Annotated in this window: 48 protein-coding genes and 1 pseudogene (2 of these 49 cut by a window edge); 28 read left to right on the top strand and 21 right to left on the bottom strand. The window is 72.8% G+C overall.

The window, feature by feature from the left end; all coding sequences use genetic code 11:
- Positions 1-1496: the 3' portion of a molybdopterin-dependent oxidoreductase gene (locus ACIHEJ_RS05190; protein ID WP_400132268.1), read on the top strand. It extends 1222 nt beyond the left edge of the window; 1496 of the gene's 2718 nt are visible here — the last part of the coding sequence; its start codon lies off the left edge, out of view; it ends in the stop codon at positions 1494-1496.
- Between the two features lie 6 nt (positions 1497-1502).
- A complete protein-coding gene (locus tag ACIHEJ_RS05185; RefSeq protein WP_400132267.1) occupies positions 1503-2477 on the top strand; it encodes an antibiotic biosynthesis monooxygenase in 975 nt (324 codons plus the stop codon).
- 67 nt (positions 2478-2544) lie between these two features.
- On the opposite strand, the gene ACIHEJ_RS05180 is transcribed toward ACIHEJ_RS05185, so the two are convergent.
- Positions 2545-3684 (bottom strand): hypothetical protein, encoded by a 1140-nt coding sequence (locus ACIHEJ_RS05180; RefSeq protein ID WP_400132266.1) that lies wholly within the window; start codon positions 3682-3684, stop codon positions 2545-2547.
- A 212-nt stretch (positions 3685-3896) separates the two neighbouring features.
- Here ACIHEJ_RS05180 and ACIHEJ_RS05175 point away from each other — a divergent pair, with 212 nt between their 5' ends.
- The gene (locus ACIHEJ_RS05175; protein WP_400132265.1) at positions 3897-5966 is read left to right on the top strand and encodes a SpoIIE family protein phosphatase; all 2070 of its coding nucleotides are present in this window, start codon (positions 3897-3899) and stop codon (positions 5964-5966) included.
- Between the two features lie 11 nt (positions 5967-5977).
- Here the strand turns inward: ACIHEJ_RS05175 and ACIHEJ_RS05170 are convergent, their stop codons facing one another.
- A complete protein-coding gene (locus ACIHEJ_RS05170; RefSeq protein WP_400132264.1) occupies positions 5978-8350 on the bottom strand; it encodes a SpoIIE family protein phosphatase in 2373 nt (790 codons plus the stop codon).
- A 161-nt stretch (positions 8351-8511) separates the two neighbouring features.
- Between ACIHEJ_RS05170 and ACIHEJ_RS05165 the strand changes: the two genes are divergently transcribed.
- Genes ACIHEJ_RS05165 through ACIHEJ_RS05155 form a run of 3 tightly spaced genes read left to right on the top strand, consistent with a single transcriptional unit; the run spans position 8512 to position 10089 of the window.
- Positions 8512-8739, top strand: coding sequence for a DUF2945 domain-containing protein (locus ACIHEJ_RS05165; protein ID WP_400132263.1), 228 nt, complete (start codon positions 8512-8514; stop codon positions 8737-8739).
- A gap of 6 nt (positions 8740-8745) precedes the next feature.
- Entirely contained in the window at positions 8746-9078 is a 333-nt protein-coding gene (locus ACIHEJ_RS05160) for a DUF3140 domain-containing protein (protein WP_400132262.1), read from the top strand.
- A 36-nt stretch (positions 9079-9114) separates the two neighbouring features.
- A complete protein-coding gene (locus tag ACIHEJ_RS05155) occupies positions 9115-10089 on the top strand; it encodes a DMT family transporter (RefSeq protein WP_400132261.1) in 975 nt (324 codons plus the stop codon).
- Positions 10090-10281: 192 nt separating this feature from the next.
- On the opposite strand, the gene ACIHEJ_RS05150 is transcribed toward ACIHEJ_RS05155, so the two are convergent.
- Entirely contained in the window at positions 10282-11496 is a 1215-nt protein-coding gene (locus ACIHEJ_RS05150; protein WP_400132260.1) for a cytochrome P450, read from the bottom strand.
- A gap of 305 nt (positions 11497-11801) precedes the next feature.
- Positions 11802-12455 (bottom strand): GntR family transcriptional regulator, encoded by a 654-nt coding sequence (locus ACIHEJ_RS05145; protein WP_400132259.1) that lies wholly within the window; start codon positions 12453-12455, stop codon positions 11802-11804.
- Positions 12456-12556: 101 nt separating this feature from the next.
- Here ACIHEJ_RS05145 and glyA point away from each other — a divergent pair, with 101 nt between their 5' ends.
- The 6 genes from glyA to purU are packed head-to-tail and all read left to right on the top strand — an operon-like array spanning position 12557 to position 19824.
- Positions 12557-13894: a serine hydroxymethyltransferase gene (gene glyA, locus ACIHEJ_RS05140; RefSeq protein ID WP_400132258.1), complete on the top strand. Its 1338-nt coding sequence runs from the start codon at positions 12557-12559 to the stop codon at positions 13892-13894.
- Positions 13894-15141, top strand: a complete 1248-nt coding sequence (locus tag ACIHEJ_RS05135; RefSeq protein ID WP_400132257.1) for a sarcosine oxidase subunit beta family protein — start codon at positions 13894-13896, stop codon at positions 15139-15141. The genes glyA and ACIHEJ_RS05135 overlap by 1 nt, the downstream gene beginning before the upstream one ends.
- A gap of 26 nt (positions 15142-15167) precedes the next feature.
- Positions 15168-15494, top strand: coding sequence for a sarcosine oxidase subunit delta (locus ACIHEJ_RS05130; protein ID WP_400132256.1), 327 nt, complete (start codon positions 15168-15170; stop codon positions 15492-15494).
- Entirely contained in the window at positions 15491-18358 is a 2868-nt protein-coding gene (locus ACIHEJ_RS05125) for a 2Fe-2S iron-sulfur cluster-binding protein (protein ID WP_400132255.1), read from the top strand. Before ACIHEJ_RS05130 ends, ACIHEJ_RS05125 begins: the two co-directional genes overlap by 4 nt.
- Complete coding sequence (locus ACIHEJ_RS05120) at positions 18348-18965, top strand: sarcosine oxidase subunit gamma (RefSeq protein WP_400132254.1); 618 nt, start codon at positions 18348-18350, stop codon at positions 18963-18965. The genes ACIHEJ_RS05125 and ACIHEJ_RS05120 overlap by 11 nt, the downstream gene beginning before the upstream one ends.
- Positions 18850-19824 carry a formyltetrahydrofolate deformylase gene (purU, locus tag ACIHEJ_RS05115; protein WP_400132253.1) on the top strand — a complete coding sequence of 325 codons (975 nt, stop codon included), beginning with the start codon at positions 18850-18852 and terminating at the stop codon, positions 19822-19824. The genes ACIHEJ_RS05120 and purU overlap by 116 nt, the downstream gene beginning before the upstream one ends.
- A 188-nt stretch (positions 19825-20012) precedes the next feature.
- Here the strand turns inward: purU and ACIHEJ_RS05110 are convergent, their stop codons facing one another.
- Complete coding sequence (locus ACIHEJ_RS05110; protein ID WP_400132252.1) at positions 20013-21671, bottom strand: penicillin-binding transpeptidase domain-containing protein; 1659 nt, start codon at positions 21669-21671, stop codon at positions 20013-20015.
- A 169-nt stretch (positions 21672-21840) separates the two neighbouring features.
- On the opposite strand from ACIHEJ_RS05110, the gene ACIHEJ_RS05105 reads away from it, so the two are divergent.
- Positions 21841-22797 (top strand): LysR family transcriptional regulator, encoded by a 957-nt coding sequence (locus ACIHEJ_RS05105; protein WP_400132251.1) that lies wholly within the window; start codon positions 21841-21843, stop codon positions 22795-22797.
- Between the two features lie 546 nt (positions 22798-23343).
- On the opposite strand, the gene ACIHEJ_RS05100 is transcribed toward ACIHEJ_RS05105, so the two are convergent.
- Positions 23344-24195: an NmrA/HSCARG family protein gene (locus tag ACIHEJ_RS05100; RefSeq protein ID WP_400132250.1), complete on the bottom strand. Its 852-nt coding sequence runs from the start codon at positions 24193-24195 to the stop codon at positions 23344-23346.
- A gap of 395 nt (positions 24196-24590) precedes the next feature.
- Here ACIHEJ_RS05100 and ACIHEJ_RS05095 point away from each other — a divergent pair, with 395 nt between their 5' ends.
- Positions 24591-25580, top strand: a complete 990-nt coding sequence (locus tag ACIHEJ_RS05095) for a pirin family protein (protein WP_400132249.1) — start codon at positions 24591-24593, stop codon at positions 25578-25580.
- On the opposite strand, the gene ACIHEJ_RS05090 is transcribed toward ACIHEJ_RS05095, so the two are convergent.
- The 9 genes from ACIHEJ_RS05090 to ACIHEJ_RS05050 all read right to left on the bottom strand — a co-directional run bounded on the left by ACIHEJ_RS05090 (position 25549) and on the right by ACIHEJ_RS05050 (position 36648).
- Complete coding sequence (locus ACIHEJ_RS05090) at positions 25549-25812, bottom strand: hypothetical protein (RefSeq protein WP_400132248.1); 264 nt, start codon at positions 25810-25812, stop codon at positions 25549-25551. The genes ACIHEJ_RS05095 and ACIHEJ_RS05090 overlap by 32 nt on opposite strands.
- A gap of 186 nt (positions 25813-25998) precedes the next feature.
- A complete protein-coding gene (locus ACIHEJ_RS05085; protein ID WP_400132247.1) occupies positions 25999-28434 on the bottom strand; it encodes a SpoIIE family protein phosphatase in 2436 nt (811 codons plus the stop codon).
- A gap of 102 nt (positions 28435-28536) precedes the next feature.
- Positions 28537-29970 carry an aminobutyraldehyde dehydrogenase gene (locus tag ACIHEJ_RS05080; protein WP_400132246.1) on the bottom strand — a complete coding sequence of 478 codons (1434 nt, stop codon included), beginning with the start codon at positions 29968-29970 and terminating at the stop codon, positions 28537-28539.
- Positions 29963-31276: a flavin monoamine oxidase family protein gene (locus ACIHEJ_RS05075; RefSeq protein ID WP_400132245.1), complete on the bottom strand. Its 1314-nt coding sequence runs from the start codon at positions 31274-31276 to the stop codon at positions 29963-29965. The genes ACIHEJ_RS05080 and ACIHEJ_RS05075 overlap by 8 nt, the downstream gene beginning before the upstream one ends.
- 34 nt (positions 31277-31310) lie before the next feature.
- Positions 31311-32390 (bottom strand): ABC transporter ATP-binding protein, encoded by a 1080-nt coding sequence (locus ACIHEJ_RS05070; protein ID WP_400132244.1) that lies wholly within the window; start codon positions 32388-32390, stop codon positions 31311-31313.
- Between the two features lie 5 nt (positions 32391-32395).
- The gene (locus tag ACIHEJ_RS05065; protein WP_400132243.1) at positions 32396-33283 is read right to left on the bottom strand and encodes an ABC transporter permease; all 888 of its coding nucleotides are present in this window, start codon (positions 33281-33283) and stop codon (positions 32396-32398) included.
- Complete coding sequence (locus tag ACIHEJ_RS05060) at positions 33280-34173, bottom strand: ABC transporter permease (protein ID WP_400132242.1); 894 nt, start codon at positions 34171-34173, stop codon at positions 33280-33282. Before ACIHEJ_RS05060 ends, ACIHEJ_RS05065 begins: the two co-directional genes overlap by 4 nt.
- A 1-nt stretch (position 34174) precedes the next feature.
- Positions 34175-35299: a spermidine/putrescine ABC transporter substrate-binding protein gene (locus tag ACIHEJ_RS05055; protein WP_400132241.1), complete on the bottom strand. Its 1125-nt coding sequence runs from the start codon at positions 35297-35299 to the stop codon at positions 34175-34177.
- Between the two features lie 173 nt (positions 35300-35472).
- On the bottom strand, positions 35473-36648 hold the full coding sequence (locus ACIHEJ_RS05050; protein ID WP_400132240.1) for an aromatic ring-hydroxylating dioxygenase subunit alpha: 1176 nt from the start codon (positions 36646-36648) through the stop codon (positions 35473-35475).
- Positions 36649-37048: 400 nt separating this feature from the next.
- On the opposite strand from ACIHEJ_RS05050, the gene ACIHEJ_RS05045 reads away from it, so the two are divergent.
- From ACIHEJ_RS05045 to ACIHEJ_RS05010, 8 genes are read left to right on the top strand one after another with little or no spacing between them, the layout of a single operon-like run.
- Positions 37049-37495, top strand: a complete 447-nt coding sequence (locus tag ACIHEJ_RS05045) for a hypothetical protein (RefSeq protein WP_400132239.1) — start codon at positions 37049-37051, stop codon at positions 37493-37495.
- Positions 37492-38748 (top strand): NADH-ubiquinone oxidoreductase-F iron-sulfur binding region domain-containing protein, encoded by a 1257-nt coding sequence (locus ACIHEJ_RS05040; RefSeq protein ID WP_400132238.1) that lies wholly within the window; start codon positions 37492-37494, stop codon positions 38746-38748. The genes ACIHEJ_RS05045 and ACIHEJ_RS05040 overlap by 4 nt, the downstream gene beginning before the upstream one ends.
- Before the next feature lie 46 nt (positions 38749-38794).
- Positions 38795-38986 carry a ferredoxin gene (locus ACIHEJ_RS05035; RefSeq protein WP_400132237.1) on the top strand — a complete coding sequence of 64 codons (192 nt, stop codon included), beginning with the start codon at positions 38795-38797 and terminating at the stop codon, positions 38984-38986.
- A 1-nt stretch (position 38987) separates the two neighbouring features.
- Entirely contained in the window at positions 38988-41054 is a 2067-nt protein-coding gene (locus ACIHEJ_RS05030; protein WP_400132236.1) for an acetate--CoA ligase family protein, read from the top strand.
- A gap of 35 nt (positions 41055-41089) precedes the next feature.
- Positions 41090-42262 carry an acyl-CoA dehydrogenase family protein gene (locus ACIHEJ_RS05025; protein ID WP_400132235.1) on the top strand — a complete coding sequence of 391 codons (1173 nt, stop codon included), beginning with the start codon at positions 41090-41092 and terminating at the stop codon, positions 42260-42262.
- 35 nt (positions 42263-42297) lie between these two features.
- Positions 42298-43470 (top strand): acyl-CoA dehydrogenase family protein, encoded by a 1173-nt coding sequence (locus tag ACIHEJ_RS05020; protein ID WP_400132234.1) that lies wholly within the window; start codon positions 42298-42300, stop codon positions 43468-43470.
- A 36-nt stretch (positions 43471-43506) separates the two neighbouring features.
- Positions 43507-44373: a 3-hydroxybutyryl-CoA dehydrogenase gene (locus ACIHEJ_RS05015; RefSeq protein ID WP_400132233.1), complete on the top strand. Its 867-nt coding sequence runs from the start codon at positions 43507-43509 to the stop codon at positions 44371-44373.
- Between the two features lie 58 nt (positions 44374-44431).
- Positions 44432-45046, top strand: coding sequence for a TetR/AcrR family transcriptional regulator (locus tag ACIHEJ_RS05010; protein ID WP_400132232.1), 615 nt, complete (start codon positions 44432-44434; stop codon positions 45044-45046).
- Between the two features lie 11 nt (positions 45047-45057).
- On the opposite strand, the gene ACIHEJ_RS05005 is transcribed toward ACIHEJ_RS05010, so the two are convergent.
- Complete coding sequence (locus ACIHEJ_RS05005) at positions 45058-45273, bottom strand: DUF4177 domain-containing protein (RefSeq protein ID WP_400132231.1); 216 nt, start codon at positions 45271-45273, stop codon at positions 45058-45060.
- 139 nt (positions 45274-45412) lie between these two features.
- Positions 45413-46300: an SDR family NAD(P)-dependent oxidoreductase gene (locus ACIHEJ_RS05000; RefSeq protein WP_400132230.1), complete on the bottom strand. Its 888-nt coding sequence runs from the start codon at positions 46298-46300 to the stop codon at positions 45413-45415.
- 165 nt (positions 46301-46465) lie between these two features.
- On the opposite strand from ACIHEJ_RS05000, the gene ACIHEJ_RS04995 reads away from it, so the two are divergent.
- The gene (locus ACIHEJ_RS04995; RefSeq protein WP_400132229.1) at positions 46466-48583 is read left to right on the top strand and encodes a SpoIIE family protein phosphatase; all 2118 of its coding nucleotides are present in this window, start codon (positions 46466-46468) and stop codon (positions 48581-48583) included.
- A 7-nt stretch (positions 48584-48590) separates the two neighbouring features.
- Here the strand turns inward: ACIHEJ_RS04995 and ACIHEJ_RS04990 are convergent, their stop codons facing one another.
- Complete coding sequence (locus tag ACIHEJ_RS04990; protein ID WP_400132228.1) at positions 48591-49337, bottom strand: helix-turn-helix domain-containing protein; 747 nt, start codon at positions 49335-49337, stop codon at positions 48591-48593.
- Positions 49338-49574: 237 nt separating this feature from the next.
- On the opposite strand from ACIHEJ_RS04990, the gene ACIHEJ_RS04985 reads away from it, so the two are divergent.
- Positions 49575-50240 (top strand): DUF4097 family beta strand repeat-containing protein, encoded by a 666-nt coding sequence (locus tag ACIHEJ_RS04985; RefSeq protein WP_400132227.1) that lies wholly within the window; start codon positions 49575-49577, stop codon positions 50238-50240.
- Positions 50241-50303: 63 nt separating this feature from the next.
- On the opposite strand, the gene ACIHEJ_RS04980 is transcribed toward ACIHEJ_RS04985, so the two are convergent.
- A complete protein-coding gene (locus ACIHEJ_RS04980; protein ID WP_400132226.1) occupies positions 50304-52754 on the bottom strand; it encodes an ATP-binding protein in 2451 nt (816 codons plus the stop codon).
- Positions 52755-52963: 209 nt separating this feature from the next.
- Between ACIHEJ_RS04980 and ACIHEJ_RS04975 the strand changes: the two genes are divergently transcribed.
- From ACIHEJ_RS04975 to ACIHEJ_RS04965, 3 genes are all read left to right on the top strand, one after another.
- On the top strand, positions 52964-53419 hold the full coding sequence (locus ACIHEJ_RS04975; protein ID WP_400132225.1) for a carboxymuconolactone decarboxylase family protein: 456 nt from the start codon (positions 52964-52966) through the stop codon (positions 53417-53419).
- Positions 53420-53584: 165 nt separating this feature from the next.
- Positions 53585-54046 carry an iron chaperone gene (locus ACIHEJ_RS04970; protein ID WP_400132224.1) on the top strand — a complete coding sequence of 154 codons (462 nt, stop codon included), beginning with the start codon at positions 53585-53587 and terminating at the stop codon, positions 54044-54046.
- 234 nt (positions 54047-54280) lie between these two features.
- Complete coding sequence (locus ACIHEJ_RS04965) at positions 54281-54925, top strand: class I SAM-dependent methyltransferase (protein ID WP_400132223.1); 645 nt, start codon at positions 54281-54283, stop codon at positions 54923-54925.
- A gap of 11 nt (positions 54926-54936) precedes the next feature.
- On the opposite strand, the gene ACIHEJ_RS04960 is transcribed toward ACIHEJ_RS04965, so the two are convergent.
- Positions 54937-55731 (bottom strand): IclR family transcriptional regulator, encoded by a 795-nt coding sequence (locus ACIHEJ_RS04960; protein WP_400132222.1) that lies wholly within the window; start codon positions 55729-55731, stop codon positions 54937-54939.
- A gap of 94 nt (positions 55732-55825) precedes the next feature.
- Here ACIHEJ_RS04960 and ACIHEJ_RS04955 point away from each other — a divergent pair.
- Positions 55826-56727, top strand: a pseudogene (locus ACIHEJ_RS04955) (VOC family protein); the annotation flags it as partial.
- 21 nt (positions 56728-56748) lie between these two features.
- On the opposite strand, the gene ACIHEJ_RS04950 reads toward ACIHEJ_RS04955, so the two are convergent.
- On the bottom strand, positions 56749-57671 hold the 3' portion of the coding sequence (locus ACIHEJ_RS04950; protein ID WP_400132221.1) for an NAD(+)/NADH kinase. Its footprint extends 145 nt past the window's final position; only the last 923 of its 1068 coding nucleotides appear in the window; its start codon lies off the right edge, out of view — the gene reads right to left on this strand; its stop codon occupies positions 56749-56751.

Raw genomic sequence — 57671 nt, 5'->3', positions numbered from 1 at the left:
ACCTGGTCGCGCTCGCCGCCCTGGACACCGGGCGGCCCGCCTGTCTCGAGTACACCCGTGAGGAGGAGTTCACCACGGCCTCGCCGCGGCATCCGATGACCCTGACGGTCAAGCTCGGCGCGAAGGCCGACGGAACGCTCACCGCGCTCCAGGTACGCAACGTGTCCAACACGGGCGCCTACGGCAACCACGGCGGCGAGACGCTGTACGCGGGCGGAGCCGCCGTCATGATCTACCGCTGTCCCCACAAGAAGTACGACGCGTACTCCGTCTACACGAACACCGTGCCGAGCGGGGCGCTGCGCGGCTACGGGATGACGCAGCCGGCGTTCGCCGTGGAGTCGGCGATGGACGAACTGGCCCGCGCCCTGCACATCGACCCGCTCGAACTGCGCCGGCGCAACATCGTGCGGCCGGGGGAGCCGCTGGTCGCCCTGCACGACGGCCCCGACGACGTGGTCTTCACCGAGGACGGACTCGCCCGGTGCATCGACCTGGTGGGCGACGCCCTGGCCCGTACGGCAGGGCAGCCGCCCCCCGGCCCCGAGTGGCTCGTCGGAGCCGGGGTGGCGAGTTCCCTGCACGAGACCGCGCCCCCGACGGAGCACCTCTCCGAGGCCTGGGTCACGCTGGGCGACGACATCGTGTACGAACTGGCCGTCGGAACGGTCGAGTTCGGTGAGGGCACATCCACGGCCCACGTCCAGATCGCGGCCGACCAGCTGGGCACGACACCGTCGCGGATCCGTCTGGTGCAGTCCGACACCGACCGCACGGGGTTCGACACCGGTGCCTTCGCCAGCGCGGGCCTCTTCGTGGCCGGCAATGCGGTCCTGCGGGCGGCGGGCGCCGTACGCGACCGCATCCTGGAGTTCGCCGCGGCGCACACGGGGGTGCACGTCGTGATGTGCACGATGGACGACGACGGTGTGGTCTGCGGGGACCGCCGGGTGTCGCTGGCCGAACTCGTCGCCCTGGCCAGGGCGCGCGGCATCCGGTTCACCGCTGCCCGCAAGGCCTACGGATCGCCCCGGAGCGTCACCTCCAACACGCAGGGGTTCCGGGTCGCCGTGCACCGTGTGACGGGTGAGATACGGATCCTGTACAGCGTGCAGGCGGCGGACGCCGGAGTGATCATCAACCCGGCGCAGGTCCGGGGCCAGATCGAGGGCGGTGTCGCCCAGGGCATCGGCTTCGCGCTGACCGAGAACCATCACGTCGACGACAACGGCGTCATGGTCAACCCGAACCTCAGGAACTACCGCATCCCCGCCTACGCCGACATCCCCCGTACCGAGATCCTCCTGGTGGGCTCGGCGGACTCGGTGGGGCCCGTGCGGGCGAAGGGGATGGCGGAGTGCTGCATCAATCCGGTGGCCCCGGCGCTCGCCAACGCGGTCCATGACGCCACGGGCGTCCGCTACCGTGCGCTGCCGCTGACTCCGGAACGCATCTACGGCCGACTCCCCGCGGAGCACCCGGTGTCGACAGGCTGATCCACCATGAGCACCCGGAAGAACGTAGCCGCCGCGGCGACGGCGATCATCGGCCAGAAGGTCCTGCCCGGCATGGAGCAGGAGTTCCGGACATGGCAGGAGGACCTCAACGCCGCGGCCGCCTACTACCCCGGTTTCCTCGGCGCCGAGGTCTCCCCGCCGACACCGCTGCAACCCGACTGGGTCGTGGTGTACCGCTTCGACTCGGTGGCGCATCTGCAGGCGTGGACCAACAGCGCGACCAGGCAGACGTATCTCGACGTCGGCGCCAAGTACTTCGACGGTCCGGCGACCCAGCAGGTGGTCAGCAGCGGCACCCGGTCACTGGATCCACTGGTCACCGTGGTGGTCACCCACCGCGTGCACCCGAGCCAGGTCGACGACTTCCTCGCCTGGCAGCGCCACATGGTCGAGGAGGAGAGGAAGTTCGAGGGGTTCCGCGGGACCGAGCTGTTCCGCCCCATCGAGGGCCTGCAGGAGGAATGGACCACCCTGTACCGCTACGACAGCGCCGAGCACCTCGACGCCTGGCTGACATCGCGCCGACGGCACGAGATCCTGGCCGAGGGCGAGAAGTTCAGCGACTTCGCACTGCGGACGATCGACAACTCGTTCGGCAGCTGGTTCGCCTTCGAGGGCAACGGCAAGGAGGCACCGCCGCCGCCCTCCGAGACCAGGACCTCCCTCGCGGTCTGGGTCGGCCTGTACCCGACCGTCGTACTGCTGACGCTCGCACTGTCCCCGCTGCACCTGCGGCTCTGGATCGGCCTGCTCGTCGGCAACCTGCTGTCGAGCTTCATCATGAGCTTCCTCACCATGCCCTACTACGTGAACCCGCTGCTCGGCCGATGGCTGCGGCCACCACCGGACGAACCGGCGGCCAGGACCAGCCTCCGCGGCCTCGGCATCGTCGCGGTGGCGATGGCCTTGTGGGCCGCCCTCTTCTACCTCGTCACCGTCCGGTTCTGGACACTGCCCTGACCGGCGAGCGCCCGGAGGACGGGCGCAGCGCACACTCTTGCCCCCACTCACCGCCGGGAACGCCGGGTCAGGAGCGGGCCGTTCGCCTGCGGCCGGGGATCAGCCACACCGCGGCGGCACCCAGAGCGGCGGCTCCGGCGCCCGCGGCCGCCCACACCGCGGCCGGGAGTCCGTGCCTGGGGCCCTGGGTGACGACGAGGTAGCCGGTCCTCCTCACTCGCCCGCGGTGGCTGACGACGGTGACGGGATACGTGCCGGGGTCCAGGTCGGGCCTGATCCTCGCCGGCCCCCAGAAGACCGGGTCGTCCGCCTCATGTCCCTTGACGAGATCGGACTTCAGCCTGGCCGGGGCCTGGAACGCCGGGGACGTCGCGGTCATCCGCTCCTCCTCCCCGGGGTCCGGGTGGGCGTCCTGCCAGCTGACGTACACCTTCCTGCCCGCCACGATCGTGAAGCCCTCGGTCCGGGCCTCGAACGGATGGCCCCCCTCGCCGGTGAACGCCGGGCCCTTCGCCCTGCCGAGGTAGTCGTCGTCGCCGGGGCGGGCCGAGCGGATCCGCAGCCGGGTCTCGGCCCTGCGCCTGCCGTCCCCGTCGGTCACCCACACCGGGTACGCCCCGTCCTTCAGGGTCTGCCGCAGCGGCACCTCGAAGGCGTTGAACGTGCGGACGTTGTTCCAGCCCTTGTCGTGCGCGAGGCGGACCGGCGAGCTGAACGCCGTGGAACGGGCCGTGAAGGAACGGCCGGTCTCCCCGGGATACAGGTCGTCGAAGAACACGTTCACCTTGATGCCAGGCCGCCCCGCGCCCCCGGTGTCCACTTCGACGGACGGACGTCTCGGCGGCTCGACGACGATGGTGTCACGGGCCAGGACCTTCCCCCGGGCCTTGACGACGAGCGGATACGATCCGGGCTCGGCGGACGCCGGGATGGGCGCCTTGTAACCGAACCCGCCGGTGTCCCCGGCAGGGCCGTCCATCCGGATCGGGGCCGCGAAGACCGGTGATTCGGCCACCAGACGCACGCCCGGTTTCCGCTCGTAGCCGACCAGATCGATCCCGATGGCCTCACCGGGCCGGGGGTCGGCATAGGCCTGGCTGATCGACGGAGGGTCCTCGCCGGCCACGGCCGGCCCCGCCAGGCCTCCGCAGCTCAGCACTCCGCCCACTGTCCCCACGGCCACCACCCGCTGCCATCGCGTCCTCATGACTCCCCCTCTCGCTCACGGAGGAAGAGGGACGCACCGACGCGGCGGTTGGCCGAGGGACCCAGGGCGGCCCGGTGAAAACGATTGTCAGTCGGTCGCCCCGGGGCGCCGGTCCAGGTGTGTGGTGCCCCGGTCCGGTACGACGATGGAGGAAGGCAATCCCCGCCGGACCCGCACGAGCCGGGACACCCGGGCGGGAGGGAAGATGAGGCATGGGCACGACTGACTCCTCCCGAGCAGGCGACGGCCGGCCGGGGGCGGCGCCCAGCGCGCCGCCCAGTGGCCTGCTCGACCTGCTCAGCGTCGCCGCGGTGGTCCTGAACGCCCGGGGACAGGTGGTCTTCTGGAGCCGGAAGGCCGAGGAGCTGTTCGGCTACACCGCGGCGGAGGCGCTGGGCCAGTACGCGGCTCCGCTGACGGTCCACGAGGAGCACCAGGACGAGGTGATCAGGCTGTTCGCCGAGGTCATGGAGTCCGGCACCGACTGGGCCGGAGCCTTCCCGATCCGGCACAAGGACGGCAGCACCCGCCTGGTGGAGTTCCGCAACATGCGGCTGCTGGACGACCTCGGTGACGTCTACGTCCTCGGCCTCGCCGCGGACCAGGCCACGGTGGAGCGGGTCGAGCGCAACGCCGCCCTGGCCATGCGGCTGGTGTCCCAGTCCCCGGTCGGGCTGGCGATCCTCGACGCGGACCTGCGGTACGTGGCCGTGAATCCCGCTCTCGAACGCATCACCGGCCAGTCCGCCGCCGAGCGTCTCGGCCGGTCGGCCGGGGACATCCTGACCTTCCTGGACACGGACCCCGAGGCACGTCTGCGCCGGGTCCTGGAGACCGGCGAGTCGGTCGTGGACCGGGACATCGTCTGCCGTCCCCCCGGTGACCCGGACCACGACCACGCCTGGTCCGTCTCGTACTACCGGCTGGAGGACTCCGGCGGGAGGGTGCTGGGCCTGGCCTACTCCGTCATCGACGTCACCGAGCGTCATCGAGCGGCCGCGGAGGCCACACGGGCCCGGCAACGGCTGGCGCTGATCGCCGAGACCTCCGCCTGCGTGGGCACCACCCTCGATCTGGAGACGACGGCACGCGAGCTCGCCGACGTCGTCGTGCCGGTCCTGGCCGACGTGGCGGCCGTGGACGTACTGGACAGCGTCCTGGAGGGCCGGACCGCGCCGGAGGAGGGCCCGGCCTTCTTCCGCGCCCTCGCCGTCACCGCGGCCCCCACCACCGAGGCAGTCCACGCGGCCGACCCGCCAGGATCACTCGTCACCTACGGCAGCGACCGCCTGATCACCCGGTGCGTGCGGACCCGCCGACCGGTCCTGGTGCCCCACACCACTCGCCGGGATCTGGAACGCATCGCCCGCCACGGCGAGGCCGCCTCCCTCCTCGACGCCGCGGGCGTGCACTCCTACCTGGCCGTACCGCTCATGGCCCGGGGCGAGGTCCTCGGCGCCCTCGACCTCACACGCACCCGGAACCCCGCCCCCTTCGACGACGACGACGCGGTGCTCGCCTGGGAGTTGGCCGCCCGCGCCGCGGTCTGCATCGACAACGCCCGCGGGTACCAGGCACAGCGCCATGCGGCCCTCACCCTCCAGCGCAGTCTGCTCCCCGAACTCCAGTCGCGTCTGCCGGGCTTGGAGGTGGCCTGCCGCTACCAGCCGGCCGGGGCCACGAGCGAGATCGGCGGCGACTGGTACGACGCCATACCGCTCCGGGGGGACAAGACCGCCCTGGTCGTCGGGGACGTCATGGGCAGCGGCATCAACGCCGCCGCCACCATGGGGCAACTGCGCAGCGCCGCCCGGGCCTTCGCGGAACTCGACCTCGCCCCGGCCGAGGCCCTGCACCACCTGGATCACCTGACCGAAGGCGTCGAGCAGACCATCACCACCTGCATCTACTGCGTCTACGACCCGCACCGCGGCCAGTGCGAGATCTGCCTCGCCGGCCACCTCCCACCGGCTCTGATGCGGGCCGGCCAGGCAGCACAGCTGCTCGAGCTGCCCGCCGGCGCACCGCTGGGCGTCGGCGGGGTCCCTTTCGAGGCCGCCACCATCGCCCTGCGTCCCGGCGACGCGCTGGCCCTCTACACCGACGGCCTGGTCGAGACCCGGAGCGAACCGATCGACGCCCGACTGAACACCCTCCTCGACGCCTTCACCGCGAGCTGCGGCCAGGAGCTGGAGGAGATCTGCGACCGCGTCCTGGACCTGCTGCGGTCGCCCGGCGGCGAGGACGACGTCGCGCTGCTCGTCGTCCGAGCCGGGCCCTGAGCGGACAGGCCCTAGGGGAGGGCCAGCTCGGCCCAGATGGTCTTGCCGGACGCGGTGTAGCGCGTGCCCCAGCGCTGGGACACCTGCGCGACGAGGAACAGGCCGCGGCCTCCCTCGTCGTCCCGCCGCGCCCGCCGCAGGTGGGGTGCGGTGTGCGCGCTGTCGGAGACCTCGCAGAGCAGGCAGCGGTCCCTGATGAGTCTCAGCATGACGGGTCCGGTGGCGTACCGGATGCCGTTGGTGACCAGCTCGCTCACCACGAGGGCGGCGGTGAACGACAGGTCGGACAGCCCCCACGCCTCCAGCTGGCGCTCCGTGAGCGTGCGGGCCTCAGCCACCATGGCCGGGTCGGGCGGCAGCTCCAGGTCCACCACATGGTCGGTGCCCAGCCGCCGGGTGCGGACGAGCAGCAGCGTGGCGTCGTCCGCCTGCGCCCCGGGCGGCAACGTCGACAACGCCCGGTCGCACAGCTCCTCGACGGGGCACCGCTGCCAGCTGAGTACATGGGCCAGGCGGTCGATCCCGCTGTCGATGTCGGTGCGCCGGTCCTCCACGACACCGTCGGTGAAGAACGCCACCACGCTGCCGCTGGACAGGCTCATCTCGACGTTCTCGTAGGGCAGCCCCCCCAGCCCCAGCGGCGGCCCCGGCGCCAGCGCGGACAGGGCCACCGAGCCGTTCGCATCGGCCACGATCGGCGAGGGATGCCCCGCGCTCGCCCAGACGCACCGGCCGCTGACCGGGTCGTAGATCGCGTACAGGCAGGTCACCCCGAGCGCCTCGTCGCTCAGCCCGTCGTCCGCGTCGGACCCGGAGTCCTGCGCGACCAGGTCGTCCAGCCGGGTGAGCAGCTCGGCCGGATCCAGGTCCAGCAGGGCCAGGGTCCGTACCGTGGCGCGCAACCGGCCCATGGTCGCGGCCGCGTGCACGCCGTGGCCGACCACGTCGCCGACGGTCAGGCCCACCCGGGCACCGGACAGCGGGATCACGTCGAACCAGTCGCCGCCCACGCCCACCCGGCTGTCGGCGGGCAGGTAGCGGTACGCCACGTCGACCGCGCTCTGCTCGGGCAGGTGCTGGGGCAGCAGGCTTCGCTGCAGCACCAGGGCCGCCGCGTGCTGGCTCGTGTAGCGGCGGGCGTTGTCGATGCCGACGGCGGCCCGCTCGGCCAGTTCCACGGCGAGTGCCTGCTCCTCGGCGCCGAAGGGGTCGGGGTTGGTGCTGCGCCGGAAGGTGGCCAGGCCCAGGACCGCCTCGCGGGTGAGCAGGGGGACGAAGAGACAGGACTGCGCGGGAGCCGATCCCGCACCGTCGGGCGCCTCGTTCCGGGAGGCGTCGACGACGGGGCGGCTGGTGACCAGGCTCAGGGCCTGCGGTGACGAGGGCGGGTACGAGACGGGGCTGGTCCGGAACTCCTCCGGGGTCCGCCCGTGCATCCGCAGCAGACTGTGCCCCGGCGCCGACCCCGTCGGCGGCTGCCGTCCCTCGATGACCGCCGGCGGCAGGTCCACCAGCACCTCGTCGGCCAGCTGCGGTACCGCCACGTCGGCCAGCTCCGCGGCCGTACGGCGCACGTCCAGCGAGGCTCCGATGCGCTTTCCCGCCCGCACCAGCAGCGACAGGCGTTCCTGGGCGCGGTAGCGGTCGGTGATGTCCAAGGACTCCTCGAACAGCCCCAGCGGTTCGCCGCGGGCGTCCACCAGCCGGTGGTACGAGCAGGACCAGACGTGCTCGCGCACCGGGTCGGCGGGGGCGCGCCCCCGATAGTGCATGCCGAGGATCGGTTCTCCCGTCGCCAGCACGTGCTCCATGATCTGGTCCTCGTCCGGGGGATGGTGGCGGGAGATGAATTCGCCCTCGGGGAAGAGATCCGCGGCCGGCCGGCCGATGTACTGGGCGATTCCCGCGAGCTCCAGATCGGTGGATACGTTCCCCCAGACCACGCGCCCCTCGGTGTCGAAGATCGTCAGGCCCACGGAGGACTCGGTCGCCAGTCCCTGCAGCAGCGCCAGCTGCGCCTCCCAGCAGCGCTGCGCCTCCAGCTCGGCCGCGACCACGACGGTCGCGGCGACGCCCCGGTGCGCGAGCGGGCTGAGCGTCACGGCCGCGCGCAGGGTACGTCCTTCCCGGCAGCACAGGTCCAGGACGGCGCCGCGCGGCCGGTGTGCCCTGCAGAGGGCGGACAGCCGCTGTCCCGGGGTCGCTGCCACCAGCCCGGCGGCCGGCCGGCCCAGCACGTCCTCGGGTGCGTGTCCGAGCAGACGCTGCGCCGAGGATGCCCATCCGGAGATGCGGCCTTCGTCGTCCAGCACTGCGGCGGCGGCCTTGGAGAGGTCCAGGGGACTGTGGAAATCGACATTGGCCGCCTTCGGAAAACGATCCATGGCACCGCTTCCCTTCCTGCCCCCTCAGCATCCCGTGCCACACGACGGACGACAACCTGGATGCCGGGCGGGAAGCTGCGCGACGGGTACGACGCCCTCACCCTGGAAGAGCAGTCCCGTCCGGAAGAAACAGGCTCGTCGTCCGTGAAGGAGCGTGGCGTATGGCGAGAAGCCGTGACGAGGGCAGGAAGCTGCGGAAGGGCGACAAGGTGGCCTGGCAGAGCCATGGCGGTCGGGCAGAGGGCGAGGTGACGAAGAAGATCACCGAGCGCACCGAGGCGGCGGGCCGCCCGGTGGACGCGTCACCCGACGAGCCGCAGTACGAGGTCCGAAGCGAGAAGTCCGGCAGGTCCGCGGTGCACAAGCCGTCCGCGCTGAAGAAGAAGTGAGGCGGCGTGGACGACGAGGAGCGCGAGGAGACCTGGGACGACTTTTGCGAGCTGGTGAACATGACACCGGCCGAACTGGGCACGTGGCTGGACACCGACGAGTCGCACAGTGCCGGACAGCACGAGGACGGAGGCGAGTCCACCGGGCACGCGTCCGGCCGTCGGATCACGGAGATCCTGCGGGTGAAGAAGGACGAGCTCTCGGACGACGACTACCAGCACATGCGCAAGGTGGTCGGGTACATCCGGCGCCATCTGGCCCAGCGCCCCCCGGGAGACGTGCGGGACACCCGGTGGCGGTACTCACTGATGAACTGGGGCCATGACCCGCTGGCCTGACGGGGAGGCGCCTACGAGAGGAGGTCACCGTCGCCCATGCGCCACCGGCTGACGAGAGGTGGCCGGGGCCCGGGCTGGAGCATGGCCGTCGGCGCGCTGTGCGTGTCCGCCTCGGCCGTCCTGCTCGACCTGGCGCACACCACACCGGGAACGGCCTCGTTCCACCGGTGCCTCCTGGCGCTGCCCGCCCTGTTGGTCCTCGCGGGGGCGGAGCGCCGACGTGAGGGAGGGCCACCGCGGCGGCTGTACGGGCTCGCGCTCATGGCGGGAGCGCTGTTCGCCGGCGACATGCTGTTGTGGACACAGGCGATCGCGGAGGTGGGCGCCGGGCTGTCGACGGTACTGGTGAACGTGCAGGTGGTGCTGGTGCCCCTGATCGCCTGGGCGATCGACCGGGAGCCCGTGCCCGCGCGCTTCCTGGGGTGGCTGCCGCCGCTGCTTCTGGGCGTCGTGCTGACCGGCGGCGTCCTCGAACACGGTACGGCGGTCGGCACCGACCCGCGCTCGGGCACCGTGCACGCCGTTCTCGCGGCGGTGTGCTACTCCGGGTTCCTGTACCTGCTGCGCCGGGGCGGCCGCGGTGGGCACGTACGGCAGTTGTACACGGTGGTCGTCGCGTCGGCCGCCGTGGTGTCGATGCTCGCCGGCCTGGCGTGGTACGGGTTCGACCTCGCACCCGGTTGGCGGGTCCTGGGCCGGCTGCTGGCCGTGGCGGTCTCCAGCCAGGTCGTGGGCTGGCTGCTGGTCGCCACCGCCTCGCCGCACCTGGCCAGCCACGTCGGCGCGATCCTGCTCCTGCTCACGCCGGTGGGAGCGGTGGCACTGGGCGCCGTGGTCCTGGGCGAACGGCCCGGTCCGCTGCAACTCGCCGGATGCCTGCTGATCCTCGTCAGCGCGTACTTCATCACCGCCCGCAGACCCGGGGCGGACAGGGGCCCGGCCAGTGGCCTCCGCCGGAAAGAGGCACCCGCCTCCCCGCTTCCGGGGCGGCGCGAGGACGCCGGGGACTGAATCGTCCGCCGGGCGGCGCAGGGGCCCGTCAGGGCGGCAACGGCGGCTGGTACGACCAGAACCCTGCCCGTCTCACGCCCGCCCCCCGAAGCCGAGCCCGCGGCGGAAGGGCCACGGCATGCTGGGCAGAGCGCACCGGACCCGGGGCCGGGGGCCCCGGGTCCGACGAGGGGCGGGCGGTCCCGCCCGGCGTCACCAGGTGACCGGCAGGCGCACGGGGAAGCGGCGGATGGTCCCGGTGTCCCAGCGGATGTCGTCGGGGGCGACGTCCAGCCGCAGGCGCGGGAAGCGGGTCAGCAGCCCGCTGATCGCGCTCTCCAGCTCCGCCCGCGCGAGCGGCGCGGCGAGGCAGTGGTGGCCGCCCCAGCCGAACGTCATGTTCGGACGCACCGACCGTTCCAGGTCGAGCGTGTGCGGGTCGGGGAAGACGGCCGGGTCGCGGTTGGCGGTCAGGTAGGACACGTGCACGTAGTCTCCGGCGCTGATGACGGTTCCCTCGACCTCCACGTCCTCCAGCGCGAGCCGGGGGATGCCCACGCCCTTGCGGAACGGGATGAACCGCAGCAGCTCCTCCAGCGCGCCCGGGAGCCGGTCGGGGTCGCCGACGAGCTTGGCCCGTTCGTCGGGCCGGGTCAGCAACGTGTAGGCGATGTTGCTGATCTGGCAGGTCGCGGTGTCGTTGCCGCTGAGGATGAGCGTGACGGCCAGCACCGCCAACTCGTCGTCGCTCAGCGGCTGCTCGCCCTCCGGCACCGGGGCGGCGGCCATCGCGCTGAGCAGGTCCTCGCCCGGTGTGCCGCGCCGGTCCGGGACCAGCGCGGCGAAGTACGCCCGCAGCGAGGCCTTGGCGTCGGCCGCGTCCTGCTGGGCGTCCGGAGAGGTGGCCAGGAGCCGCATGGTGCACGCGCGCAGCGGCTCGCGGTCGGCCTCGGGGACGCCGAGCAGCTCGCAGATGGTGAGGTGCGGCAGCGGGACCGACAGATGCGTCACCAGATCCGTGGGCGGCCCCACCTCGGCCATCTCGGCGAGCAGCCCGGCCGTCACCCGGTCGACGGCCGGCCGCATGCGGGCCACCCGCTCCCGGGTGAACGCCTGGGCCGCCACGTGCCGCAACCGGGTGCCGTGCGGCGGGTCCGCCACGTTGATCGATTCCGGCGACACGATGGGCTCGGGCGTCATCCTCGGGTAGTCGCGCCCGACGATCGCCGCCCGGCTGAACCTCGGGTCGCACGTCACCTGACGCACTCCGGCGAAGCTGGTCACCAGCCACGCCTCCGCCTCGCCGTAGGGCAGGCGGATCCGGCTGACCGGACCGTCCTGCGCCAGCGCGGCCAGTGACGGGTCGAACTCCAGGGCGTGGGCGAAGTCGAAGGGGCAGTCGAGCACTGCCGTGTCGTCGAACGACATGCATCCTCCTCTGTGCGCCGCGGGGCGCATCACTTCCGAGAATGTCGGCCTTCCCCGTGTCGGCCCTTCAGCGTCGTCGCGGTGGCCGCGTGGGCTGAAGGCGCTGATCAGGCAGTCGCGGAAGCCTGGGCTCCGGTCTGTCTGGAAGAGGCCACATGCACCCAATATGCGGCAGCTCGACCGGTCTCGCAGAACAAGCGCTCCGGGAAACGAATCGCTTCGCACCGCGCCGGTGCCGTGCCTGCGAGGGTGTCACCGGCGAGGACAGCGCCGTCGGGCGTCCGCGAGGGCTCCGCCGTCGGGCCTCAGATGACCCCGCGGATCGCCGCCGCGAAACCCTCGACGTGGCTCGCGGCGAGAGCCCTGGCCTTCTCCACGTCGCGGTCGACGACGGCGCGCAGCAGCGGCCCGTGTTCGTGGACGTGACCCGCCAGCCCCGGAAGACGGTCGAGGAACAGGCACCAGATCCGCGTGGCCAGGTTGTCGTACCTGATCAGCGTGTCCTCGAGGTAGGGATTGCGGGTGGCCGCGTAGATGGCGCGGTGCACGGTCATGTCGAGCCGGATCAGGTCCGTCCCGCCCTCGGACGTGTCCGACAGCCGGTCCAGCAGCCGGCTGAGGACGGCGCGGTCGTCCTCGCCGGCGCGTTCGGCGGCCAGGGCGGCGGCGAGCGGTTCCAGCTGCTGACGGACCTCCGAGATGTGTCCGAGATCGGCGATGTGGACCTCGGTGGCGAAGGTGCCGCGCCGCGGGTAGGAGACGATCAGGCGCTCGTGCTCCAGCCGCTTGAGGGCCTCCCGCACCGGCGTGCGCCCGAAACCCAGTTCCGCGGCGATCCGCTCGTCGTTGATCGGCTCCCCGGGGCGGATCCGGAGCGTGACGAGGCGGTCCGAGATGCTGCGATAGGCCTGGTCGGCCAGCGTCTCACCGCCGTGACCGGCGACGGTGGAAGAAGTCACCGCGCATCCCTCCCTTGACGTTCCCGAGTCGCCTGCCTACTGTACCGCACACAACAGGTTGATATATCAGTCGTCTTTTAGTCGCTCCCGTTGGAGTTCGCATGACTGACCCCGCCCCCGCGCAGGCCCGAGCCCGCCGCTCCGCCGTCCTCGACGCTCGGCTCCACGACTTCGATCCCGAGATCGCCATGGCCGTCGAGGCGGAGCTGGCCCGGCAGCGCGGCACGCTGGAGATGATCGCGAGCGAGAACTTCGCGCCGCTCGCGGTCATGCAGGCCCAGGGCTCGGTGCTGACCAACAAGTACGCCGAGGGCTACCCGGGGCGCCGCTACTACGGCGGCTGCGAGCACGTCGACGCCATCGAGCAGCTCGCCATCGAGCGCGTGAAGGAACTGTTCGGGGCCGAAGCCGCCAACGTGCAGCCCCACTCCGGCGCGCAGGCCAACGCCGCCGCCATGGCCGCCCTGCTGCAGCCGGGCGACACGATCCTGGGCCTGGAGCTGGCCCACGGCGGACACCTCACCCACGGCATGCGGCTCAACTTCTCCGGGCGCCTGTACAAGGCGGCCGCCTACCAGGTCGACGAGCACGACCACCGCATCCACATGGAGCAGGTCCGCACGCTCGCCCACGAGCACCGGCCGAAGCTGATCGTGGCCGGCTGGTCGGCCTACCCGCGCCGGCTCGACTTCGCCGAGTTCCGCCGCATCGCGGACGAGGTCGACGCCTACCTGATGGTCGACATGGCCCATTTCGCGGGCCTGGTCGCCGCCGGGCTGCACCCCTCTCCCGTACCGCACGCGCACGTGGTGACCACCACCACCCACAAGACACTCGGCGGCCCCCGCGGCGGTGTCGTCCTGTCCACCGCCGACCTCGCCAAGAAGATCAACTCGGCGGTCTTCCCCGGCCAGCAGGGCGGCCCCCTGGAACACGTCGTCGCGGCGAAGGCCGTGGCCTTCAGGATGGCCGCCCAGCCGGAGTTCGCCGACCGTCAGCGCCGCACCCTGGAAGGGGCCGCGATCCTGGCCGAGCGGCTGCTGGCCGAGGACACCCGGTCCGCCGGTGTGAGCGTGCTGACCGGAGGCACGGACGTGCACCTGGTGCTGGTGGACCTGCGCCACTGCGAACTCGACGGCCGGCAGGCCGAGGACCGGCTGCACCGGATCGGCATCACCGTCAACCGCAACGCCGTCCCCTTCGACCCGCGCCCGCCGATGATCAGCTCCGGCGTCCGCATCGGCACCCCCGCCCTCGCCGCCCGCGGCTTCGGGGCCGAGGAGTTCACGGAGGTCGCCGACATCGTCGCGACGGCCTTCCTGCCCGGCTTCGACGATCAGGCTGCTGCCGCGCTGCGCCGACGCGTCCGGGTCCTGACCGACCGCTTCCCGCTGTACCCCGCCGATCCGCAGTCTGCGGCCCAGGAGGCTCGTCAGTGATGCACCCGTCCGACCACGCGCCCACCACGCCCGGCGACGTCCTGCCCGACCACCCCGACTTCCTGTGGCGCAACCCCGACCCCAAGCCGTCGTACGACGTCGTCGTCGTCGGCGCCGGCGGACACGGCCTGGCCACCGCCTACTACCTGGCCAAGAACCACGGCATCACCGACATCGCGGTCCTGGAGAAGGGCTGGCTCGCGGGCGGCAACATGGCCCGCAACACCACCATCATCCGGTCCAACTACCTCTGGGACGAGAGCTCCGGCATCTACGAGCACGCGCTGAAGCTGTGGGAGACCCTCGAGGAAGACCTGGACTACCCCATCCTCTTCAGCCAGCGCGGCGTCCTCAACCTCGCCCACAGCCTTCAGGACGTCCGCGACAGCAAGCGCCGCGTCTTTGCCAACCGGCTCAACGGCATCGACGCCGAGTGGCTGGAGCCGGACGAGGTCGCCAAGGTCTGTCCCATCGTCAACGTCTCTCCCGACGTGCGCCATCCGGTGCTCGGCGCCACCTACCAGCCCCGCGCGGGCATCGCCAAGCACGACTACGTCGCCTGGGGCTTCGCGCGCAGGGCCGACGACTACGGCATCGACCTCATCCAGGACTGCGAAGTCACCGGCCTGGACATCCAGCACGGCCGCGTGACAGGGGTACGGACCAGCCGGGGCCCCATCGCCGCCGGAAAGGTCGCCCTCGCCGCCGCGGGCCACTCCTCGGTACTGGCCGCCATGGCGGGCCTGCGGCTGCCGCTGCAGAGCCACCCGCTGCAGGCGCTGGTCTCCGAGCTCCTCGAACCGGTGCACCCGACCGTCGTGATGTCGAACGCCGTGCACGTGTACGTCTCCCAGGCCCACAAGGGCGAACTCGTCATGGGCGCCGGCATCGACAGCTACAACGGCTACGGACAGCGCGGCTCCTTCCACATCCTGGAACGCCAGATGGCCGCCGCGCTGGAGCTCTTCCCGGTCTTCGCCCGCGCCCACCTGCTGCGCACCTGGGCCGGCATCGTCGACGTCACCCCGGACGCCTCACCCATCGTGGGACTCACCCCCGTCGAGAACCTGTACCTCAACTGCGGCTGGGGCACCGGCGGCTTCAAGGCCACACCGGGCGTCGGCTGGGCCTACGCGCACACCATCGCCACCGGCGAACCCCACCCCTACAACGCGCCCTTCACCCTCGACCGCTTCACCACCGGCGCGCTGGTCGACGAGCACGGCGCAGCCGCCGTCGCCCACTGACGACCTCGCGAGCCAAGGAGGTTCCCATGCAGCTCATCACCTGCCCCTGGTGCGGCGAGCGCGAAGAGATCGAATTCCACTACGGCGGGCAGGCACACGTCGCCTACCCCGACGACCCGTACGCGCTCGACGACGAGCAGTGGGCCCGGTACGTCTTCTTCCGCGACAACCCCAAGGGTCCGTTCGCCGAGAGGTGGGTGCACGCGGCCGGCTGCCGGCGCTGGTTCAACGCCCTGCGCGACACCGCCACCCATGAGTTCCTCGCGGTCCACGACATCCGTGACCGGCACCCCCGCACCACGGGCACCGCGCCCGGTGCCGAGCGGCACACAGGACAGGAGGCCGGCCGATGAACAACCCGTTCCGCCCCCGCGGCCACGGTCACCTCGACCGCGACACCACGCTCACCTTCATCTTCGACGGCACCACCTACACCGGGCACCCCGGCGACACCCTCGCCTCGGCGCTGCTCGCCCACGGCGTGCACCACGTGGCCGACAGCATCAAGTACGGACGGCCGCGCGGCATCCTGGCCGCCGGCGCCGAGGAGCCCAACGCGCTCGTGCAGATCGAGGCGCCCTTCCCCGAGCCCATGCTCACGGCCACCACCGTGGAGCTGTACGACGGCCTCGTCGCACGGGGGCTGTCCGGCCGGGGACGGCTCAGCAGCCGGCCCGACCCGGCCCGCTACGACACCATGCACGCCCACTGCGACCTGCTGGTCGTCGGCGCCGGCCCGGCGGGACTGGCCGCCACGCTGGCCGGCGCCCGGTCCGGCGCCCGCGTGATCCTCGTCGACGAACTACCGCGTCCCGGAGGGTCGTTGCTCGGCACCCAGGAGCTGCTCGACGACGCACCGGCGACCGAGTGGGTCAGCGGTGTCGTCACCGAACTCGCCGCCTGCGCCGATGTGAGGATGCTGCAGCGCACCACCGCGTTCGGCCACTACGACGACGGACTCGTCCTGGCCCTGGAGAAGCGCACGGACCACCTCGGCGCCGCGGCACCCGCGCACCTCTCGCGGCAGCGGATCTGGCGCATCCGCGCCCGGCAGGTCGTCTACGCCACCGGCGCCCACGAGCGTCCGGTCGCCTTCGACAACAACGACCGCCCGGGCATCATGCTGGCCGGCTCGGCGCGCACGTACCTCAACCGCTTCGGCGTCCTGCCCGGGCAGCGGGCCGTCGTGTTCACCACGAACGACAGCGCCTACCCGGCAGTGCTCGAACTGGCCGACGCGGGCCTGCGGATCGCCGCGGTGATCGACGCCCGCGAGGAGGTGCCGGAACACTGGCGCACCGCCTGTGCCGAACGGGGCATCGGCCTCCGGGCCGGCCACGTCGTCACCGGCACCAGCGGCGTCGCACACGTCTCCCGCGCCCACGTCGCCCCCTTCCGCCAGGCACGCCTCGGTGACCGGCAGGGCATCGACTGCGACCTGCTGCTGGTCTCCGGCGGCTGGAACCCGGCGGTGGCTCTGTTCAGCCAGGCCCGCGGCACGCTGCGCCACGACGCCGCGACCGGAGCCTTCGTGCCCGCGCAGGCGCCGGACACGGTGCGTACGGCGGGAGCGGCCGGCGGCACCTTCACCCTGGCCGGCTGTCTCGCCGACGGCGTGGACGCCGCCCGGCGGGCCCTGTCCACCCTCGGCAGGACCGGCGGGACGGTCGCCCTGCCGACCGCCGGCCCGCTGCCGGAGGGAGCACCGGGCCGGGTGCTGTGGCGGGTCCCGAGCCCCCAGGACGGCCACGGCCAGGACGGCTCCCGGCAGTTCGTCGACCTGCAGCGCGACGCCGTCGTCGCCGACGTGTTGCGGGCGACCGGGGCGGGCCTGCGGTCGGTGGAACACGTCAAGCGCTACACCACGATCGGCACCGCCCACGACCAGGGCCGCACCTCCGGCGTGATGACCTCGGGCATCGTCGCCGAGGCGCTCGGGGTGGACGTCGCCGACCTCGGCACCACCCGCTTCCGCCCGCCCGCCGTACCCGTGCCGTTCGCCGCCCTCGCGGGCCGCAACCGCGGGGACCTGTTCGACCCGGTCCGGGTGACCGCGCTGCACCCGTGGCACGTCGAGCACGGCGCCCTGTTCGAGAACGTCGGCCAGTGGAAGCGCCCCTGGTACTACCCCCGGGCGGGCGAGATGATGGAGGAGGCGGTGCTGCGCGAGTGCCGGGCCGCCCGCACGGGCGTCGCGATGATGGACGGCTCCACGCTCGGCAAGATCGACGTGCAGGGCCCGGACGCCGGTGTGCTGCTCGACCGGCTCTACACGAACCTGATGAGCACGCTCGAGGTGGGCCGGATCCGCTACGGCGTGATGTGCGGCGTCGACGGCATGGCACTCGACGACGGCACGGTGATCCGTGTCGCCGAGCAGGAATTCCTGCTGACCACGACCACCGGCAACGCGGCCAGGATCCTGGAGTGGATGGAGGAGTGGCTGCAGACGGAGTGGCCGGACCTGCGCGTGCACCTCACGTCGGTCACCGAGCACTGGGCGACCATCCCGCTGGTGGGGCCCCGCTCCCGCGCGGTGCTGGCCCTGGTGGCTCCCGAACTGGACGTCGACAACGACGCGTTCCCGTTCATGTCGTGGCGCGACACCACCGTCGCCGGCATCCCGGCCCGGGTGTGCCGGATCAGCTTCTCCGGTGAACTCGCCTACGAGATCAACGTCCCCGCCTGGGACGGCATCACCGTGTGGGAGGCCCTGTACGCGGCAGGCGGTCCGTTCGGCATTACCCCGTACGGCACCGAGACGATGCACGTGCTGCGCGCCGAGAAGGCGTACCCGATCATCGGGCAGGACACAGACGGCACCGTCACCCCGCAGGACCTGGGCATGTCGTGGGTCGTGTCCAAGAAGAAGCCGGACTTCATCGGCAAGCGGTCCTTCTCGCGCGAGGAGAACCGGCGCGGCGACCGCAAGCAACTGGTGGGCCTGCTGCCGGCCGACGAACGGGTGCTGTTGCCCGAAGGCGCCCAGATCATCGCCACGAGCACGGTTCCGGAGCCACCGGTGCCCATGCTCGGGCACGTCACCTCCAGCTACCGCAGCGACGCGCTGCAGCGCACGTTCGCCCTGGCCCTGGTGCGCTCCGGAACCGAGCGCATCGGCGACACCCTCTACGTCCCGCTGGACGGCCGTACCGTCCCGGTGACCGTGACCGACCCTGTGCTCTTCGACAAGGAGGGAACCCGCCGTGACGGTTGAGACGCCCACTCGCTGCAGCCCGCTCGCCGCGTGGCAGGACCGCCTGGCCCGGCTGCCCACCGGAGTGCGGGCGAGGGAACTGCCCTTCCTGACCCAGCTCAGCCTGCGAGTGCGGCCCGGCAGCCCCGCCGCGAGGGCCGTCGAGGCCGCCTTGGGCATCACGCTGCCGGGCCCCGTGAGCGCCGAGTTGTCGGGCGACGTCGAGGCGCTGTGGATGGGCCCGGACGAATGGCTGCTCGTGGCCCCCGACGGCCGGCGGCACGACCTCGTCGCCCGGCTGCGGTCGGCCGTCGGGGACGAGTTCGCCACCGTCACCGACGTCTCGGCACAGCGCACGACACTGGCTCTGTCCGGGCACCTGGTCCGCACGGTGCTGGCCCAGGGCTGCGCCGTCGACCTGGACCCGCGGGTGACCCCCGTCGGCGCGTGCCCGACCACGCTGCTGGCCCAGGCCCCGGTCACCCTGGTGGTGCGGGGCGAGGCAGCCTCCGATGTGTGGTTGCTGGTCCGATCGTCGTTCGCGTCCTACCTGGCCGCCTGGCTCGTCGACGCCTGCACCGAGTACGGCGGAGGCACCGGATGGCCATCACCGTCTTCGACCTGCTGAGGAGCCGTCCGTGAACAGCGAGTTCGTTCTCACCCTCAGCTGCCCCGAGCGCCCCGGCGTCCTGCACGCCGTGACGTCGTTCCTCCTCCGGCACGGGTGCGACATCACCGAGCACCAGCAGTTCGACGACACCGACGGGGGCAGCGTCTTCCTCCGTACGAGCTTCACCTCCGCCGGGAGCGACCTGCGCGGACTGCGGGACTCCTTCGGCCCCACAGCCGCCGAGTTCGGCATGGAATGGCAGCTCAGGGACGCCGCGGCGAAGCCGCGCGTGCTGGTGATGGTGTCGAAGTTCGACCACTGCCTCGCCGACCTGCTCTACCGGTGGCGCAGCGACGAACTGGACGCCGAGATCGTCCTGGTGGTTTCCAACCACCCCGGCCTCCGGCCGCTGGCCGCGGCGCAGGGCGTGCGTTACGAGCACGTCCCGGTCACGCCCGACACCAAGCCGCAGGCGGAGGCGCGGCTGCTGGCGCTCGTCGAGGAGCACCGCGTCGACCTCGTCGTCCTCGCCCGCTACATGCAGGTGCTCTCCGACGACCTGTGCAAGCGGCTGGAAGGCCGCGCCATCAACATCCACCACTCCTTCCTGCCGAGCTTCGCCGGAGCCAAGCCCTACCACCAGGCCCACCGCCGCGGGGTGAAGTTCGTCGGGGCCACCGCCCATTACGTCACCGCCGACCTGGACGAGGGCCCGATCATCGAGCAGGAGATCATCCGCGTCGATCACCGCGCGAGCCCCGGCCGACTCGTCACCGTCGGCCGTGACGCCGAACGCCTGGCGCTGGCCCGCGCCGTCAACTGGCACTGCCAGGGCCGCGTCCTGCTCCACGGCAACCGGACCGTGGTCTTCGACTGACGGGCTCCGGTGGGGACGCGAACACCCGGCGCCGAACGGGTCGGTGAGCGCAAGCCGCTGCAGGCGCAGCCGCCCGCCGTCCGACGCCACGTGGCTCTTCGTAGGGGCTCCGGAGACCGGCTGGTCTCCGGAGCCCTGGTCTCCGGTCCGGCGCGGACGCCTGCGTGGCCCGCGTCACCGAGCCGGGGTCAGCTGCCGGTCAGCAGTCGTCGGACGACGTACCCGGCGGAGTCCACACCGGACGTGCCTCCTTCGACCAGGCTCGCGACCGCCATGCGGGAGTTGTACGCGGTGAGCCAGCCGTTGGTGTGGTCCCCTTCCTCGGCCGTGCCCGTCTTGCCGCCGACTCCCGGCAGTCCGCCGAGACGGGGTGCGGCGGTGCCGCTGGTGGCCACGCTGCGCATCATCGACCGGAGGTAGCCCGCGGTGCGGGCGGCGATCGGCCGGGGGGCGGTCTGCTGGTGCTGCCCCGGCAGAACGACGGGCTGCTCGAACCTGCCGCCTCGTACGGTGGCCGCCACGGACGCCATGAACAGCGGTGTGGCCGTGACTCTGCCCTGGCCGATGAACTGGGCCGCCTGGTCGCCGCCTTGAGCATCCGTGGGGATGCTCGGATCGGTCGTGGCCACACCGCCGCCGATCGACCAGCTGCCCATGCCGAACACATCGACGGCCTCGTCGTGCAGGGCGGAGGCGTCACCGTCGTGCACGAGGTAGTGGAAGCCGTCCTTGATGAAGGAGGTGTTGCAGGACACCGTGAACGCCTGGGCGAGAGTGGAGCCCGGGTCGGCCTTCACGCCCGGGTCGTTGTGGAACAGCTGGCTGTTGGCCGTCAGTGAGTCCGTGCAGGGCGCGGGGCTGTTCGGCGTGAGGCCTGCACGGTCGAACAGGGCCGCCGAGGAGATGATCTTCATGGTGGAGCCCGGCGACTTGATGCCGTTGATGGCGATGTCCCCGTCCGAGCCCGAGTGCGCGAGCGCAAGGATGTGACCGTTCCGCCAGTCCAGTGCGACGGTGCCGGCGGGCTTCTCCTGGAGGTGGGGGTCGGTGACCGCCCGTTCGGCCACGGCCTGGAGCCGGGCGTCGATGGTCGTCCTGACGACCGGGGTCCGGCCCTGGGAGAAGACCTTCAGCGTCTTGACCCCGGCACCGCCGTCGTCGACCACGGCCACCCCCGTCCCGGTACTGCCGCCCGTGGGCTTGGCGTTCCGTCGGACGGTCGCCGCGATCTCGCGCAGCGAGGAGAACGTGGACAGGTCCGTCCGGCCGTCGCTCGCCACCACCTTCGCCGAAGTGGCGCCGGCGGGCAGCTTGCCCGCGCTGAGGGACTGCTCCGCACCGAGCCCCGGGTACAGCACCGAGTTGTTCCAGTGCACCGCCGGTACGCCGTTCGTGCTGTGCACGACGGCCACGGCACTGGAATACGTCCAGGTGCCGCCCGCCACCTGGGCCCGCACGTCGAACGTGACCTTGGTGGCGCCGGGCGTCACCGACGACGGACCGGCCGAGAGCACGTGGTCGAACGTCAGCCCTTTCAGCCGCAGTCCGTCCTTGTACCGCCGCAAGGCCTGAGCAGCCGCGCCGGGCGTGTCGGTGTCGCCGGCCGCGCCGTCGAGGTGCTGCGCGGACCAGTCGTCGAGGAACGTCCGGGCCCATCGGACCGCGTCGGAGTTCGACGGTGGCGTGCTCGACAGGGCGGACGGATCGAAACCGCGGGCCGCGTCGGGCCGGCCGTCCCGCGATGACCCGGCGGTCGAGCCGTGGACGATGTTGTACGTGCCGATGGCCCCGACCACGAGCAGCGCGGCGCATGTCCCGGCCAAGCCGAGCTTCACAGGTCTGTTCACGACAGGGATTCTCGCCGCCCGCAGACGGTGGGGCCTGAGTACGCGTACTCAGGCCCCACCGCGACGTCGAGCCGTGCGCAGACCCACGACGGTGTTCGGTGCCACCACTCGGCTCGCGCGCCGGTATGCGTTCGGGGAAACATGTGCACATGTAGCATGCGTGAACGTCATGGACTTCACCGATGTGTCACTGACCGCGCTGCGGGTCTTGCGTGCGGTGGCCGAACACGGCACCTTCACCGCCGCCGCGGTGTCGCTGGGCTACACCCAGTCGGCGGTGTCACGGCAGATCGCTGCGGCCGAGCGCGTGGCCGGCGCGGAACTGCTGGAGCGGCGCCGGGACGGGGTGCGGCTCACCCCGGCGGGCCGCGTCGTCATGCGCCGCGCGACGATCGTGCTCGACGAGATCGACGCGACCGCGAGGGAACTCTCGGGACTGCCCGGGCAGACGGGGACGGTCCGTCTGGGCTGGTTCCCCAGCGCCGGTGCCGTCCTGGTTCCACGGGCCCTGGCCGCACTGCGCCGCACGGACCCGGACCTGCATGTCGTCGGCCGGGAGAGTGGCAGCACCCCGGCGCTGGTACGCGCCCTGCGGGCCGGCAGCCTGGACCTGGCCCTGCTCTCGTCGGCTCCTCCGTTCCGGCCACCGGACGCCGAGTCGCCCCCGCTCGTGCTGCAGACGCTCACCGAACGCGCGCTGCGTCTGGCGGTGCCCGCCGCCCACCCGCTGGCCCGCGGCGAGTTCGTCGACGTGGCCGACCTGCGCGGGCAGCGCTGGATCTCCGGCTCCTCCTCGGGAGACGACCGCGCGATGGGCGTGTGGCCGGGCCTGGACGAGCGGCCCGAGATCGCTCACACCGCCCGCGACTGGCTGGCCAAGCTCCAACTGGTCGCCGCCGGCTGCGGGCTGACCACCGTGCCGGCCGTCTTCACCGCCCTGGCACCGGCGGGTGTGCGCATCCTCCCGGTGCGCGGCGGCCCCCAGGAACAGCGGCGCCTGCTCCTGGCCCGGCTTCCGCAGCCGCCGAGCGAGGCGGTCACCCGCCTGGCGGCCGTCCTCCGGGAAGCGGCCCTGAACGACGCCGGCCCGAACCCGGACACGCCTGCGCCGCAGCAGTCCTTCTGAGGCCGTCCCCCTCACCCTCACCGAACCGGACGGCACCGGCCGCCTGTTCCCGCTGGAGGTACCGCACCGGATCGCCGCCCTCACGTGAGGCCCGCGCCGGCGCGGGCCTCACGTGACGGTGCCGCCGGTGATCCGGGCGGCGATGTGACGCTGGGCGACGATGAGCGGGGCCGCCCCCGGGACGGAGGCGAGGACCGCGGTCGCCATGACGGCGTTCCACTGGTTCGTGTGGGCGCCGAGGTACCGGTGAAGGCCAGGCGCGGCGTCGTGGAAGCCGAACCCGCGGCCCGGCGAGCATCTCGACCGCCAGTAAGGGGTTCCCGCCGGCTCCTTCGAGCACGGCACGCATCCGCTCGTCGACGGCTTCGCCCAGTGCGTCACCGGCGAGCCGGCCGATCGCCGTGCCGGGCAGTGGGCCCAAGGGGACCGTGTGCGCCGGGAGTTCGTCCCGCACGGCGGCGACGATCTCCTCCGCCCTTCCGCCGTCGCCCTGGCGCGCGGGCGGGTGAATCCGTGGGATCCGACGGTGGCGCCGCTCATGTGAAATCAGCGGGCGGTGGCGAACGAGCGATGCGCCCAGTCGGCGAAGGAGGTCCAGCCGATGTCCGGGCGAGCGGCGTGGAGCGCGGGGATGTCGACGCGGTAGCCGGGGCCGTTCAGGAACGTCCACATCGCGTGCATGTCCGGATTGCCGATCGACGTCAGCGGCACCCGCTCGCAGCGGACCTCCCGGCCGAGTGCCGCGCCGAGCGCGGCCGCCATCTGGGCGGGAGTGGGTGCGTCCCCGGCCAGTTCGATGCGCCGCCCGGCGTGGCGGGCGGGGGAGAGCAGCACCTCGGCCGCGAACGCGCCGAGGTCGGGGCGGGCGAGCTGCTGCAACGGCCGGTCGGGGGGCAGCGGCAGCTCGAGCACACCGGCGAGGATGCGCTCCGCCCCGCCCAGCGCGTTGTCGAAGAAGTACGTCGGGCCCAGGATCGTGTACGGCACGTCGCCGGAGGCCAGCGCTGCTTCGATGCGTGCCTTGCTGTCGAAATGCGGTACGCCGCTGTGCTGGTCGGCGCCCGCCACGGAGCTGAACACGAGATGCGGTACGCGTCGTCGCGTCGCGGCGTCCAGGATGGCGCGGCCCTGGGCCACCTCCGCCTCCAGCCCGGCCTCGAAGGGGGTCGTGAACGCGAAGACGCCCGACACCCCGTCCATCGCCGCGGCCAGCGACCCCGCATCGCTCAGGGAACCCGCCACCACCTCGACGCCCTGGCCGGCCAGTTCCCGCGCGGCGGGGCGGCCGGGGTCCCGCACCAGCGCCCGGACCCGGGCCCGGCGGCCCAGCAGCGCATCGGTCACGGCCCTGCCCTGTCCGCCGGTCGCGGCAAGCACCAGGATCGGCTCGTCGGTCATCGAAGACCTCCCTTCCTCGCGGTCCGGCGGCACGGGATCGCCGGCCGGTCCCCACGGTAACGAGCGGTCACCGACGACACGCTCGGCCACGCCGCGCCCCTGACGGGGCGTCGGGCATGCGGGGCGTCGCTCGGGCGCGCACCGGTGGGGTGTCCCCCAGGTGCTCGGCCAGGGACCAGGACTGCAGCTCACCGGTGCGGATGGGATCGAGGTGATCTCGGCGACGTGCCGGGGATCGGCCACCGCGGCCCCGCCCGGGGTCTGGACGCCCTCGGCGAGGTGCCGACGAGCACGGGCTGCTCCCCGGCGTACACGCCTGTCGGCGGTGGAAGATCGTCCTCCCCTGCCGCATGATGGTTGAATATAGAACAATGAACGGCTGAGAGGTGGCCAGGATGAGCAACGTCGAGACGCGGCCCGTCGAAGTGCGGTGCGGCACATCGGCAGACGCCGAGCGGCCCGCCGGCACCGCGCAGGTCGAGGTGCTGACCCCGCGCGACGTGCCCCTGGGCGGCCCGCGGGCCATGACCGTGCGGCGCACCCTGCCGCAGCGCGGCCGCAGCTTGATCGGTGCCTGGTGCTTCGCCGATCACTACGGCCCCGACGACGTGTCCGAGACGGGCGGCATGGACGTCGCGCCGCACCCCCACACCGGGCTGCAGACGGTGAGCTGGCTGTTCAGCGGGGAGATCGAGCACCGGGACAGCCTGGGCAGCCACGCCTTGGTGCGGCCGGGCGAGCTGAACCTCATGACCGGCGGATACGGCATCTGCCATTCCGAGGTCTCCACCCCGCGGACCACCGTCCTGCACGGCGTGCAGCTGTGGGTGGCACTGCCCGAGGCGGACCGGGACACCGTGCGGAACTTCCAGCACCATGTCCCCGAGCCGGTGCGGGTCGACGGGGCGCGGGTCAGCGTCTTCCTGGGCGCGCTCGCCGGCGTCACCTCGCCCGTGCCGACCTTCACGCCCCTGCTCGGTGCCGAGATCACACTCCAGCCGCACACAGCCGTGACGCTGTCCGTCGACCCCCGCTTCGAGCACGGTCTCCTGGTCGACCGGGGAGACGTCCGGCTCGCCGACACCCTCCTGCGCCCCGCCGAACTGGGCTACGTCCCTGCGGGCCCCGGCACCCTGACGCTGACGAACGAGTCGGACGGCCCGGCCCGGACGGTTCTGCTCGGCGGTACGCCGTTCGAGGAGGAGATCGTGATGTGGTGGAACTTCATCGGCCGGAGCCACGAGGACATCGTCAGGGCCCGTGAGGACTGGCAGAACGCCTCCGACCGGTTCGGTGCCGTCCAGGGATACCCCGGAGACCGTCTCCCCGCGCCCGCCCTGCCCCACGCCCACATCAAGCCGCGCGGGAACCGGCCGCGTCACTGACCCGCGTCGGGCCGGCACCACCGACGACGCCGTCGGCCTCGTCTTCGTCGCCGCCCACGTCCTCGAAGAGGGCGAGATCGGGCGAGCTGCAGGGACGCTTCCCCGCCTCGCCGCCGGCGAGCGCCCTCGAGGAGTGGACGTACCGCGTCGCCGGCGGTGACCCCGCCGTCGAGGCCGAGGGCGCGTCGCACGCGGTCGCCGTCTCCGGGCCGAAGGAGGTCGCCGACCTCATCCGCGAAGCCGTACGCGCGACGAGCTGACCCGACGGTCCGGACCGCGCCGAGTGCGCCGTGCCCCCGCGTCGGCCGGCACGGCGCGCGCACCTGGCCGAGGGTGCAGTCGTCGGCGTGCACGGCGGACTGGCCGTACCAGCCGTGGCCGGTGCCGGATCCGCCGGTGGTGACGGTGACCGTTCACCTCAGCCGCAAGGGCTGCCCGGCAGCTGCAGCTCCGCCCAGATGGTCTTGCCCGTGGCGGTGTACCGGGTGCCCCAGCGCTGGGCGACCTGCGCGACCAGGAAGAGCCCCCGTCCTCCCTCGTCGGTGCTGTGGGCACGGCGCAGATGCGGCGAGGTGTTGCTGGCGTCCGACACCTCGCAGATGAGGGCCCGCTCGTGGATCAGCCGCAGACCGATCGGCCCGCAGGCGTGTTTGATGGCGTTCGTGATCAGTTCGCTCACGATCAGCTCGGTGGTGAAGGCGGCGTCCTCCAGCCCCCACGTGGCCAGCTGGCAGGCAGCTTTCTCGCGCGCCTCGTGCACGGCCCGCGGGTCGGCGGGCACCTCCCAGGTGGCCACGCGGTCGCAGGAGAGGGCACGGGTCCGGGCGATGAGGAAGGCCACGTCGTCGTGCGGATGCTCCGGCAGGAGGATGCGGACCATCGTGTCGCAGATCTCCTCCAGCGGCCGGTCGGGATGGGCCAGGGCGAAGCAGAGCCGCTCGAAGCCGATGTCCACGTCGCGGTCCGAGGCCTCGATGAGGCCGTCGGTGTAGAGGGCGACCACGCTGCCCTCCTCCAGTTCGATCTCGGCCGACTCGAAGGGCAGCCCCCCGAGTCCCAGCGGGGGGCCGGCGGGAATGTCGGGGAGCTCCACCGGTTCGCTGAGGTGCGCGATGGCCGGTGTGGGGTGTCCGGCGCGGGCCACGCTGAGCTTCCGCGAGATCGGGTCGTACACGGCGTAGACACAGGTCGCGCCGATCACCACCGGCCCGCAGGCGGCCGCCTCCGCCTCGTCCGCCAGCCGCAGCACGAGATCGTCGACGTGCGCGAGCAGCTCGTCGGGCGGCAGATCCATGTCGGCGAGGGTCTGCACGGCCGCGCGCAGCCGGCCCATGCTGGCGGCGGCGTGGATGCCGTGGCCGACGACGTCCCCCACCACCAGGGCGACGCGCGCGCCGGACAACGGGATGACGTCGAACCAGTCGCCGCCGACGCCCGCCTCGGCGTCGGCCGGCATATAGCGGTAGGCGACCTCGACGGCGCAGTGAGAGGGCAGGTCGGGCGGAAGGAGACTGGTCTGCAGTGCGAGGGCCGAGTGGTGCTCCCGGACGAACCGACGGGCGTTGTCGACGCACACCGCGGCACGGGCGACCAGCTCCTCCACCAGCAGCAGGTCGTCCTCGTCGAACGGGTTCGGGTTCTCCCAGCGGAGCAGCGTGACCACGCCCATGGTCACACCCCGTGCCCGCAGCGGGACCACCATGTGCGAGTGCACCCCGAGGCGGATGAGCCGGGACAGGCGCTGCGCGTCGCCCGCCAGCCACCAGGTCGCCGGTGACACGACCGGGTCACGGACCGGCCGGCCCGTGTTCAGGCAGCGCTGCTGCGGAGACTTCGGTGAATATCCGCTGGGCGCCCCGACGGCGACGATCGCCTCGGGCAGCTCCTTGCGGATCGACAGGTGCGCCGCCCGCTGCAGCGTGCCGCCGGTGACCGGTCCGGGGGCGAGGTCCCTGGCCGCGAGGACGCCCTGGAAGAGGTCGATCGCCACGAAGTCGGCGAGCTGCGGCACCAGCACCTCGGCGAGCTCCTGCACCGTGCGGTCGAGGTCCAGGGTGGTGCCTATCCGCTGCGCCGCCTCGTTGACCAGGGCCAGCCGCTCGCGCGCCCGGTCCTGGGCGGTGAAGTCCACCGCGGTGTGGCACACCCCGAGCGTCTTGCCCTCGAAGTCCCGCAGCGGGAACGACGAGCGGAGCCTGAGGTGCCCCTGCGAGTTCCGGCGGGACATGCCCTGTGCGGGCGTCACGTGCTCCACGGCGGGCGTCACCCGGCCCGACAGCAGCGCCTGGCGCGCCTGCCAGTCCACGGCCGGCGGCACCTGGCCCGGTCCGGAGGGCGCGGTGATGCGGTCGGCACCGTGGTGGGGCGGCAGGCCCTCCATCCCGGCCAGCACCTGGTTCACCCACTGCAGGCGCAGCTCGCTGTCCAGCACGGCGATGCCGATCGGCGACTCCTCCAGGAGGCCGCGCAGCACCGCCTGGTCGAGCTCCCACCGGCGCGAGTCGGAGGCGTCGCAGGCCACGGCGAGCCAGGCGGAGCCGTGCTCCGTGTGCAGTGGACACGCCCGCACGGCCAGCTCGACCGGACGGCCCGCACGGTGACGCGCGGTGACGAGGCCCTCCCAGCCGTCCCCGGCCCGCTGCGCCGCGGAGAACGTGGACGCCGGTGCGTCGCCGGCCAGGAGCAGCGAGGTCGCCGGGTGCCCCAGGACATCCGCCGCGGGATAGCCGAGAAGGGCTTCCGCCCTGCCGTTCCAGTAGCGGATCAGGCCGTGCGCGTCCATGAGGGCGACGGCGGCAGACGTGATGCCGAACGGATCCCCCTGGTGCTGCGCGGCCAGATCCTTCAGACCCATGGTGTCGGCCCCATCCGCGGGCGGGCTTCCTCAGACCACGGTCTCACATGGCATCCGGCGTGTCCTCGCATCCCTGACCGGTGTCGCACCGCCTCCCGCGCCTCACAGCATGACGTGCTTGGGCTGGGTGTAGTCGAGCAGCCCGGAGAGCGAGAGGTCGCTGCCGTAGCCGGAGTGGCGTACTCCGCCGTGCGGCATCTCCGAGACCGTCGTGCCGTGGGTGTTGACCCAGACGATGCCGGTGCGCAGCGCGCGACAGGCGCGCATGGCGCGGTCGTGGTCGCGGGTCCAGACGCTCGCGGCCAGCCCTTGGGGGACGCCGTTCGCCATCCGCAGGGCCTCGGACTCCTCCGTGAACCGCTGGACGGTGACGACGGGCCCGAACACCTCGCTCTGCACGATCTCGTCCCCCTGCCGGACCCCGGCGATCACCGTGGCGGGGTGGAAGTAGCCGGGGCGGTCCAGGGGAGCGCCGCCGGTGATCAGTTCGGCGTGTTCCGGGAGTCTCCCCAACAGTGCGCTGACGGTGCCGAGTTGAGCCGCGTTGGCGAGGGGGCCGAAGTCGGCGTGCGCGTCGTCCGGGGCTCCGGGCGTGCGCCGTGCGGCCTGTTCGGCGAAGGCGGTCAGGAAGCGGTCGTGGAGCCGGTCGTGGACGAGGATCCTGGTGGCGGCCGTGCAGTCCTGGCCCGCGTTGTAGTAGGCAAGCGTCGCCAACTGCTCGACCGCGTCGTCGACATCGGCGTCCTCATGCACCAGCACGGGCGCGTTCCCGCCGAGTTCGAGATGGAGCCGCTTGAGGTCGGCGGCCGCCGCGGCGGCGATCTCCTGCCCGGCGCGGACGCTGCCGGTGACGGCCACCAGCCGGACGTCCGGCTGGGCGACCAGCGAGCGCCCGGTGTCACGGTCGCCGCACACGACGTTGAGCACACCGGGCGGCAGGTGCTCGGCGGCCAGCCGGGCCAGGAGCACGGCGGAGGACGGCGTCGTGTCGGACGGCTTGAGCACGACGGTGTTGCCGGCCGCGAGCGCGGGAGCGACCTTCCACACGGCCATCATCAGCGGGTAGTTCCACGGCGTGATCTGGGCGCAGACGCCGACCGGGTCGCGGCGCAGGACGGAGGTGCGGCCCGGGGTGTACTCGGCGGCCGCGGCACCCGGCAGGTTCCGGGCGGCCCCGGCGAAGTACCGCAGCACGTCCACGATCGCGGGCAGTTCGTCCGCCAGGAAGAGGGCGCGCGGCTTGCCCGTGTCGGCGACCTCCGCGCGCGTCACCGCGCCGGCCCGCCGCTCCAGGGCGTCGGCGATCCGCAGCAGCGCGGTCTGCCGCTCGGCCGGGGTCGTGGCGGACCAGCCCCCGAACGCCTCCTGTGCCGCCCGGCAGGCCTCGTCCACGTCCTCGGGACCGGAGAGCGGGGCCGTCCCGTGGGGGAGCGCGGTGGCAGGGTCGGTCAGCCGCAGGGTGGCTCCGGAGGCGGCCGGTACGTCCTTGCCGCCGACGTGGTTCAGGACGGTGGTGAGGCCGGCGGTGTCAGCCACGGCGCAGCGCCTCCTCGGCGGCGGCCCGGCCGGTGCGGACGGCGCCTTCCATGTAACCGGCGACCCACTGGTCGGAGCCGCAGACGTAGAACGGCGGTTCGTGGCGGCCGTGCAGCGGTCCGACCGCCATCACCTCGCCCGGGGGCCACTGGGTGACGTAGCCCCGGGTCCACGGATCGGTGCCCCACAACCGCAGGTGGCAGGCGGCCGGCCGCAGCGCCTCGGTGCCGAACATGGCGGCGATCTCGGCGAGCAGCTCGGGGGTGCGTTGCTGCGGCGGGGTGCCCAGCAGGACGCCGTACCGCTCGGGCGGGACCAACGCCGACAGCACTCCCTCGTTCTGCGGCCAGGTGCTGCCCAGCACTCCCTCCGTCTCGGACAGGCCGTTCAGGCCGTCGGCACGCCAGAAGGGACGGTCGTAGACGGCGGCGAACTTCGCGGCCACCGCCTGCCGTTGCCGGTGCAGGGAGGCCAGGCGGGCCTCGCTCACCCCCGTGACGGCGACCGACCGCAGGGGCCCCACCGGCAGGGCGCTCACCACGGCCCCCGCGGTGACGGTCTCGCCGGTGACCAGGCGTACGGTGCACCGGCCGGGCCGTACGTCGACCGCGGCGACGGGCGAGCCGAGGCGGATCCGCGGGCCCAGCTCGCGGCCCATGACCTCGGCGAGCGTGGCCGACCCCGCCGCCAGCCGCAGTCCCTCCCAGTTGTCGTAGTCGTAGTCGCCGGTACCGGGCACCGCCGCGCTCTTGCGCAGCGCGGCCAGCAGCGAGATCCGCTCGTACGACCCTCCCGCCAGTCCCAGCTGGCCGATCTCCCACAGCCGGACCACGGCGGGCGTGGCCTGGCAGGAGCGCAGCCAGTCGGCGACGGACAGCCGGTCCAGGGTGTCCGCCCGCGGATGCGACCAGGGGTCGTCGGGGTCGACGGTGGCGGCGAGGTCGCCGAACTCGCGGCTGAGCCGCTCGTGCCGGGCCGCGTCGCCCGGGCCGAACCAGTGCGGTGGATCGCCGGCCGAGCGGCCTTCGGGGGTGGCGCGGGTGATCCGGCCGGGCTCGGCGACATAGCTGGGCACCAGCTCCAGGCCGAGTTCCTCGGCGAGCTGCAGATAGGCGGTGTGGGCGTGGCCGACGACCTCGCCGCCCAGCTGGACGGTGCGGCCGTCGGGGGTTCGGGTCTGCTCGACCCGGCCGCCGACGCGGTCCCGGGCCTCCAGGACGAGCACGTCGGTGCCGGCGGCCGACAGGTCCCGGGCGGCGGCGAGTCCGGCCAGCCCGGCGCCGAGCACGATCACGTCGTGATGCATCGGTTTCGCTTTCGTCATCTCGTCAGGCGGCGGGTCAGGCCAGGACCAGGCAGTGTTCGGGCCGCCAGCCGAACTCCACCGTCTCGCCGCCGCTCCAGCGGTCCTCCATGCGTGCGCGGGCCGTGTTCTGCTCCAGCACGGACAGCGTGACGCCGGGGGCGAGTTCGATGAGGTAGGTGGTCGTCGGGCCGCTGTAGACGGTCTCGCGGATCACCCCGGACAGCTTCGACATGCCCGGTTCGAAGTCGGACAGCCAGATCTTCTCGGGGCGCACGGAGACGCTGACGGCGGTGCCGTCCGTGATGCCGCCGCGATGGCCGACCGGCAGGGCGGGGCCCGCGTCGAGGGCGACCGCACCGTCCCGGTAGGTGCCGGTCATCAGGTTGGAGGTGCCCATGAAGGAGGCCACGAACCGGCTGGCGGGGTGCTCGTACACGTCCTCGGGAGTGCCGCACTGCTCGATGCGGCCCTCGTTCATCACGGCGATCCGGTCGGACATGGTGAGGGCCTCGTCCTGGTCGTGGGTGACGAAGACGAAGGTGATGCCGACCTCGCGCTGGATCTGCTTGAGCTCCACCTGCATCTGCCGGCGCAGCTTCAGGTCGAGGGCGGCCAGCGGCTCGTCCAGGAGCAGCACGGCCGGGCGGTTGACGAGGGCGCGGGCCAGCGCGACGCGCTGCCGCTGGCCGCCCGAGAGGGTGCGGGGCCTGCGCTCGGCCAGCCCTGCGAGCTGGACCAGTTCCAGCATCTCGCCGACCCGCTGACGCATCTCGGACTTGCCGACGCCCTTGCGCTTGAGGCCGAAGGCCACGTTGTCGGCGACGCTGAGGTGGTCGAAGAGCGCGTAGCTCTGGAAGACCGTGTTGACGTTGCGCCGGTTCGGCGGCAGCGCGGTCACGTTCTCGCCGGCAAGGAGCACCGAGCCCTCGGTCGGGTCGCTGAACCCGCCGATCATGCGCAGCGTGGTGGTCTTGCCGCAGCCGGAGGGGCCCAGCATCGAGAAGAAGTGGCCGGCCTCGATGTCGAGGTCGAGGCGGTGGACGGCGTAGGAGTCCTGGAACTGCTTGGAGACACCGTCGAGCCGGACGGCCGGGGTCGCTTCGGTCGCGTCCATAGGAGTCACTCCCCGGAGAGGATGTCGAGGCCGCCGCGGCGGCCGAAGAGGCGCGGGATGAACAGGGCCACGGCGATCAGGACGATGGAGCCCGCGAGCATGAGCGTGCCGACGGCGTTGATGGTGGGCTGCACGCCGAAACGGATCGCCGAGTAGATCCGCACCGACAGCGGCTGCGGGTCGACGCCGGTGGTGAAGTAGGCGAGGACGAAGTCGTCGAAGACGAGCGCGAAGATCAGGACGGCGGAGGCGAGCACCGCGGGCAGCAGGGCGGGCAGGGTGACCAGGCGGACCGCCTGCCAACGGGTGGCGCCGAGGTCCATGGCGGCCTCCTCCACCTCCGGGTTCAGCGCGGCGACCCGGGAGCGCAGGATGACGGTGACGTAGGAGATGGAGAAGGTGATCTCGGCGAGCATCACCGTGCCGGTCGACAGGGCCACGCCCAGCCCCTTGAACAGGAGCATCGAGGCGACCCCGGTGACGATCTCCGGCGTGATCAGCGGCACCAGCATGATCAGGCCGGCCAGCGAGCCGAGCCGGGTGCGGCAGCGGACCAGGCCGAGCGCGAGCGCCACCCCGAGGACGACCGAACCGGCCATCGCCACCAGGGAGATCCGCAGGCTGGTGCCGAGGGAGGAGAGCAGCACGTCGTCGTGGACGAAGGCGCGGTACCAGCGCAGACTGAACCCGCCGAAGACGGTCAGCGACTTCTTGGAGTTGAAGGAGAACAGGGCGACGACGCCGATGGGCAGGTACAGCAGCGCGAAGAAGACCGCGGTGACGGCGATGAGGACGCGGGGCCCGCGGTCGGCACGCCCCCGTCGCGCGCGGGTGCGGACGCGGCCCGTCGGCCGGGTCGGGTCGGTGGCGGAGGGCAGGCGCAGCAGGGTCATCGGCGGGCCTCCGCCTCGTCCTTGCGGGTGCGCCGCAGGTAGCCGAACATCCCGATCAGCAGCACCAGCATCAGCAGCATGGTGAGCGCGGAGCCCAGCGGCCAGTTCTGGCCCTGGAAGAACTTGTCCTGGATGAGGTTTCCGATCATGATCTGGTCCGGGCCTCCCATGAGCTGTGCGCTGACGAAGTCGCCCATGGCGGGCAGGAAGACCAGGACGAGCCCGGCCGCCGCGCCCTGCCGGGTGGCGGGCAGGGTGACGAAGAAGAAGGTGCGGACCGGGCCGCCGTACAGATCGCGGCCGGCCTCGATGAGGGAGACGTCCAGCCGTTCCAGGGCCGCGTACAGCGGGATGATCATGAAGACGACGAAGCCGTAGACGAGTCCCGCGACCACGCCGACGCCGGTGTTGAGGATCTTCGTGTCGCCGTCGGCGAGGCCCACCGCGCGCAGGGCGCGCAGCAGGGGCCCGTCGTCGGAGAGGACCACCGACCAGCCGTACATGCGGACCAGGTAGTTGGCGAAGAACGGCACCACGATCGCGGCGATCAGGGCGTGCTTGTACCGTCCGCCGTGCAGCGCGATGGTGTACGCCACCGGGTAGGCGACCAGCAGGCAGATCACGCAGGTCAGCACCGCGTAGCCGAGGGAGCGGAGCATGACCTCGGTGTAGGCGGGGTCGGCGAGGGCGCGCACGCCGGACAGGTCGAAGCCGAAGCGCGGGTTGCCCAGTTCGTCGGTGGTGCCGACGGCGAGGACGGCGACCAGGACCAGGGAGGCGATCAGGAACCCGGTCATCCACAGGGTGCCGGGCAGCATGAACCAGGTCCACATTCGGTCGCCGTCGGGGCCGCGCCGGCGGGTGCGCGAGGAGGGGCGGAGCAGTGCCATGTCAGCCCGCCTTCACGTGGGTCCAGGCGGTGTCGCGGGCGTCCTCCGCCGCGCGGCTGCCGTTGCGGAAGAACAGGTCCGCCTTGAGGTCGTCCTGGGTGACGAGGCACTGGGGGAAGGGCTTGACCAGCTCGGCGTAGGTCTTCTCGGTGCCGGCCACCGGCATCGGGTAGCCGATGTACTCGATGTTCTTCTTCGCGTTCTCCGGCCTCAGCATGTAGTCGATGAACAGCATCGCGGTGCCGGGGTGGGGGGCGTTCCAGGGGATGGCGTAGCAGTCGGAGTTGATCGGCGTGCCCTCCTCGGGGGCCTCGAAGCCGAACACGGAGGGGTCCTTGGCCTGGCTGAGCATGGCGGCCATGTCGCCGCTCCAGGCCTGTGTCATGAGGGCGTTGCCGTTGAGGAGGTTGTTGTAGCTGTCGCTGGAGAAGCCGCGCAGCCGGGGCCGCAGGGTGCCCAGGAGCGAGGTGATGCGGTCGAGGTCGTGGCGGTCGCCGGTGCTGACGTCCACGCCGAGGGCGAGGGCGCCCATGCCGAGGACCTCGTCGCGGTCGTCCAGCAGGAAGACCTTCCCCCTGACCTCGTCGCTCCACAGGTCCCGCCAGGACCCGGTCAGCTCGCCGATCCTGTCGCGCCGCCAGCCGATGCCGGTCTTGTACGCGGTGAAGGGGACGGTGTGTGCGGAGCCGGGGTCGTACCAGGGGTCGGCGAAGTAGTCGTAGGCGCCGAACACGGCGTGGGCGTGGGGGAGCTGCGCGTGGTCGATACGGCGCAGCCGGCCGGCGCGGACGAGGCGCTGGGCCCATTTGGCGGAGGGGAAGACGACGTCGTAGCGGTTGCCGGCGTTGAGCTTGGCGACCATGCCCTCCATCGAGTCGAAGTTCGACTGGACGACCTTGACGCCGTACTCCTTCTCGAAGCCCTCGAGCACGGACGGGTCGACGTAGTCGGCCCAGTTGAAGTAGACGAGATCGCCGTCGACGCGTGCCTTCACGGGCGCGAGCGCCTGCGCGTCGGGCGTTTTGGCGGGCATGAACCCGCAGCCGCCGACCGCGGCGCCGAACAGGCCGCAGGTGCCTGCCCGCAGCACGGCGCGTCGGGTCGGTGGGAGTACCTCGGGGGACACGGAACGTCCTCTTTCGTCGAGGAACGGCACGACTCCAGGGCTGGACCGGCGGTGCGGCTCACGGAGGCCCTGACTCCGTGGGAGTGACCGGTCTGGGGAGGGTGCGAGCGTGCGTCAGCGGGAGAGGGGTAAGCCCGTCCGGAGGCATGCGGTGTACGGCGCGCGGCAGGACGTCACTGCGTCGCCCCCTCCAGGTCGTCCCGGACCCGGCGGGCGAACCAGCCGACGGCGGCCTCGCGCTGCGACAGCGGACCCGGCTCGAAACCGGGCGTGCTCAGGCCGGCCTGGACGCGCTCCACCAGTTCGGCGTCCTCGTCGTTGGTGACCCAGCCGATGTGGATGTTCAGCCGGCGGGCCAGCCGGGTGCGGACGCTCTCCCCGTGCTTGGTGTAGAAGGCGCCGGGGATCGCCGCCCGGCCCTGGGCGGTGGGCAGGGCGGTCCACGCGAGCACGTGGTCAGGGTAGAAGTCGATGAGCGTGTTCGGATAGATCACGGCGTACCGCCATACGCGCCGGTCGGCCTCGCCGAGTCCCGGCATGGGGGTCGCGAGCCGCTGGTAGAGACGCTCGGTCCAGTTGGAGGAGGGCTTGTCGCGCAGGGGTGACTCGAACAGGACGTAGTTCTCCTGCACGTCGACGGTGTACGCCTGGTAGTCCAGCAGCCGCATGAGCGCGGGGTGGGCCACGGGGACGTGGTAGCCCTCCAGGTAGTTGTCGACGATCACCTTCCAGTTGGCGTTCTGTTCCTCGCCGCCGGCGAGATCGTGGATGCGGTGCCTGCCGACGGGTACGAGGTCCGCCCCGGCGTAGCGGCCGACGGCCTCGGCGAGCCCCTTGCAGGATTCGGCGAGGGGCGTCGCCTCCATGTCGAGGTTGACGAAGACGAAGCCCAGGAACGACTCCACGTTGACCGGGTGCAGCCCCAGCCCGGGCTTGTCCAGGCAGGGGATCCGGCGAGCCTCGGGGGCGCCGACCAGCCGTCCGTCCAGCTTGTAGGTCCAGCCGTGGTACGGGCAGCGGATCGCCTTGCCGGAGGGCTCCGGTTCCGTCACCAGGCGGGTGCCGCGGTGCCGGCAGACGTTGAGGTGGGCGGCGAGACCGCCGTCCTCGGTGCGCACGACCAGCACCTCCCGGCCGGCCGCGGTCGCGGTCAGCCGGGCGCCCGGGCCGGGCAGGTCGGACTCGTGGCAGACGAGCTGCCAGGACTTGGCGAAGACACGGGCGGTCTCGGCCTCGGCGACGGCCGGATCCGTGTAGTAGCGGGCGGGCAGTGCTTCCCCGGGATGCCCGGGGGGCGGCCCCGGTGGGGCAGGGGAGACGGCGGCCTGCCGTGTGGTCGAGGGGTTCATGGGGTCCTCCTCCGCGCCGCGGCGGCGGCGATGGGCGGTGAGGCTGTACCAGGAAGGGCCGGCGGGGTCGGCGGCGCGCCACCGCGCCGGGTCCGCCGCTTTCCGACTGACTAATTGGTTAGTCAGAGTGGAACCGCCGGGCGGGCAAGTCAAGACTTGTGGCCTGACTAATTAGTTAGTTAGTGTCGTTGCAGGCTGACGGCCAGGGCCTGCGTCCCGGCCGCGCCCCCTCGCACTGGTCCGGACACCTCGTGTCCCCTGCACGGCCCCGAGGCCTGCACCGCGCACCCGCTCCCCCGCCCCGTCCTGCCGTCCGGGCGCCGGAGCGCCTTCCACCCCCGCCATCGCCGCGCCACCCCGTTCCCGGTCGCCCGGGAACGGCGCGACCCCGGAGGCACGCATGAGCGCTCGCCGAAGTCTGGTATGGCTCGGCCTCACGCCGGAGCCCGAACAGGAGCTGCCCGCCGCGGTGGCCGCCCTGCGGGCCCCCGCGGCCGGCCGGCCCCCTGCGGCCCTGGTCACCGCCGAGCGGCGGCGCGTCGAGCGGCTGGTGCTGCGCGGCACCCAGCGCGGCTGGCTGCGCTACCTCCGCGAAGTCACCGACCTGGTCGTCGAGGCCGCGGCGACCTGCCCGACGGCCGACCCCGAGTCGGCACTGCTCGCCGGCGAGGTCGTCCTCGACCACCACCGCATGCTGATCGGCCTGCCCGGCGCCGCCTACGCCCGCACCGCCCCGCAGCGCCACGACCTGGAACGGGCGCTGGCGCGGCTGCGGGACCGCCGGCACGCCGCCCCCTCCGGCCACTCCGGCCACTCAGGCCACTCCGCGTTCAGGAGCACCGTATGACCGGCGTCTTCTCCCTCCTCCCCGAAGGCCGGCACGGTCTGCTCGTGTCGCCGGTGTTCGGTGCCGAGCCGCACCGCGGCGCCGAGGACCTCGCCCGCTACCTCGCGACCGGCGGCTACGCACCACTGAGCCCGCGCCACCGGCTGCTCGACCGGATCGCCGCCGTCGGACTGCGCGGCCGGGGCGGCGCCGGCTTCCCCGCCGCCGTGAAGCTGCGGGCCGTCCGCGACGCACCCGGCCGGCCCGTCGTCGTCGCCAACGGCGAGGAGGGCGAGCCGGGCTCCGTCAAGGACCGGTGGCTGCTGCGGCACCGGCCGCACGTGGTCCTGGACGGACTGCGGCTGGCCGCCGCCATGACCGGTGCCGCACGCGGATTCGTCTACCTCTCCGACGTCCCCGCCGAGCAGGCCGTCCGGCGGGCCCTCGCCGAGCGCCCCGCCGACCTGCCCGTCGAGGTCGTCCGCACCGAGCACACCTACGTGGCGGGGGAGGAGACCGCGGTCGTACGGCGCGTCGACGGCGGTCCGGCCCTGCCCACGGCCAAGCCCCCACGCCCCTTCGAGGCCGGGGTCGGCGGCGCGCCCACCCTGGTCGCCAACGTGGAGACACTGGCGCGTGTCGCGGTGATGCACATGTGCCCGGACGCCGCGGCCGCCGTCGCCGGTGCCCATCTGGTGACCGTCTCCGGGCCGGTCGGCTCCGTGGCCGTGCTGGCCGAGGTGCCCGCCGGCACCCGCCTGGAGGTCCTCGCCGACCTCGGCGGACACGGCGGGGCCGCGGCGGTCCTGCTGGGCGGACTGTTCGGCGGTCTGCACGGCCCGGGCTGGACGGACCTTCCGCTGGACCACGACCGGCTGAACGCGGCCGGCGGCGCACTCGGCTGCGGAGCCCTGCACTTCCTGCACCCGCGGGACTGCCCGGTCGCCCTGGCCACCGAGGCGGTCGCCTACCTGGCGGCGCAGAGCGCCCGGCAGTGCGGGGTGTGCGTCTCCGGCACCGGCGCGCTGGCCCGGACCCTCACCGCCGCCGCACGCGGCGGGGCGGCCCACGACACCACCGACCAGCTGCGCCGCTGGTCGAGGCAGCTGCCCGGCCGCGGGGCCTGCGGACTGCTCGACGCCGCCGCCCGCGTCGTCGCCACCCTGCTCGCCCACTTCCCCGACCGGATCGACGCCCACCGCGGCGCCGCCTGCCCGGCGTGCGCGCAAGCGGCACCCGAGGACGGGCGCCGCTTCACGGTGCCGGTGCCCTGACCCCGCCCCGCCCACGACGAACCCCGAGCACCGAAAGGACCGCACTGTGAAACTCCTGCTGGACTCCACCCGCTGCCAGGGCTACGGCCTCTGCCAGGAACCGGCGCCCGAACTGGTCGACCTCGACGAGTGGGGCTACGCCCAGGTGCGCACGGCCGACGTGCCGTCCGGCGCCGAAGCCGCCGCCGAGGCCGCCGTCGCCGCCTGCCCCAACTCCGCCCTGAGGTTGGTGAAGTGACATGGGACGCGACCTGTCCGCCCTGTTCGACCCCGTCTCCGTCGCCGTCGTCGGAGCCAGCGACGACCCCGCCAAGTACGGCCACGCCATCGCCGCCCAGGCCCTGCGGGCGAACGGCCGCCGCCCCGTCCACCTGGTCAACCGCCGCGGAGGCACGGTGCTCGGGCACACCGCCGCAGCGGGCCTGAGTGCGATCGGCGAACCCGTCGACCTCGCGGTGATCTCCGTGCCCGCCGCCGGCTTCGAGGACGCCGTGGAGGAGGCCCTGCACTGCGGAGCCCGGGCGATCGTCGCGATCACTGCCGGCTTCGCCGAGACCGGCGACGCCGGGCGCGCCCGCCAGCGCGCCGTCGCCGAACGCGTACGCGCCGCCGGCGCCGTGATGGTCGGGCCCAACTGCCTCGGCATCGCCGACAACACCACCGACCTCTTCCTGGCCTCCGACACCTTCGACCCCGGCGGTGTCGCCCTCCTCAGCCAGAGCGGCAACCTCGCCCTCGAACTCCAGCTCCGCTTCCGGCCGCACGGCCTCGGCTTCTCCCGCTTCGTCTCCCTCGGCAACCAGGCCGACGTCACCCTCGTCGACCTGCTCGCCGACTGCGCCCGGCACGAGGGCACCCGGGCCATCGCGGTCTACGCGGAGGACTTCGCCGACGGACGCGCCTTCGCCGAAGCGGCCGCCGACGCCGGCAAACCCGTGGTGCTGCTCACCGGCGGACGCGGCGACGCCTCCGCCCGCAGCGCCCAGTCGCACACCGGGGCCCTGACCACCTCGGCCGACGTGGTGACCGCGGCGTGCCGGGACGCCGGGGTGGAACTGGTCGCCACCCCCCGCGAACTCACCGTCGTCCTGGCCGCGTCGCAGGGCGCGCGGCGCGCCGCCGGCCGCCGGGTCGCCGTGCTCACGGACGGCGGCGGCCACGGGGTCGTCGCCGCCGACGCCGTCGAGGCGGCCGGCCTGACCGTGCCCGAACTGCGCCGGCCCACCCAGGACCACCTCCGCCGTGCGCTGTGGGAACAGTCGGCCGTGGCCAACCCGGTGGACCTCGCCGGGATGGGCGAGCAGAACCCGGGCTCGTACGCGGACACCGTCTCCGCGCTGCTGGCGGCCGAGGAGGTCGACGCCGTCCTGATGACGGGCTACTTCGGCGGCTACGCGGCGGCCGACGGCGGGCTCGGGGGAGGAGGCACCGCGCTCGCGGACGGGGAGCAGGAGGCCGCGCGCCTCATCGCCGCCCGGCACCAAGCCGGCGCGAAACCCCTCGTGGTGCAGTCGATGTACCCCGGGTCGCCCAGCTGCCGCACCCTCGCCGCGGCCGGCATCCCGGTGTTCGGCGCCACCGAGGACGCCGCCCGCGCCCTCGCCGCCACCGCCCCCGCCGCCTCTCCCGCCGCAGTGCACACCGGCGTCACCCCCCTGCCCCACCCGGACGCCCCGCTGCGCGAGGCCGGCTATCTCCCGACGCGCCGGGCCCTCGAAGCGGCCGGACTCGCCTTCCCCGCCGCCCGTGAGATCCACGGCGAGGCGGAACTGCTCGCGGTGACCGAGGAGTTCGGCGGTCCGTACGTCCTCAAGGCGCTCCACCTGCTGCACAAGTCCGACGCGGGCGGTGTGGCGCTCGGCCTGGCCGGACCCGGTGAACTGCGCGCCGCCTTCCGCGAGATGCACGCACGGCTCGGTGCCTCCTCCTACTCCGTGGAGGCCATGGCGGACCTGAGCGACGGCATCGAGCTGATCGTCGGCGTCCACCAGGACCCCCGCTTCGGCCCGGTCGCCATGGTGGGACTGGGCGGGGTGCTGGCCGAGGCCCTGCGCGACGTCGCCTTCGCCCTGGCCCCCGTGTCCGCCGAGCGCGCCCTGCGCCTGCTGCGCGGACTGCGCACCGCCGCCCTGCTCGACGGGGTGCGCGGCCGGCCGGCCGTCGACGTGTCCGCCGCCGCGGCGGCCGTCGAGACGATCACGGCGTTCGCCGCCGCCCACCCCGAGATCGCCGAGATCGAGGTCAACCCGCTGCTCGTCCGCCCGGACGGAGTCCTCGCCCTCGACTCCCGCGCCGTACTCGCCTGACCGACCCCCTCGCGCACCGAACCCGAAGAGGCCCCATGGACATGCGCTACACCCCCGAGCAGGCCGATCTCAAGCGCCGCGCCGCCGACTACGCGCGCCTGCTGATGCGGTACGAGGACCAGTCCGAGCAGGCCGGCGGCCCGCTGCCGCAGCAGCTCGTCACCGAACTGACCCGGGCCGCGATGGACGCCGGCGTCTACGCCATCAACATGCCCGCCGAGTGGGGCGGAGCCGGCCTCTGCCTCCTCGACCAGGTCATCGTCGAGGAGGAGTTCGGCAAGGTCACCAACTGCCTGTGGGACATCCCCTGGCGGCCCGCCAACGTCCTCGCGTACGGCGACGAACGGCAGCGCGAGAAGTACCTGCTGCCCGTGATCCGCGCCGAGAAGTTCGACGCGTTCGCCGTCACCGAGCCGGGTGCGGGATCCGATCCCTCCGCCGGGACCTCCACGGCCACCCGCACCGACGGCGGCTGGCTGCTCAACGGGGAGAAGTGGTTCGTCACCTGCGGCGACATCGCCGACTTCCTGCTGGTGCAGGCGGACGCAGGACCCGACCGGCTGCCCACCCTGTTCTTCGTCGACAAGGCCGCGCCCGGCGTGGAGATGACGCGCGTGCCGCACTTCATGCACTCCGCGGTCAACGGCCACCCCGAATTCACCTTCACCGACGTCTTCGTGGCCGACGAGGACGTGCTCGGCGGTGTCGGAAACGGCTACGAGCTGACCAAGGAGTGGTTCACCGACGAGCGCCTGATGATCGCCGCACGCACCGTCGGCGCCGCCGAGCGCGCCCTGGGACTGGCTCGTGACTGGGCGGTGGAGCGGGAGCAGTTCGGGGCGCCGATCGCCTCGTACCAGCTGATCCAGGGCATGCTCGCGGACTGCGCCGTCGACATCGCCGTCAACCGCGCCTACACCCACCAGGTGGCCTGGGAGGCCGACCAGCCGGGCACCGACCGCAAGACGCTGCACGCCAAGGCCTCCACCGCCAAGCTCGCCGCCAGCGAGGCCGCCGGCCGGGTCGCCGACCGCTGCCTGCAGATCTTCGGTGGACGCGGCTACGACCGCACCTACCCCGTCGAGCGCATGTACCGGGAGCTGCGCGTCGACCGGATCTGGGAGGGCACCTCCGAGATCCAGCGCCTGATCATCGCCAACGAGCTGATCAAGCGCGGCACCCGCGCACTGGCCCTGCCCACCCACTGAAACCGCCCCCGCACCACCCCTAAGCGAGGACTTCCATGGACTTCCGTATCACCCCGCGCCAGGCACAGCTCAAGGCCGACGCCCGCGCCCTCACCGACTTCATCGCCGCCTACGAGACCCGCTGCGAGGAGGACAACGGCCTGCCCGCCGACGTCCACGCCAAGATCCGTGACGCGGTGCTCGACTCCGGTCTCCAGGCCGTCAACATGCCGGCCGAGTGGGGCGGCGCCGGACTCACCGTCGCCGAGCAGGTCACCGTCCAGGAGGAGCTGGGCCGGCTCACCGGCGCCCTGTGGGACATGGTGTGGCGGCCCGCCAACGCCCTCCGCTTCTGCACCCCGGAGCAGCGCGAGCGCTTCCTCGTCCCGGTGATCAAGGGCGAGCGGCGCGACTGCTACGCCGTCACCGAGCGCGGCGCCGGCTCGGACCCGCAGAACATCGCCACCACGGCGACGAAGAACGACCGGGGCTGGGTGCTGAACGGCGAGAAGTGGTTCGTGACGGTCGGCGACCACGCCGACTTCATGATCGTGCTCGCGGCGGCGGGCCCCGAGCGGGCACCCACGCTGTTCCTCGTCGACAAGGACACCCCCGGCATCGAGATGACGCGCGTGCCGCGCTTCATGCACACCTTCGTCTACGAGCACCCGGAGTTCACCTTCACCGACGTCCAGGTCGGCGAGGACGCCGTGCTCGGCGGCATCGGCGAGGGCTACGACATCACCCGCTCCTGGTTCACCGAGGAGCGGCTGATGATCGCGGCCCGCACCACCGGCGCCGCCGAACGCGCCCTGGAGCTGGCCCGTGACTGGGCGGTGGAGCGGGAGCAGTTCGGGGCGCCGATCGCCTCGTACCAGCTGATCCAGGGCATGCTCGCGGACTGCGCCGTCGACATCGCCGTCAACCGCGCCTACACCCACCAGGTCGCCTGGGAGGCCGACCAGGCCTCCGCCGAGGACCGTAAGACGCTGCACGCCAAGGCGTCCATCGCCAAGCTCGCCGCGAGCGAGGCCTCGGGCCGGGTGATCGACCGGTGCCTGCAGATCCACGGCGGGCGCGGCTACGACCGCTCGTACGCCGTCGAGCGGCTCTACCGGGAGCTGCGCGTCGACCGGATCTGGGAGGGCACCTCCGAGATCCAGCGCCTCATCATCGCCAACGAGCTGATCAAGCGCGGCTCGGGCGTCCTGGACCTGCCCACCGCCTGACACCACCGCTCACACACAGATCGAAGGGAAGCTCGGATGACCGACATCGAACGCGTCGGAGTCGTCGGCTGCGGCCTGATGGGTGCGGGCATCGCCGAGGTCTGTGCGCGGGCCGGCCTGCCGGTGACCGTGGTGGAGCGCGACGCGCAGGCGGCCCGCGCGGGCCGCCTGCGCCTCACCCGCTCACTCGACCGGGCCGCCGCCCACGACAGGATCGGCGAAGACCAGCGCGAGGCCGCAGCCGCCCTGATCACCGTGGCCGACCAGATCGAAGCGCTGCACGACCGGGACCTGGTGGTGGAGGCCGTGGCGGAGGACGAGCGGCTCAAACTCGACGTGTTCACCCGCCTCGACTCCGTGGTCGGCGGCGACCACACCGTCCTCGCGACGAACACCTCCTCCATCCCGGTCATCCGGCTCGCCGCCGCGACCGCCCGCCCCGAGCGCGTCGTCGGCGTGCACTTCTTCAACCCGGTGCCGCGCCTCAGGCTCGTCGAACTCGTCCCGTCGCTGCTCACCTCGCCCGCCACCGCGGCACGGGCCGAGGCCTTCGTGACCGGCGCCCTGGGCAAGGAGGTGGTCCGGACCCGGGACCAGGCCGGGTTCGTCGTCAACGCGCTGCTCGTCCCCTATCTGCTGGCCGCCGTCCGCATGGTGGAGTCCGGCAGCGCGAGCGTCGAGGACATCGACCGCGGCATGGTCCTCGGCTGCGCGCACCCGCTCGGCCCGCTGGCCCTGACGGACCTCATCGGTCTGGACACCACCCGCGCCATCGCCGAGTCCCTGTACGCCGAGTTCCGCGAGCCGCAGTACGCACCGCCCCCGCTGCTGTCCCGGATGGTGGAGGCGGGACTGCTGGGGCGGAAGTCGGGAAGGGGCTTCCACGCCTACGCCGAACAGTGAGTCACAGGTGAGGGAAGATGGTCACGGCGTACGACCACCGAACGAGGGGAGCCGCAGGGTGTCCACCAAGGTGCGCACGGCAGACACGCGCGAGCGCATCCTGACCGCGGCGTGCGAGGCCATCGCCGAGATCGGTTTCGAGAAGATCCGGATGCGCATGGTCGCCGAGCGGGCCGGGGTGTCGACGGCGCTGCTGCACTACCACTTCGACACGCGCGAGAAGCTGTTCACCGAGGCGATGACCCACTCCTTCGCCAACACCGCCGTCGACGTGGAACGCGACGCGGAGACGGCCCCGGCCGCGGTCATCCTGGCCCGCATCGTGCGCAACCTGCTGCCGACCGACCCGGAACTGCACCAGGACTGGCGGCTGTGGCAGGAGCTGTGGGTCCGGGCGCTGCGCGACGAGGCCACCCGGACCTATGCCGTGGACCTGTACGCGCAACTGCACGCCTGGGTGGCGGGCGCCGTGCGCCGGGGCATCGAGTCCGGCGAGTTCACGCCGACCGACGTGGACGAGCTCTGCACCCTCGTCCTCTCCCTCAGCGACGGCTACGGCATCCGCCTCATGCTGCGCGATCCGGCGGTCACCCTGGAGACCGCCCTCGCGGCCGTCTGGCGCCATGTGGCCGGCCCGCTGGGCCTGCCGGACACCGTGCCCGAGGGCGGTTGACTCCGCGGGAGTTACCGGCGGGGACGCTCGAAGGTCAGCAGCAGGCCCTCGACCGCACCCGGGCCTATGCGGCCCTTGACGTCGGCGGAGGTGAGGGCCTTCAGGGCCCAGCCGTCCTCGGCGTGCTTGTTCAGCACCTTCTCCAGCTTGTCGCTGTCCAGGGCGTCGCCGATCAGCGACTCCCGGAAGGTGACGACCTTGTACTCGTACGTGTAGGCGCTGCTCATGCTGCGAAGTCCTCCTGCTCGCCGGGCCGGTGGCCGGGTGACGGCCGGGGCAAGCTAACCATCACCGGGGCACTCATGAGGAGGCCGGCCACGACGACGGCACCTCCTCGCCCTGTGCGAAAGCGTGCGGGACGGCGTTTCAGGGCGTGAGCATCCGGTCCTGCTCCACCAGCGGAGTGCCGTCGTGCCAGGGCAGCGCCTTGCCGAAACGGACCAGCTCGCCGTAGAGGGCGGGATCGACGTGCTCGGCGAGGATCAGGTCGAGGACGGCTTCGGCGGCCCGGGCCGGCGACCGGGCCGCGCCGTGGTCGCTGAACCAGGGGCGCGACGTGGCGGTGTCGACCATGCCGGGGCACACCGCCGCGATCAGGGTGCCGGTGGCGAGGTCGTGGGCCCGGCGTTCGGCGGCGACCGCGCGGACGGCGGCGACCTGGGCCACCTTCGAGGGCACGTTCAACCAGACCGGCCAGCCCGCCTCCTGCGCGGTCTTGTCGTGGACGGCGCTGCGCCAGGACTCGACGGCGTACTCGACCTGGTCGAGGCTCGCGCCGTCGAACAGGTGGTGCAGCCGCGGGGCGAGGTGACCGAGCGTTCCCAGGCTGCTGGCCACGACGAGCAGCCGGCCGCCCGGGCGCAGGACGGGCCCGAAGGAGCGCAGGACCGCGTGCGTGGCGCTGTTGGAGACGTCGATGAACTCGTCCGCCCGCTCGGCCTGGGACTCCTCGGGCAGCAGTCGGGCGACCGCGTTGGAGACGACGATGTCGACACCGCCGTACCGTGCCCGGAGTTCGTCGGCGAGGCGGGCCATGGCGTCGGTGTCCGTGACGTCCAGGACCCGTCCCGCGACGCGGGCGCGGGTGCCGGGCAGCAGGCCCGCCTCGCGGGCGGCGTCCGTGACGCGCTCAGGGTTGCGGCCGGTGAGCAGGACCAGGTCCTCCGGGTCCATACGGGCGGCCAGCCCCTCGACCAGAGCACGGCCGAGTCCTTGGTTGGCGCCCGTGACGAGGGCGATGCGGGAAGCGTTCATGCGTTCCACGCTAGGAACCCCGCCTCCATGAGTCCAACGAAAGTTCGGCACAGCTCGTATGCGTGAACGTCATGGGTGGACCACCGGTGGAGCAGCGGACGTGCCGACCGCTGCGCGGGGGCGTAGCGTCCGTCGTGGGGCCTGGTGCCGGGCTGGAGGTGCCTCGTGACCGGTGAGGGCGAGGGGGTGAGGGGCACGGACCCGCTGGATGCCGAGTTCGCGGAGACGGTGCGCCGGACGGGCGCCACCATCGGCGCCCTGTACCTCCTCGCACCGGACGAGCAGCGGTTGTTCCTGCACCTGCTCTACGGGGCCCCGTCGGACTTCGCGGAGCCGTGGACGACGATCCCGGTGACCGCCCCGGCGCCGGTGGCCGATGCGGTGCGTGAGGACCGCATGGTGTGGGTGGGCAGCCAGGAGGAGATGGCGCGCTCCTATCCGCGCACCGCGCTGGCGCTGCCGTATCCGCTGGCGCTGGCCACCGCACCGGTCACCGGCGTCCGCAGCTGGGGCTCCCTGCTGCTGATGTGGCCGGCCACCCGTCCGCCGTACATGACGCAGCGGGAGCGCGGACACATCACCGCCAGCTGCGGACGCCTGGCCCGGATGCTCGAGGAAGCCGTCGAGCGCGGAAGCTTCCCGGCCCCGGGTGACCCCCCGCACGTCCTCGCGACCGGAGTGGGCCGCCGCTCCGCCACCCCGGCGTTGGCGGCCGCCGACTTCGTCGAACGGCTGCCCGGCGGCAGCTGCGCCCTGGACCTGGAGGGACGTTTCACCTATCTCAGCTCGGGCGCCTGCGAGTTGCTGGACCGCGAGGCCGGTGAGCTCCTCGGCACCCGGCCCTGGCAGTCCCTGCGCTGGCTCGACGACCCCGTCTACGAGGACCGCTACCGCGCCGCGGTGATCAGCCGCGAGCCGGTCGTCTTCACGGCGTGCCGCCCGCCCGACCGCTGGCTGGACTTCCATCTCTACCCGGACGCCAGCGGCATCAGCGTCCGCGTCGTTCCCAGCGAGATGAAGGCCCCGCCCGCCCTGGTGCCACGGGTCCCGGGCGACCCGGCGCCGCCCCGCGCGGGCCGGCTGCACCAGCTGATGCACCTGGCCGCGGCGCTGACCGAGGTCGTCGGCGTCCAGGACGTCATCGACCTGGTGGCCGACCAGATCATGCCCGCCTTCGGCGCCGACTCCCTGGTCCTGTCCACCGCCGAGGCCGGGCGGCTGCGGATCACCGGACACCGCGGCTACGACCCGCGGACCATCGAGCGTCTCGACGGTCTGTCGCTCCACACCGCCTTCACGCCGGCCGGGCAGACCCTCGCCACCGGCATCCCCGCGTTCTTCGACGACCGGGAGGAGATGCGGCGCGTCTACCCCGAGGCCCTGACGGTCAGCGGCAAACAGGCCTGGGCCTTCCTGCCGCTGATCGTCTCCGGCCGGCCCGTCGGCTGCTGCATCCTGTCCTACGACCGGCCGCACCCGTTCCCGGCCGAGGAACGCGCCGTCATGACGTCACTCGCCGGCCTCATCGCCCAGGCCCTGGACCGCGCCCGCCTCTACGACGCCAAGCACGACCTCGCCCACAGCCTCCAGCAGGCGCTGCTGCCGCGCACCCTGCCCACGGTCCCCGGGCTCGGGGTCGCCGCCCGCTATCTGCCCGCCACCCGGGGCATGGACATCGGCGGCGACTTCTACGACCTCATCCCGCTCGGCGACACCGCCGTCGCCGCCGTCATCGGCGACGTCCAGGGGCATGACGCGGCCGCCGCCGCCCTCATGGGGCAGGTGCGCACCGCCGTCCACGCCCACTCGGCCCTCGGCATCGACCCGGGCCAGGTGCTCTCCCGGACCAACCGGCTGCTCACCGATCTGGAGCCGGACCTGTTCACCAGTTGCCTCTATGCCTGCATCGACCTCGTCGGCCGCCGGGTGACGATGGCCGACGCCGGTCATCCGCCACCGCTCGTACGGCTGCCCGACCGGGAGACCCGGCCCGTCGACGTGCTGCCCGGACCGCCCCTGGGCATCGACCCCGGCGCCGTCTTCCCCGTGACCGAGCTGACGCTCACCCCCGGCCTCCTGCTGGCCTTCTACACCGACGGTCTCGTCGAGACACCGGGGGTCGACCTGGACGACTCCATCGCCGACCTCGCCCACCGCCTCGCCTGGGCCGACGACCGGGACCTGGACCTGCTCATCGACGCACTCGTACGCACGGGGGGACCCAGCGCCCAGCGCACCGACGACATCGCGCTCCTCGTCCTCCACCACACGGCGCACGGGTGAGGGACGATCACGACCCGGGGCGGGTCTCGTCGCCCGAGGCCGTCCCGGGTCTGGTGTAGAGGATCTCGCGGGCCTGCTCCGCGGCGCGGACGAGGCTCTCGGAGACGAAGTCGAGGAAGCGGGCGACGTTCTCGAGGCGGGTGGCCGCGGGGGTGTCGGGGCCGAGGACGGCGACGCCCTGCCGGGCGGTCTCCACCAGCTCGTCGTTGGACCGGGCGCTGCGGAGCATCGACTGGTACCAGAGGTCGTCGTCGACGATGTAGCGCTCGCGACGGCGTTCGTCGCGTTCCCGGCGGACGAGGTCCATGTTCGCGAGGAACGTGATCGCTTTGGAGACGGACGCGGGGCTGACCTGGAGGCGCTGGGCGAGTTCGGAGGCGGTGAGGCTGCCCGAGTCGGTGACGTAGAGGCAGGCCAGCACCCGGGCCGTCATCTTGGGCAGACCCGACGTCATGAAGACGGTGGTCAGCCTCTCCTGGTACTCGGTCACGACCTCGGCGTCGCGTCCGTGGGACTGCGGGACCGACTCCGGCCCGCGGGCGGAGGCGGGCCTGCGTCGGTGAGCGCGGCGTTCGGTGGCGCGGTGGGCCAGGTCGGCCCGGTAGGCGGTGGGGCCGCCGTTGCGCATCACCTCGCGTGTGACCGTCGAGGTCGGACGGTCGAGGCGGCGGGCGATCTCGGCGTAGGCGAGGCCGTCGGCCAGTCCCAGCGCGATCTGCTGGCGTTCCTGCTGGGTGAGCCTGCCTCCCGGCATCGCGGTCTCCTCGGTGATCCCTCGTGGTGGGTCCTGCCCCGCCACTATAGCGTTCACTTCGGAACCATTGCAACGAGCGACCTTGGCGTCGTTGCGTTACTTGTATTGCTGTTGCAACACTTCAACGGTTCTGAGCTGGAATAATGCCCATTCTCTGCAACGAGCGTGTTGCCATGCAGTGGAAAGCAACGTAGCGTTTCCGGTGACAGGAAAAAGGTGCAAGCAAGGGAGAGCACGATGCAGAAGTTCGACACGCCCGCCACGATCTCCGCCGTCCTGGACATCCCCGCCGGACGCATCCAGCTCATCGCCGCCGACCGCTCCGACACCACCGTCGAGGTCCTGCCCGCCGACGCCGCCAAGAGGCGCGACGTCCAGACAGCCGAGCAGACCACCGTCAGCTGTGCCGACGGCGTCCTGCAGATCCGCACCGCCGAGCCCAGGAACCGGCTCCTCGGCCCCTCCGGCTCCCTGGAGATCACCGTCAAGCTGCCCGCCGGCTCCCGCGTCGAGGCCAGGACCGCCGGCTGTGAGCTGCGTGGCGTCGGCCGCCTCGGTGACGTCGCCTTCGAAGGCGCGTACCGCCGGATCAAGGTCGACGAGGCCGCGAGCCTGCGCCTCACCGCGCTCGACGGCGACGTCGAGGTCGGCCGGCTGGGCGGCCCGGCGGAGATCAGCACCACACGGGGCGACATCCGGATCGCCGAGGCCGTGCGCGGCACGGTCGTGCTCCGCACCCAGTCCGGCGACATCACGGTCGGCGCCGCCGTCGGCGTCTCCGCCGCCCTGGACGCCGACACCGCCTACGGCCGCATCAGCAACGCCCTCAAGAACGACGGCACCACCGGACTCGACATCCGCGCCACCACCTCCCACGGCGACATCACCGCCCGCAGCCTCTGAAGGGCGCGTGGAGGACCGGGCGTCTGCGGTGGGCCGGTCCCTCGCGGGCCGGCAGTCGAGGACTCAGGGGGAGTGCAGCTCCTTCAGGACGGCCTGCCCGGCCGTGCGGTGTCCGGCCGCCGCGGCCGGGTCCGTCGCGTCCAGGACGACCGCGATGCCGTCGTGGGCCCGCGCCTCCTCGTACCGGTTGCCCAGCCTCGGGGCCAGCTCCAGCGCCTGCCGGTGCAGCCGCAGCGCCTCCTCGGGCAGGCCGGCGAGCCGACAGGTCTCCGCATAGCCGTTGAGGAAATGGATCTTCCAGTGTTCCTCGAACAACTCGTCGAGCAGCGCGAACGCCTCCCGGTGGGCGGCCAGCGCCTCCTCGTACCGGCCCGTCTGCCGCAGCGCGACCCCCAGACAGTTCAGGCACCACGCCTGGTTGTGCAGGTGCCCGTCCTCCCGGGCCAGCGCCAGCGCCCGGTGCAGGTGCTCCACGGCCTCCCCGGGTTCCTCCGGGGCGATGGCCACGCCGAGCGTGATCCGGGCCGTCAGCGCGGGCGGCCACGCGGGATCGGAGTGCGGGACGTCCAGCACCTCCCGCGCCCGCTGCGCCGCCTCTTCACGGTGGCCCAGCTGGAGCATCGTCCAGGCCTCCGACGCGGCGGCGTCGGCCACGCCCGTCGGACAGCCCGCCCGCTCGTACAACGTGCCCGCCAGCCGGAACAGTGCGAGCGGCTCCTCGACATGCCCCTCGTCCCAGCTCAGACAGCCGCGGCGCATGGCCAGTTCGGCCTCCGCCCGGGCGTCGCCCGCCTGGGACACCCGGAGTCCGGCCGCCTCGTACGCGGCGGCGGCCTCCGCCATCCGGCCCGCGTTGTAGCGCGCGAAGCCCAGATCGCTGTGCGCCTCGGCCAGTCGGAGCGGATCGCCCAGGCGTTCGGCGGCGGCGAGCGACCGCTCGAAGAGGACGTTGAGATGCGTCGTGCCGCAGCGCCGCGCGAAGTACGCCCGCAGAAAACGGGGCAGCTCGCACACGTGCAGGTCGGCGCCGACGGCGGCGGCCGTCTCGAAGGCGGCCAGCAGGTTGCCGTACTCGGTGACGAGCCAGGCGAAGGCCGCGTTCTTGTCCTCGAACTGCGGCAGTTCGGCCGGGCGCCGGCCCGCGGAGACCGCCCGGCCGGACGACAGGAACGGCATCGCGGCGTCGGCGGCGGCCGCCGCGTGCACGTAGTAGTCGAGCACGCGGCCCAGCGCCCGCTCCCGCTCGGCGGCCGAATCCTGCTCCTCCGCGGCCCGCCGGGCGTGCTGGTGCACCAGGTCGTGCAGCCGGTAGTGGCCCGCCGTCGGCTGCTGGACGAGGTGGGCGTCGACCAGGTCCTCCAGCATCGCCCGGGCCGTGGACAACGGCACGTCCGCCAGCGCCGCCACCACGTACTCGTCGAAGGACGCCCCGGGCAGCAGGCCCAGCATCCGGAACAGGCGGGCCTGGGACCGGTTCAGCTGCCGGACCGACATGGCGAACGCGGTGTCGAACTCGCCGGCCCCCTGCGCCATCCGCTCGACCAGGATGCCCACGGTCCAGCCCGGCCGGTGCCGCAGCCGGGCCGCGGCCAGCCGCAGGGCCAGCGGCAGATGGCCGCACAGCCGCAGCACCTCGGCGGCGGACTCCGGGTCACGGCCCAGCCTGCCGTCGGGGCCGCCGGGGTCCCCGCTGGCACGGGCCAGCAGCTCCGCGCTCTCCCGCGGGCTCAGCACGTCGAGCGAGACCGGGGGCACCTCGTCCAGGCCGAGCAGCCGGTTACGGCTCGTGATCAGGGCGACGGACGCGCCTGCCCCGGGCAGCAGCGGGCGCACCTGGTCGGCGTCGGCGGCGTTGTCGAGGACCACGACGACCCGGCGGCGGGCCAGTTCCGACCGCCAGCAGGCGGCCAGCTGCTCGAGCCCCTCCTGCGGGACCCGCTCGGACGGGACGTCGAGCGCGGCCAGCAGCATCCGCAGCGCGGAGTCGGGATCGAGCGGGGGCCGGCCCTCGGTGAAGCCGTGCAGGTCCACGTAGAGCTGGGCGTCCGGGAAGCCGGCGGCGAGCCGGTGCGCGGCGTGCACCGCCAGACAGCTCTTGCCGACGCCCGCCATGCCGTCGACGGACACCGCCCGATGGCTGTCGAGCGCGGCGAACACGGCGGCCAGCTGCTCCTCGCGCCCCGTGAAGTCGGGCACGTCGCGCGGCAGGTCGTTGCGGGGCAGCGGGCGTACCTGACGGCTGCTCTTCGGAGGTGCCGGCAACGGGTTCGACGCCCGCTCCCACAGCGGACGCAGCGGACGGGGGTCGCGCTTGACGAGCCGGCACAGTGCGACCACCGCCGGCCAGGGCGGCACGGTCTGTCCGTTGAGGTAGCGGGACAGCGACGAGGAGCTGAGCCCGGCGTCCCGCGCCAGGGCCCGCACGCCGAGCCCGGAGAGTTCCTGCAGCAGACGCAGCCGGGCGGCCAGCTCCTCCTGCGGTCCGGCCTTCGCCGTCCGGTCCTGTACGTCCACCGTTCCCCGCTCTCCTGTCCCGCTCCGCGACGTCCCCGGCCGGCCGTCCCGCCCGGGAAGAACTCTCCTGGGCCAAGTCGCCGCTGGTCAAAGGCGTTTCAGCTGTCCCACGGTGTCCCATCGCCATGGTTCATGGCAAGTCGGTCCGGTGTCATCGAGTCATGCCCCGACGACAGCGGGGCGCCGACCCGGAAAGAGGAGCGAATCCCGTGCAGTCCCGCATGCAGAACCCCGCCGTCGTGCTGTCCGGCGCGATGCAGCCCATCCAGGAGATCCTCAAGACCGTGCACACCGGTGGCGTGGAAGGGCAGACGCTGGAACTGGTGCATCTGCGGGTCAGCCAGATCAACGGCTGCAGCGCCTGTGTCGACGGCGGCGCCAAGGCGGCCCGCAAGGCCGGCGTGAACGACGAGCGGCTGGCCGCGGTCGCCGCCTGGCGCGAGGCCCCGTACTTCACCGACGAGGAGCGCGCGGCCCTCGCCCTGGCCGAGGCGTCCACCCGGATGGCCGACCGTCCCGACGCGGTGAGCGACGAGATCTGGGACGCCGCCGCCACCTACTTCGACGAGAAGCAACTGGCCGCGATCGTCCTGATGATCGGCGTCACCAACCTGTTCAACCGGCTCAACGGCACGACCCGGCAGATCGCCGGCGCCTGGGGGTGAGCCCCGCCGCCGAGCTCGAGCCGTTCTCGAGCCGGATCCGATACTGATCGAGTCGTGCGGGGCCCGACCCCGTCACTGCCGAGCTTCGACGAAGCCGCCCCCGCGGCGACCCTCCACCACGAAGATGTACCTGCCGCACCGGCTACCGGGAAGGAACCCCCACTGATGTCCGACAAGAGCGTGACCGACACGTCGTCCGAGGCGTTCACCGACGAAGAGCGCGCCGCGATGAAGGAGCGCGCCAAGGAGCTGAAGTCGACCGCGCGCCGCGGCAGCTCCAAGGCCGCCAAGGCGGCGGAGGACGAGGCCGCCGTGGTCGCGAAGATCGCCGAGATGCAGGACTCGGACCGTGCCATGGCCGAGCGTATCCACGCCGTCGTCAAGGACGCCGCGCCGGAGCTCGCCCCGAAGCTCTGGTACGGCATGCCCGCGTACGCCCAGGACGGCAAGGTGGTCTGCTTCTTCCAGAGCGCGGAGAAGTTCAAGTCCCGGTACGCGACGTTCGGCTTCAGCGACAAGGCGAACCTCGACGACGGCAACGTGTGGCCGGCTTCCTACGCCCTGACGAAGCTGACCGCCGCCGACGAGGCCCGCATCGCCGAGCTGGTCAAGAAGGCGGTGAACTGAAGGCCGCGGAGCCACACACCACGACGCGGGGCTGCCTGACGCGTCCCGTCCCGCCCGGCCGTCCGCACGGACCGCCGGGCGGCTGCCGTGCGGCGGGTACCGCCCGGCGGGCAGCCGGCGGCCCGCGCCGGGACCGACGCGGTACGCGGCGGCGCGGTGAGGTGTTCGGGTGGAGCATGGAACCAGCTGCCGCCCGGGCCGGGCGCAGCCCGCTCGTACCCGAAGGAGGCCGAGATGCCCCTCACCGGCCGCAAGGAACTGCAGCACCCGCACTTCTCGCGCCAGTACCTGAAGATGGCCGCCCAGTCCGACCGCCGCGGCGGCGTCGGGCACCGGTACCGCCTGCTCGCCGGACTGCGCGGGCGGGTGCTGGAAGTGGGCGCCGGGCAGGGCCGTAACTTCCGGCACTACCCGGCCGCGGTGACCGAGCTGGTCGCCCTCGAACCCGACGACACCCTGCGCGCGGTCGCCGAGCAGGCCGCGGCCTCGACGCCGGTCCCCGTGACCCTCGTCGTCGGAGAAGCGGCCCGGCTGCCCGGGGAGGACGGCGCGTACGACGCCGTAGTCGCCTCACTCGTGCTGTGCTCGGTCGACGACCTGCCCGGAGCCCTGGCCGAAATACGCCGCGTGCTGCGGCCCGGCGGTCAGCTGCGGTTCTACGAGCATGTGCGCTCGCCGCACCGCTGGGCCGGCCGGCTGGAGGACGCGCTCACCCCGCTGTGGAGCCGGGCCGGCGGCGGCTGCCACCCCAACCGTGACACCGAGGCCGCCATCCGGGCCGCCGGGTTCACCGTCACCGACATCGAGCGGTTCGGCTACTCCTTCTCGCCGTACGTGCCGAACACCCTGCACATCATCGGCACCGCCGTACGGCCGTGACGCCGGCAGGGTCAGCCGGTGCTGCCCAGCGGATGGTCGAAGCCCTGCTCGCAGATGAGACGGGCGGCCTCGGCGAGTTCCGTGGCGAAGCGCTCGACGGCCTCGTACGGGAAGCGGTGGCTGGGGCCGCTCAGCGAGAGCGAGGCGACGACCCGGCCGGTGCCCCCGGTGACCGGTACCGCCACGGCGGTCAGCCCCTCGTCCCACTCGCTGGTGCTGACCGCGTAGCCGCGCTCGGCCGCCTCCGCCGCCCAGCCGAGCAACTGCCCGGTCAGGGCCTCGCCCTGCGGTGAGGACAGCGCGATGCGGCGCAGCCGGGACTCGGAGGCGTCGCGCAGCAGGACCTTGGAGGAGGCGCCGGCCCACAGCGGCTGCTCGTCGCCGACGTCCACGACGTGGCGCAACGGGTGGGGGCTCTCCTCATGGGCCACGCAGACGCGGTGCACGTCGCGGGCGACGAACAGGTTGACGGTCTCCCCGAGCCGGTCGGCGAGGTCCCGCATGACCTTGCGCGTCTCCCGGGGGACCTCCCACTGGCTGCGCGCGAGGTAGGCCCAGCGCCACAGCGCGGGCCCGGCCGTGTAGCCGGAGTGGTTCGACCACAGCAGGCCGCTCTCCTCCAGCGTCTGCACCAGCCGCAGTACGGTGGTCTTCGCCAGTCCGGTGGCGTCGGTGATCTCCCGCAGGCTGATGACGGGGCGGTCCTCGTCGAGCAGGTTCAGGATGTCGAACGCCCGGCGCACGCTCCGTACGCCGGTGGACTGCTGCTCCCGGTCGCCCCCCGGCCGCGTCCCTCTGTCGCTCACCTGCCGCCTCCCCGTCGTGTCGGTGCATCACCCCCGACCGGGCACCCATCCTAGGGCTGCGCGGGCCTTCCACCGTCGCCATCGGCGACCCGCACCCGTCGGCGAGCTGCTGACCGCGCTCGGCTTCACCCGCACCGCCCGCCACCGCGGCAAGCCCGTCGAGCTGGGGGAACAGGGTCACGCCCGCGTCCTGGTCGACGCCGCAGGCCGGGCCCGCCGCGCGCGCACCACTCCGGCGGGCGGGCATCGGCCTGGAGTCCCCCGACCCGGACGCCTCCGCCCGCCGCGCCGAGGCCCTCCTGGCCCCCGCCCTGCCGAAGCGCCGGTCCACCGAGGACGTCCCCCTGGAGTCGATCGCGGCGCCGGACGGCACCGAGATCCTCTTCTGCGCCACCGGCGTGCCGGATTCCCCGACTCGACGGACGACTTCGTACGCACCACCGGGAACCCGCCCACGGACGTCACCGGCTTCGACCATCTCGCGCTCACCCAGACCTGGCACCACTTCGACGAAGCCGTGCTCTTCCACCGCGCCGTGCTGGGCCTGAGCCCCCAGGACGCCGTCGAACTCGCCGACCCCTACGGCCTGTTCCGCAGCCGGGCGCTGTCCGCCCCGCACGGCGGCCCCCGGCTGGTCCTCAGCCTCGCCCCCGGCCCCGCGGACGAGGACGGCGTCCGGCCGCAGCACGTGGCCTTCGCCGTGACCGACCTGGTCGCGGCGGTGCGCCGCTTCCGCACGGCGGGCGCCCGCCCGCTGCCCGTAGCCGCGAACCACTACGACGACCTGGCGGCACGCCACGAGTTCCCCGACGGCGAGCTGGAGACGTACGGGATCTCGGCATCCTCCACGACCGCGACGAGCAGGGGGGCGAGTTCCGGCACTGCTGCACGCGGACCGTCGGGGACGTCTTCTTCGAGTTCGTGCAGCGCACCGGCGGCTACCGCGGCCACGGCGCCGCCGACGCCGGCGTACGGCTGGCCGCCCGGCGCAGGTAGGCCCCCCGGAACGGCACGGCGTCAGGACCGTTCGTCGGGCGCGCCGGGCGGCAGGGCGAGGTGAGCGAGGTCGCCCGGGCGTGGCGTCTTCACCGGCCACAGCGGAGCGGCCCGTCCGTCGGCGAGCGCGGCCGGTGCGTCGGTGAGGTTCATCCGCTCGCGCAGCCGGCCGTAGAAGTCCGTCGGCCCCAGCCGGACCGCCTTGAGCCGGCGCGGGGCGGCGTACACCCCGATCCAGTCCCCGGGGCCGAGCACGCCCCGAAGCTGCCCGTCGATGCTGACGGCGGCCTGGCCCGACCGTTCGAGCACCCGCAGGGCGATCGGCTCGTCGGGAGCGGCGACGACCGAGCGGTTGAACACCATGTGCGGGGCGACCGGCGTGAAGACGAGTCCCTCCGCCCGGGGCGAGACCACCGGACCGCCGGCGGCGAAGCTGTACGCGGTGGAGCCGGTGGGCGTGGCCACGAGCAGGGCGTCGGCGGAATAGGAGGCGAGCAGCCGGCCGGCCAGATAGACCGCGACCGACACCTGCCGGTCCCTGGCCAGCTTCTCCACCACGATGTCGTTGAGCGCGGTGACGTCCAGGGCGACGCCCCAGTCGTCCCCCACCACACAGTCCGCGCGCACCCGGGGCGGCGGCAGCATCGGCCCGCGGCCGCACTGCAGCAGTGCCTCCATCTGCGTGGGCACCTCCAGCCGGCACGACGCCCGCATGGTGAGCAGCATCCGGCTCTCGACGTCGATCCGCTCCTGCCGCACCGCGTCCAGCGCCGTGCGCACCGCCGTGGCCGGGACCTCCGTCAGGAAGCCCACCCGCCCGAGGTCGACGCCGAGGACCAGGGCGTCGTTCTCGGCCGCCAGCCGGGCCCCGCGCAGAAAAGTGCCGTCACCGCCGAGCGTGACGATCAGATCCGGATCTCCCGCGGAGTCGACCTCCTCGCGGG

The organism is Streptomyces sp. NPDC052301 (genome assembly GCF_044593395.1).
In the GTDB taxonomy this organism is placed as follows: domain Bacteria; phylum Actinomycetota; class Actinomycetes; order Streptomycetales; family Streptomycetaceae; genus Streptomyces.
The sequence above is the reverse complement of the archived record's forward strand: the minus strand, read 5'-3'. Positions and strand labels throughout refer to the sequence as shown.

Coding starts and splice junctions, on each gene's coding strand:
- ACIHEJ_RS05185 (WP_400132267.1), top strand. CDS start 1,503: ATGAGCACCCGGAAGAACGTAGCCGCCGCGGCGACGGCGATCATCGGC.
- ACIHEJ_RS05180 (WP_400132266.1), bottom strand. CDS start 3,684: ATGAGGACGCGATGGCAGCGGGTGGTGGCCGTGGGGACAGTGGGCGGA.
- ACIHEJ_RS05175 (WP_400132265.1), top strand. CDS start 3,897: ATGGGCACGACTGACTCCTCCCGAGCAGGCGACGGCCGGCCGGGGGCG.
- ACIHEJ_RS05170 (WP_400132264.1), bottom strand. CDS start 8,350: ATGGATCGTTTTCCGAAGGCGGCCAATGTCGATTTCCACAGTCCCCTG.
- ACIHEJ_RS05165 (WP_400132263.1), top strand. CDS start 8,512: ATGGCGAGAAGCCGTGACGAGGGCAGGAAGCTGCGGAAGGGCGACAAG.
- ACIHEJ_RS05155 (WP_400132261.1), top strand. CDS start 9,115: ATGCGCCACCGGCTGACGAGAGGTGGCCGGGGCCCGGGCTGGAGCATG.
- ACIHEJ_RS05150 (WP_400132260.1), bottom strand. CDS start 11,496: ATGTCGTTCGACGACACGGCAGTGCTCGACTGCCCCTTCGACTTCGCC.
- glyA (WP_400132258.1), top strand. CDS start 12,557: ATGACTGACCCCGCCCCCGCGCAGGCCCGAGCCCGCCGCTCCGCCGTC.
- ACIHEJ_RS05135 (WP_400132257.1), top strand. CDS start 13,894: ATGCACCCGTCCGACCACGCGCCCACCACGCCCGGCGACGTCCTGCCC.
- ACIHEJ_RS05130 (WP_400132256.1), top strand. CDS start 15,168: ATGCAGCTCATCACCTGCCCCTGGTGCGGCGAGCGCGAAGAGATCGAA.
- ACIHEJ_RS05125 (WP_400132255.1), top strand. CDS start 15,491: ATGAACAACCCGTTCCGCCCCCGCGGCCACGGTCACCTCGACCGCGAC.
- purU (WP_400132253.1), top strand. CDS start 18,850: ATGTGTGGTTGCTGGTCCGATCGTCGTTCGCGTCCTACCTGGCCGCCT.
- ACIHEJ_RS05105 (WP_400132251.1), top strand. CDS start 21,841: ATGGACTTCACCGATGTGTCACTGACCGCGCTGCGGGTCTTGCGTGCG.
- ACIHEJ_RS05100 (WP_400132250.1), bottom strand. CDS start 24,195: ATGACCGACGAGCCGATCCTGGTGCTTGCCGCGACCGGCGGACAGGGC.
- ACIHEJ_RS05095 (WP_400132249.1), top strand. CDS start 24,591: ATGAGCAACGTCGAGACGCGGCCCGTCGAAGTGCGGTGCGGCACATCG.
- ACIHEJ_RS05090 (WP_400132248.1), bottom strand. CDS start 25,812: ATGAGGTCGGCGACCTCCTTCGGCCCGGAGACGGCGACCGCGTGCGAC.
- ACIHEJ_RS05085 (WP_400132247.1), bottom strand. CDS start 28,434: ATGGGTCTGAAGGATCTGGCCGCGCAGCACCAGGGGGATCCGTTCGGC.
- ACIHEJ_RS05075 (WP_400132245.1), bottom strand. CDS start 31,276: ATGCATCACGACGTGATCGTGCTCGGCGCCGGGCTGGCCGGACTCGCC.
- ACIHEJ_RS05070 (WP_400132244.1), bottom strand. CDS start 32,390: ATGGACGCGACCGAAGCGACCCCGGCCGTCCGGCTCGACGGTGTCTCC.
- ACIHEJ_RS05065 (WP_400132243.1), bottom strand. CDS start 33,283: ATGACCCTGCTGCGCCTGCCCTCCGCCACCGACCCGACCCGGCCGACG.
- ACIHEJ_RS05060 (WP_400132242.1), bottom strand. CDS start 34,173: ATGGCACTGCTCCGCCCCTCCTCGCGCACCCGCCGGCGCGGCCCCGAC.
- ACIHEJ_RS05050 (WP_400132240.1), bottom strand. CDS start 36,648: ATGAACCCCTCGACCACACGGCAGGCCGCCGTCTCCCCTGCCCCACCG.
- ACIHEJ_RS05045 (WP_400132239.1), top strand. CDS start 37,049: ATGAGCGCTCGCCGAAGTCTGGTATGGCTCGGCCTCACGCCGGAGCCC.
- ACIHEJ_RS05040 (WP_400132238.1), top strand. CDS start 37,492: ATGACCGGCGTCTTCTCCCTCCTCCCCGAAGGCCGGCACGGTCTGCTC.
- ACIHEJ_RS05030 (WP_400132236.1), top strand. CDS start 38,988: ATGGGACGCGACCTGTCCGCCCTGTTCGACCCCGTCTCCGTCGCCGTC.
- ACIHEJ_RS05025 (WP_400132235.1), top strand. CDS start 41,090: ATGGACATGCGCTACACCCCCGAGCAGGCCGATCTCAAGCGCCGCGCC.
- ACIHEJ_RS05020 (WP_400132234.1), top strand. CDS start 42,298: ATGGACTTCCGTATCACCCCGCGCCAGGCACAGCTCAAGGCCGACGCC.
- ACIHEJ_RS05015 (WP_400132233.1), top strand. CDS start 43,507: ATGACCGACATCGAACGCGTCGGAGTCGTCGGCTGCGGCCTGATGGGT.
- ACIHEJ_RS05005 (WP_400132231.1), bottom strand. CDS start 45,273: ATGAGCAGCGCCTACACGTACGAGTACAAGGTCGTCACCTTCCGGGAG.
- ACIHEJ_RS05000 (WP_400132230.1), bottom strand. CDS start 46,300: ATGAACGCTTCCCGCATCGCCCTCGTCACGGGCGCCAACCAAGGACTC.
- ACIHEJ_RS04990 (WP_400132228.1), bottom strand. CDS start 49,337: ATGCCGGGAGGCAGGCTCACCCAGCAGGAACGCCAGCAGATCGCGCTG.
- ACIHEJ_RS04985 (WP_400132227.1), top strand. CDS start 49,575: ATGCAGAAGTTCGACACGCCCGCCACGATCTCCGCCGTCCTGGACATC.
- ACIHEJ_RS04970 (WP_400132224.1), top strand. CDS start 53,585: ATGTCCGACAAGAGCGTGACCGACACGTCGTCCGAGGCGTTCACCGAC.
- ACIHEJ_RS04965 (WP_400132223.1), top strand. CDS start 54,281: ATGCCCCTCACCGGCCGCAAGGAACTGCAGCACCCGCACTTCTCGCGC.